This window comes from Halodesulfovibrio sp. MK-HDV (genome assembly GCF_009914765.1).
Taxonomy (GTDB): Bacteria; Desulfobacterota; Desulfovibrionia; order Desulfovibrionales; family Desulfovibrionaceae; genus Halodesulfovibrio.
The window spans coordinates 1-57671 of record NZ_WYDS01000022.1 but is presented as its reverse complement, the minus strand read 5'-3'; the positions used below and the strand labels follow the sequence as shown (position 1 = coordinate 57671).

Sequence of the window (57671 nt, the reverse complement as noted above, 5' to 3'; positions counted from 1 at the left end):
GAAGGACAAGAGATGCCAAAGCCTGCCGCCTGAATTGCATCACCTTCACCATCAAAATATGTCCATTCGCTGTGGGTTAATTTCATGGATACAGCGCGTTCAAACACACCATCCTGAAAGCCCTTCAGCGGTGCTTGCAACGCAGTACCGGAGGTATGCTCAATAGTTACATCGCTGTATTGAGCAACCGGCATTCCTTTAATACAGAAATTTGAAAGTTCGAGCTCACCTTCACCCACTCCGTAGAGCGCATTAATGAACTGCTTATTGCCATCTGTGCTTATATACTGCGACAGCTTGAACGGCAGCACGTTGTTGCAGTCACCTTGCACGATAGCAACGGGAGAACCGTTTTTGCTTGGGTTAGCAGCGCGCCATGCATACGTGGGGGAATCCTCTGTTACATCGCTAGCGCCGGCTTGGGTAGGCTTGTCTGGTGGAAGTACGGCATTGACCAACATTGTGCCCGCCATGCCTACAACTGCGGTTGTAACACCTGCAACTACGGCAGCACTACTCGCCGCAATTGTTCCTGCTTTGAGCAGGCCTGCTGCATACCATTGGCCTGTGTATGCGGCCACAATGGCAACTGCCACCATTGCGATCATCTTTAGCGGATTCTTACCACCGCCGCCTCCACCGCCACGTGGAACCACACGAAAGAGCACTGCATCATTCGGCTTTACGCGGTACAACTCTGCTTCAAAGTCGGTCACTTCATGCCCGTTTACAGAGCAGATCACGTCGAGCCCACAAGGCACATCGATGCGCTCCGGAACAAGATCGTGCAGCTTCATTCCGGCTTGCCACGGCACAGCCTGTTTAACGCAGGAAAGTGGATCAATAAAATTCAGCTGCTCATATACGAGAACATTCATCCCACGTACCTCCAGAAGCTGTGAAAGTATCGCGGCCACGGTGCAGCATCGAGGCGATCAGTGTGTATGCCGCTAGTCTTCTGCACATGCACAAACACACCGTTGCCAAGGAACACGCCAAAGTGATTGCACACATCCGGTCGAATGGTGGCCATTGCCACAAGGCACGGCACCTGCGGAGTATTAATGCGCGCCCATAATGGAGACACACAAGCCGCCTCGTAACGCTTAGTTACAAGATCGAAGTTGTCCGGATGCTCTGTGTAATCTGGAACCTCCACGCCAAAGTGTGCAAAGATCGCCATCACAAAGCCCCAGCAATCAAACTGGTGAACGCCATGTGCATCCAGTTCGCCGCGCCCTTCTGGAACATAGCGACCGTTGCAGAGCGCACGCAGAGCATTATCCATACACGCCTCCTTGTTCGACCGTTGGAAACGCGCCTATGTATTCGCTGCGGTTGTAATTAGCCCTGCACATGGCAAGGGTGTGGTTGCACAGCGCGTAATACTGGCATTGTTCAGCGGTGCGCCAGTGGCAAAAATCACGATTGATTGTACGGGCCGGAATGGGAGCCGTGCCCACATCATCTATGCCAAGCTTAATTTCGCACTTGTCCATAGGCGCTGGCAGGCTGATGCCGTCATCAATAAAATGCCATTCACCCACCGGAACCGGATCATCAAGCAAGCCAGTGTTCACCACCAGCAAGCTTATCTGTACAAACTCATTACCGTGCAGCTTGCGCCATGCATCCAGCTGCTCAAGATACGGCTGCATAACGCCGCCGCCATTGCCGATGGAAAGAGAAAGGCCGCGAGTCTCATACGAGTCCGACTCCTCAATATCCCCCGGCAAAAAGTCCATTGCCTGCCACAGGCCGCCTTGGTCTGCCAGCACGCAAAACGGTTTCCCAGCATCAAGCCTAGAAACATACAAGCGGTACTGCGTATTCGGCAGCGCAGCAAAAGTACTGGAGGAAGGCGCAACAAAGGTTTCTATGGTGTGCCATGTGCCGCCTTGCAGCTGCTGAAAAAGTATTTCGCCGGTGAATTCTCCGGTAACGGATGCTTCCACGTATTCGGCGTTGGTGTTCGTCACCGTCAGCACATCCGCGACTTGTTCAACGTACTGCTGCACACCTTTGGTGGAAGGAAACACAAGGGAATGCGGATTACGCGCAAGGCGTATTTCATCGCCATCCGGCAGGGTAAGCTTGGCAAGCAGCACGTAGCTGTGCTCGGAGTGCGTGCGGTTGCGTTCAATGCACTGAGATAAACTAGGCACTACTTCACCTCGTTTATGGGCTTAATCACGGTAGTCACCTGCGCATAATTGGGCAGCTTTGCAATGGGGTTCCACTTAATCGGCTCTTCACCGGAAAAACGAGCCTCCCATTGTTCTCCGGAGAAAGGATCTGTCCACAAAAACAGGCTTGCCCTGTGCGTCTTCTGAAAGTTTCTCAAGGTGGCAAGCTGAGTTTTATGCATCCAATTCCACGACAAGGTAATGGGCAGGCAACGCGGCGCAGCAAACTGCGGTCTTGCTGCATCGTCTCCACTTTGAAATTCATCTTCGAGCAGTGGATCACGAATGCCGGACGGGCATGCGGTCGGTAGTGGAATGTTTGGCCAGTTATCCATAGCTATCTTTTGCCTCCCAAATTATCACGCATACCGTTGGTGTTGTTTTTGTAGCCACGCATCCACATGTCACACACCCAGCGTTCACCATCAAAGAATGACTCTTCGTTGGTTACTTCGGATTTTATGCCATCCTCATTGGTAATGTTGATGTTAATTTGTGGCGCTGCAGATGGGGTATTACGCATACGCTCGTAGCCCGCGTTTTGTTCGCGGGTAAGAACCCGTTCGCCAACTTCTGCAATAATCGGAACTTCACCCGGGCGCAGGATAGTGCCGCCGGAATGGTAGCGATCGGCTCCGGAGAAAAGAGAAGTCGGAACGCTGCGAGTAAATGTTGCGGACTGGCCAACAAGGCCGCCAGTGTGAAGACCGGAAACAACGCCGTTACCCATGTTGTAACCGCCGCCTGTTCCGGTAGAAGAACCAGCAGTGCCGCCAACATTGTTGCCGCCAATAAATGATTTGGAGAACGAATCAAAGATGCCGCCCAAACCATCAATTAATGGCTGAGTAACATAGATGCGCATTAAGGAGCGAATGATCGCGTTGGCCATGTTCTCAAAGTTTACTTCTGCGCCGCTTGCCATTTCTCCCATTGCATCACCAACGTTACTGGCTACAGTTTCGCTGGCCTTTTGCATGGAGCCCGTGCTTTCCTGCCAGGCTTTTTCAGCATCCTTTGCGGCGCTCTTGTGTGCTTTGGCCATGGCTCTGGCTTGACGTTTTGCCGCCAGCTCAAAAGCTCTGTCCATGGCTTCATCACGATCTGAATAATAGGAGTCCATGTTGTTCAGGTCGTAGGCGTAGGAAGAATTTTTATCTATTTTGAGTTTTGACCAAAGTGTATCTGCGCCGGCAATAGTCACGTTAAGAGGATTAGCCTTTGTACCTTTGGGAGTATCTTTTCCGCCGGCTGCTGTTTTAGTTGTGGACTTAACTGGCGGAGCACTGTTCGCAAATTGACGCGAGGCAAGCTCTAAGCGCTGGGCTTCCAACTTGATCTTCAGGGCATCGATCTTCTTTGTAACCTCAGCAATTTTCTCATCATAAAATTGTTGATCTTTCGTGTAGTAGGAACTTTTACGCTTGTGCACATAACGCGAACGCTCTTCCTTTAATCCTTCAAGTGTTCCGCGCCGCGCTATAATTTCTTTGGCTCTGCTGTTGCCATAGGGACTGGTGAGATGTTCAACCCAGCTCATCTCCCCAGTAGCAATCAAAGAGAGCTCTTCAGAAATGTCCTGAACGTTTTCTACTGCCACACCAAGTAACGCCAAAACAGCAGCACCTTTCGGCCCAAACAACATACCGCCAATCAGTCCCATGCCGGAGGCTTCTTTCATCCAATCTGGAAGAGAGTGAAAGACACCAAACAGGTCTCCCGTCCCACTAGCTACAGAGGTCAGTACCACCCGAACATCTTCACCCCAGCCTTTAATCTCTGTCTTGTTCTGGCCGACCCACGTTGTAAGATCTGTCATCCCACTTTTAACAAGCGGCAGCAGCTCAGTGCCCAAATCAACAAGAGTGTTTCCCAGTTGATTTTTGAGGGCTTCTTCCATTGCCTGAGAAGTGGTGAGCCAGCGCTTCCAAGCTGCGTTACTGCCGCCAACGCCTTGCTCAACAGCGGCAATATTACTAGTCAGCGTCTCAAAGGAATTGGAGAACAAAGCATTCAGTCCAATAAGCGCTTCGGAACTTTCAAACACTTTGCCCAGGGCAACGCCGGACTTTTCAGATTCTTCTTTAACGGCACGCAGGGCACCCACAAAACCTTTATCTGCAACAAGCGCCTTGCCGGATGCATAACCCATTTTAGTGAGCAGCTTTTGCATGTTCTCAGTCGGCTTGTACAAGCCCATAAGCACAGCTTTGTACTGCGTCGCCGCCTGCGACGTGCTGCCAGCTGTCTGTGTTACGTGGGCAAGTGCGCCACCAAGCTCTGCCGTATTCAATCCCAACGCATGAGAAAGCGTGGAAAGATCACCAACAACCGGAACCAGCTCTGCAAAACTGGTTTGACCTACCTTCTCAATGGAGAACAGCAGATCACTGGCCTCGGCTGCGTTTTTAACTTCGCCGCCAAAGCCCGCCATTGTTTTGGTCAGCGCTTTTACAACATCATCCTGCGCGGTATGGGCTGCCTTGGCAGATTTTGCAGAAGTAACCAGCACTTCCATAGCCTTGGCAGGGTCTGTCACACCGGAGGAAATCACCTGATAGTACCCGCGCATAAGTTCGGTTGCATTACCAAGCTCTGGAGGCAAACTCATAATCTCTGTGCGGATTAAGCCAAGTTCGCGAGTGGTAACCTTGCTCATATCCGTAAGCGCTGTTTCAAAGTCCCGTGCCTGCTGGTACATCTCCATACCACCAAGCCCAAGCCCCAACCCTGCAACTGCAGAATTAAGGCTGAATACTTTACGCTTTAAATTTTCCACCTGCATGCCCGTTCTGCGGAACACACCAGTAGCGGTATCTTTAGCGGAGATTACAATGCGAGTACTTACGGTGCTCATGCTGCGTCCTCATCCGTTTTTACGTTTTGCAATACATGCAATTCAAGCCCACGCAGTATGCGGTACGTTGGCGGCGTAAGTTCAATATCCAGCACTTCGGCCACGGCCTTAACTGCTGCCATATCAAGTCCAGTGCGAACGCCAAAACTCACACGCCATTGTGTCTGAATCTCAAGCCATAGCGTCCATGCATCAAAGCACTGGGGCAAAAGCCTTGGAGCATCCTGTATGTAGTTACAGGCAGAACACTCCTTGCCGCCGTGGGTCTTGCGGCATTCTCTGCAATATTCTGTGCGGTCCGGGTTCGTAAAAAAGTCCCAGACCGCTATGCATTTTTTAAAAGTGTCTCTATTACTTCCACCGGCACAGCAGCGGAGAACTGTTCTGTAACAGTGGCAAGCACCATAAGTTCTCTGTTGGGTAGTTCGTCAAAACCGTCTGCAATCTGCGGGTACAGGTCTTTTAAAATCCACTCCATGTGATCCTGCACGGCCTGCGTTGCGGCATCATCGTCCTTGTCTTTCTGTGCTGCTTTACGCAGTGCATTCAGCTCCTGCATCTGCGAACGGGTCATAGACTTCACGTCCACTTCAACATCACCAACGATCACTGCAAGCTGTTTTACTTCGCTCATATCAACTCCTATGTAAGGCTGTACGTTTCAACATCGTTGGTTACGGTCACGCGGATAGCATCAAGCGAAGGAGTGCTTGCGAAACCTTGGAAGGAGTAACTTTCCTTAATACCCTTGGGGCCTTCAATGGCAGGAGAAGCACGGTTAATCTTGGCTTCTGTCAGCTCAATAAGCAGCTTGGTTGCACCTAAAACGTACTCAACTGCAAAGCTTACAGTTGCGTTGTCCGCACCTTTTTGCAGCAAGGTTTTGTCTGTAAACAGCGCAGTAATGTTGCCGGAGATCCCAAGCACGCCTTCTGCAATGCTGCCGCGTTCACCGCCACCGCCAACACAATAGGAGTCAGCATCAAGGCCGCAATCCAAGCTAAGAGAGAATTCTGTGATGCGGTCAGAAAGCGCCACGTTGTCCATTTTGATAGTCGCTTGGAAGTTCTGGTACTGCTGAGAGGCAAGCTGTACAGGACTGGCTACAGCTGCAGCTGAGTTACTGTTTTCACCTGCGCCAATAAGACCGATATCTGCTGTAACTTCACCTTCAGACGTTACAGAAAGTGCAAGGCTGGATGCTTTAATGCCGTAGCCCAGCATGTAGCTAGATAGTTCCGGAAACTGCTTTTCAATCCACAAGGAAGGCTGTGTTTCATTGGGAGTAAAAACGTGTTTGAAATTATCGCCATCAGCTGTTGATGTAGGCAGGCCGAACAATGCGATCAGCCAGATCAAAAAGGTTTGTGCATCCACCGGCACAACAATGTTGCCTGAGTAATCCGTATTGCCGGCACTCGGTGCGGAAGGGCTTCTGCTGCCTGTAACCACGCTTGATGTGTTCAACGTGCGCGATGCACCGCCGGAAAAGCTTACGCGCGGCATAACAGTTCCCTTTGCGCCTGCACCTGCCTTGTATGCGCCCTCAAATCCGGCAACAACCTTGGCGCTACTTCCTTTTGCCTGTGTCATAAAATTCTCCTTATAAGTCGGCTCCGCCGATGCAGGTAGAGCCAGTAACCGTTACGCGCAATTCTCTGTACAGCAACGGAAAGTCGGAAAGCTCGTACAGGTCTGTCACTTCGCCAATGTAAAAACCGTCTTCCCCGTCTTGCAGCGCTTGCAAAACTAGGAAACCAAAATTTGTGGCAAGCTGCTTTAGTCCTGCCAGTTCATCATCCACAAAGCGCTCATCGTTCACCGTCAGGATCACGCGGATGGTTGTTGCATGCTCTGCAATTCGCCCAAACTTTCCACTCTCCGGAACAAGTGCGATCAACGGGCAATCTTCTTCTCGCGGAAGCGCAGCCATGTTGATGCCCTGCAAAACACGCAAAGGCTGCTCATACTCAGCCAGCGCCCATGCATTCAATGCGGCGTGGTTACGCAGTGCAGCTGCAAAACTTTCAATTATCTTCCAACTGGTAGCAGAGGCCATACGCTTCCCTTTGATTTCTGAATGATGCTGTAAATTCGCTTTTCAACGATCTGCGGCAACTTCGGATTCATAAGATCAAACACCGGCTGAATAATAGGACGCTCTGGTTGCTCGAGCACGGTTGTGTTTTTGCTGATGGGAACACCGGCTGCCCAAAAAGCCCGACGCATTTTATCTGTCACCGGCTGCCTGCGGGTAAAGTTCATGCTGCCATCTGCGCCGCGTTTACCGGCCTGAACTGCTTCTGCTGCTTTTGCAGCTGAAGGAGTTAAAAAGCCGATGCGTACAACCTGACTGTCCGGATAATATTTGTAGCGTACGGTGTTTGCTAAGCTGCCCTGAAAAGAATGCTCGCGTCCTAAACGTCCCCATCGTTTCCAACGGGTCATGTCCCTTGTGGGAGTCGCGCCGTTTCTCTCCAGCCACTTTTGCTTTTTACTTTTGCGCTTAAACCCAAGCTTGCTCTGTGCGCTCTGGCTGCCTTGTCCCGCAGATTTCAGCATGTGCATGCGCCGATACTGACGCATGAGAGAAACTTTGGGGTTAGAGTTCGCAGGGCTGCCGCCTGCATAGATTGCACCGCTGATTGCTTGTTTGTACCGCCAGCCCACATGGCGCAGCGCTCTGCCAAACTCATTAGGAAAGTGCTTTGCAAGCCATTCCATTTGGCCTTGTGCCTCATCTTCCACTCGGCACAAGGCCATGCTGCCATGCAACTTTGCCATTACAGCCCGCCAAGGCGTGTGTTTGTTACCAGCGCCAACATGTAGCCAACAAACTTGCCGTTGTGTGGCCTGCCAATGGGCTTAAAATCCTGCATGGTGAACTTGGTTCCAATGCTGTCTGTAACCGCCACTTTTGCACTCAAACCGGTCGGCAAATCGCTTCCAACCACACGCGCCACAAACCAGTTTGTTTCATCTCGCTGGCGGTATTCGCGCACCCAATTGGGAGCATCGGGCACAGAACTGATCATCATATTGATGGGCGTATCTGCCTTGTTCTGTGTTAGCGTCACAGTTTCCCCGTGCTCCTCAATCAGGACGGCAAGGTCGCGTTGTTGAATTTCAAAGAATGAGTCGTTCATGGCGCTGCCTATTTTTTCTCAAACGTAATGCCGTGTTCTGCTAGAATCTCGTATGGATCTTTAGAAGCTTCTTTCATGTTTCGGATTGATTCAGGGGTAACATTTCCAGAGCGGCATAAGTCGATAATCCCCTGAACAATGTCGGGACCAACTTCGAGAGTGAGCTCGATAATATTGAGAATCTTGTCGTTTCTACTCATCGCTTTTTTCCTTCAGTTCGGTGTATGCGCCTTTAGCTTCGTGCCAATAGGTTTTGAGTTCATCAAGTCGGGTTCGTGCTAGGGAAACCGCAGCATTTAAAGAAATGCGTTTTACCTCCTTATTGACAGAATCACCGGATTCTTCTGCAATTTTGTATTCTTCCAAGGCGGTACAGGCAGCTTTCCAGCTGCTGTGATATATGGCGGCAATATGCGCTACACGGGCAACTGTATCTTTGGTGATGAAGCCTTGTTTAAAGGCAACTGCGGAACCGTCCATAATGCCGTTGTAGGCAATGTCACATGCCTTCAAAACCGTTGCGGTATTCTTCGCCAAGTCATCACAGCCCGCCAGCGGCAGGCAAAAAACAATTACCAGGGCAAATGCAACGAGTCGTTTCATGATGTTCTCCTATGGGTAGATCTTCAAAAGACCGTTTGCTGTGTTGTGATTGCGGGTATCAAAATGAAACCAGCTCACATTCATTTCAATGCAGGTAATGTACTGGTACGCTTCGTCGTCAGGATTCTCTAAGATGTGAACGCGGACTTCTTCAGCTGGATATTTCTTAAAGATTATGTCCCCAGCGCGGCCAAACTTATGGGAGGAAAGATCAGCACCCACAGGACAATCAAAGGGACGCCATCCACGAAACTGGTTACGTCCGTTCCAGTACCAGTCATTCATTGTGGCAGTGCCGAAACGCTCCTGCAGGCGATCAAGCGTCCACAACATGCGCGGATCAAAAAGCCCCCAGCCGGTTGCTTTTGAAAGTACGGAATATTGGTATTTGGGCAGCAGCTCATACAACGCAAAATGGTCTGTTCTGTAGCCTGTAAGGTTTCTCATTTAGAACCTCCCTGTGGCAGCTGGCATTCGTGCAAACAGTCGCGGTAATTTTTTAAGCGATCGCGTAACGCCTGCGGAATTGGCACCCCAAAAAAAGATAAATGCTCGATACAGGAAAGAGCTTCTGTGACGCATAGATAAGAGATCATCAAATCTCGTATGGGCAGAAGGTTGCCCAGGGAAAACTCGGTAAGCCCCATTACAAGAATCGTGATCATGTAGAGCACAATTTTAAAAAGTCCTGCTCTGAATTTGTGTCTGGAAAGACTGCCAAGTCGCCATGCGCGTTTAAATCCAAGAACAAAATCCAGCACCCACAATGCTACAAGGGCAGACATGAGCGGGACGGAACCACCAAACACAGCACCAAGCGCAGCACCGAGTAAAGCTGAGGTGCCTTTTAAATCTGCGTTGCTGGTAAATTGTTGTAGATACGTCTGTACTAGTTCCTGCATCTTGTTTCCTTATTGCCCTGTCCGGCGTGTGGAGGAGAGCACAGCCAGACAGGGCGGTCGTGGAGGAGGGGATCTATTCGTGGAACTTTGTTGCTATTAGGCTGGTGCAGGCCCCGGGTTCATGTACATGCCTCGGTGATCCATGAGACCTACGCCCATGCACTGGCGGATTTTGTATTTGATGCCGTCAGAGTTAAAATCTTCGTCTTCAAAGATTTCAGGCTGGCGGTTGCCGTCGAGGTACGCGATTTCGATTGTGTCCACCTGATTCGGGTCAGCCACGGTGTACCAAGCGCCTTCGCTGTGATCGTCAAGGCGTGGATCAGAAACCGGTACAAGGCTGTTCTGGAACACGTTGGTCACACCTGCGTTGTTACCTTCCGGAGCGGACATGGAACGCAGCATGACTTCTGCGTCAGTTTCCAGCGTGGTCGGTACAAGTAAGCTGCGCGGGCGAATATCTAGCGTCGCGCCTTTTAATCCTTTTTGCTTACGCATGGCTTTGCGTGCTGCAGAAAGTGAAGCGGTACTAATTTTTCCAGCCTCTGCTGTTGGGCACAGGTTGCCATGATCAGCGCAAAACAATTTTTTGCCATCGGCCATGCTAGGGTTGCTTGTGATAAGGCCGTAAACGAGGTCACCTTGTTTGCGACGCGCTGCTGCACCGAAAAGAAGCGGAATGCGAGTGAAGGCTCGCAAGTTGTCGTTTACGATCATCTCGTAAGAGAGGCGGAGGATTTCACCGTATTTGCCAATGTGGTAGCTTTCTCCGCTATCGGAGAGAGTTTTCACTGGGTAGTCGGCGTTTTCAGCGATGAGATCCATATCTGGAGCTTCAGAAAGTGCTACCCCGTGCATTTCTTTAAAGTCGGATGCACTTACAATGCTGACCAATCCTTCAAAGGTAATAGGGGATTCTGCGTAGGCTTTTTGCAAAGCTACGTTTGCCACATCGCGGAACACGTGAATAAAATCTGCGGTCGAAGCGTGGAGCCGTGCTGCAGGCTTCAGAATTTCACGTGCAATCTGGTCAGGACTCATTTGCAGAACAGGCATGTTGGAGCGGGAAAGCTGCATGGCTGCCAAGCGTAAAAGAGACATGCCGGTGAACTCGTTTGCACCGTCAGAAAGCTTTTCTTTAGTTGTCAAACCTAGGCGGTAGCAAAGTCCTTCAGCAGCAAGCTTACGGATTTTGTCTGATTCACTTGTGCCTTCAGTTAAGCCGCCCACACCAAAGGAAGGAGTGCGCTGGGAGGCAAGGTCAACTCCAAGAGAAAGGGCATCTTCTTTAGAAGTTCCCTTGTTGATGTGTTCCTGAACAAAGTCTTCACCAAGACTTAGCTTTGCGGCTATCTGGTGAATATCAGCTGCACGGGTGCGTTCTGCCGTAAGTCTTTGATCAAGCTGCTGGGCAACAATGGTTTTTACATTGGCTGCCTCCGGAGCTGGAGCACCGCCGGAAAGGTTAACTGCAGGTGCTGGTGTCGTTGGCTGTGGTGTTTCTTCAGTCCCACCGTCATCAGGTCCTGCAAGGTGTCCGCCTGCAGCAAGCGCTGCCCAAATTGCAGACTCTGCTGCATTCTCTCCAAGGCTAAGATTAAGTTTTGCAAGAGCAGCTTCCACCTCTGCATCGGAGGCGTCGGCGGCAAGACCTAAGGCCAGCTTCAATTCTTTTGAGTATTCCATAAAAAACTCCGTATTATTTGTGGGGCAGCTCATAGCTATTGCCGCCGTTTCACCATCTGCTCCCAACGAGCAAATGCTGTTTTCTTTCATTTCGCTTTCTTCCCAAATGTAAAGCGGGCCAATAACTTCGCGCCCGTTCACTTTGTTTTTTGCGTCTTTTTCTAAGAACCGAACCTTGTGCGCCCAGATGCCCATTGATGCCTGCCAAGGGAAACCGTCGTCTGCCAGTTCCAGAACTTCAGCTGCATCTGCGGTGTTATGGAATTTGCCAAAGCAGAAGAGCTGGTTGTTCTTTTTGGAAACCTTGTCATGCGTACCCACGATGCGATCGCGCGCATGTTCACGTAAACACGGGAAGGTGGCCTTATGTTTGATGCCCTTCACATTGATAATGAATGAGTACCACTCCAGGTGAACAACATCGCCGCTGTATGCGAGGATGGAGAAGCGCCGTTCTTGTGTTTGCTCTTCATCGCTTTCACTAAGGAATTCAACAGGAGCAAACAGACGCATCATGCCGTTGCCGCCGTCTGCAAGGTTGTGCTGGTTCCAAATTGCGGAGGCTTCTGCCACCGCGTCAGCATCGTTTTTCCCTGCATTCTTCAGTTGGGAAACAGCGCGCTTAAAGAACGCCTGCTTGCCTTCGCCTTTACGCGGTTTCAGCATCGGTCTGCTCCTTATCTTCCAGTCCGGCATCTTTGGTCAGCTGCTTTGCACGGGCTTGCTTCTTCACGTTGTCTTCATAGTTGCGACCTCGTGCAGCTGCAGCATCGATGCTGTTCTCAAGTCCAAGTTCCATAAGCACCTTGGTTGCGTTCGCATCCTGCAGCGGGTTGATGTATTCCCAGCCGGGGGTTTGCCAAGCCACTGGCACGGATTCAGTGCTGATAAATTCGAACAAATAGGCAAACTTGCACCACAGCTCAAAAGCAGGATCAAGCGCATCTTCAATAAGAGATTGCTGCTGCTCCATGTAGCCGCGCCGTTCTTTTGAAATGGCTTGGCGCACGCTGGAGAAAGAAGCGGCTGTAAAATCGTTGGTGAATGTTTCGTAAGACTGACCAACACCGGTGGATGTAGATTGCAGATTGTTTCGCGAGTAATCGCTGTAGGTGTTGCTAGGGCGCGGGTTGGAGATAGTCTCCAGGTCAAGTCCTTCCGGAAGGCGGGTAATAGAACCTGGATTAATGAATGCTTCTGTTGCAGGGATTCTTGCCTTGTCAGCACTAGTGGCAGAACTTGCGCTACCATCAAGGCCGCGTCCGGCATGTGGCTGCCCAGAAGTTTCTTTCACAATAACGGAGAAGGCTGCTGCAAGGCGCGCAGCCAGACGTTCGAAGTTCTGGTACTGCTCAAAGTCACGCAGAATAACGACGATACTGGCAAGTCGTGGAATAGGGAGAGACTGTGAAGCGCGATCAGGATCTGCAATGAGGAGGCACTGGTTGGCATCAATGCGTTTGGATTTGTACAAGCTGCCACGCACCATCCCGTGAGTACTTCCCGGGTGGTTTTCAAATAGCCAGAACGCAACTACAAAGCCTTCAGAGTTGTATTCGATTCCGTGTTTAATCACGTTACCGCTCTCAAGCTCTGCATTAAGCATGTGATCGAGATGATCTACTTCAAGCAGTTCTAAATTGAGTGGAACTACGCCACGTTCATGCAAGGTTTTAGACGGTGCGAAATACCAGAATATTCCGCCATCCTGCCACAGGTGCGTCACTGTCTGTTTCAGCTTGCGACGCAGCTTTACCTGCCTGCTCCAGCGTTTCCACTCATGTTCTATGTTGGTGTTTTCAGCTTTTTCTGTGAGCTGCACTTGTGGGATAATCCCTTTAAACACAACATTGTTGCCCATTTCACGCATCGCACCGGCAAGGTTAGGGTTGTTTCTAACCAGCTGCCGGCATTCTGCGCGGGCATTGCTCATGTCTTTTGTGATCAGCTCATCAGCAGATTTATTGTTGGGGCGCATGGCATGCGGTTTCCGCTGGCGAGAACCAGCAGCATACAAATACTGCTGGTTCCGCTCTGCACGATACTGCATAGCCGCGTGGGGATTTTTCACGGCAAGCACGGAGCATACGAGGTCTGTTAACCCGTCATAAAATTTGGAACGCTGAACTTCACTCATACAAATGTCACCGGTGTTTGTGTGAAGGAAGCATTGTCAGCGTTAAGTTCGTACTGGAGCTCTTTAATTTTCATCTGAACAGTACGAAGATCGGCACGTGTATACGTGGTGCCATCAATGGTCTGCGATTGGTGTCCGTTTAAGATTGCCTTCTCACACGCAAGGTACAAAGCAAGGCGCTCTTCAGTGGTAATTTGTGCTGGTTGTAAATCTGACATGCTGCCCCCTGTAAATAAAAAAGGCTAATCAAACCGAGATGGTGTGATTAGCCGTTAGCTTTACATATTGGGGGAGAGAGGAGGGAGTAGGAAACTCCTATTAATAGGACTTTCCTACGTTTTATTTTTATGTTTTAAAAAAAACAAATTATTAAAATAAGATAGGTGTGGTGATGGACGTTGAATTAACGAGTCTGATTGGATTACTAATTGTTATTGGTTTATTATTTCTTTTCTGTGGTTTTATTCTTTACGCGTTGTACTCTGGAACCAAGCATCTTCAGAAGGTGGTGAAGGATTTTAGTAAGTTTCCATGGGTAGGCAGTTTTATAGCGCTGGGGTTTAGTATCCCTATGGCGATATTTTTTTTGGGTATGTTTGACGCGCCAGAAAATAAAAGAATGTTTATAGCAATAAGTACTGCTGTTGGTACAATGGCTCCTTTTTTCTCAGTCGCAATGATCGCAATGGTCAAATATCAACATGAGGAACTTTCTGGGCAACGTACAGTACAAACTGAGCTTGCAGTATTGGATCAATATCATAAACATAAAACAATCTTCTTTGAAACATTGGAAGCAGTAGAGAAGCGATACCAAAATCGTTTTGCCATTTCTGATAAAGAGAATCTTTATAAAAAAATTTTTCCCAATAATACTATCCGAAATGTTAGCCTAACCTCACTAATTAATGACAATGCTTTTTTATTTGAGTTAAAATCCAATGTGGACTCTTGCTACACAAATGCGCTGCATGTCTCCAATCTTTTTGATGGGAAAAATACAAATTCAATTAGGCCGATGATATATGGGGAAAATTTAATCTCTAACTTTTCAGCGATTACATTAAATCAACTGCAACTAATTTATTCAAATTCCGAAACATCAGTAGGCCAAGTCGTACTTAATGCAAGACGAACTGGACTTAATATATTCTCAGCAGAGGAATGCTTACAAGAAGTGCAAGAAGTAGTTAACACCTTATTGAGCTATTCTGGAAATGATCCATTTGAGATTTCTGCTGAACTTTCACAAATTAATATCAGCTCGACATTTATATTTCTTTTTAAAAATGGCAGCCTTGCAACAGGAAAATATTTTTATTTACTCCCCTTTACTGATAATTTTTTTCAAGATCCCGTAAGAGCTTACTGGAAATTGCTTTCACTTACTGATAAGGGAAAATATTTATTTATTCAAAATGTTCGGTTGCTACATCACATTCTTACCAACGAAGGAGCAGCACAGAAATTTTACTTTGATGGACATATTCAACTGCAGTTTATTATGAATGGGCTTCAGTTCGAGAAAGATAAAATATCCTGTGAAGATGCTTCGGTAGTCAAACAGGTCACAAAAATATTATCTACCATCAAATTTACTCCAAAAGCGGCTTAAACTGCCTCATTACACCATGCACTCATAACTTCACCCCGATCTGCTATAACAGGCAATCGGGGTTTATTGTATTCTCTGGGAAAAGCAGCCTTAATCGCCTTTACTTTTTTAAATAATTTAGCGTTATGCAAAGTTTTCAATATAACAACAAACACATATAGATAAAATTATGAGTTATTACTTTGAACGATTTGAAAAGCTTAGCAGAGATAACGCAACGCTGATAGAAGGAAATCTTGATGCAGTTACAAAAGCTGAATTGCAGCGGATATTGCCTACAGGAAGAATGTTGCGGTCTATTCAACATGATTTGCAACGGGGAGAGCTGTTCCTTCTTTCAGCATCACCAGATACACCGCTTTTTAGTGATGTCGATGGAGAACTGACTTTAAATAATTCGCATGCGATGACACTTTCATCAGAGGCTATAACGCATGCTGAAAACAGGCTTGTTACATCCTCACCTGAATTTTCGAGTTCTGCAGTATGTGATTCAAGCGACAGTCTGCCACCTGCAGAAGAACCTGAATACGTATCTCAAGAAGTTGCAGCGGCTACGCGAACTGAGCCAGAAAAAAATTATAGTTATCATCTTGAGATAGTATGTCCCTCTGACAAGAGAACAACATATGCTCCGGGAACTTTTAATTTGGCTGAACTAAGAGATGAAGAGGCTAGCTTGGTGTTAGCACAAGATACTTCTGCTACGGACACCGTTTGGCTTTCTACCAAAGCAGCCTCTGATAAAAAGAGAAAATTATATTACAAGCCTCAAAGCGGAATTGGAGGCGGGAGTAACCTGTTTGCCTGTGACGTGAATTTGTTTGAAAAGAAGCCTTCGAAAGCAAATGAAGTTTTGATTCCCGTGATACCAGCTGTGCAGATCGATGAACTTCTAGGTTTTCCTACAGAAGGGTATTTCTACCATTTTTATCAGAAGAAGCTTATTCAAGAGTTTAAAGTAACAGCGAATAAGGACGAGTGTATTTTTGCAGTAACTCGTTCTCATTTGAAAACTTTAAGTGATGAAATTGTAATTACTAAAACTCATCATCACATTCTTATCTATTGTCGGTTAAATGGTAGCGTTGTTACTGGACAGCACCTTGTATATTTAAAAAAGAAAATTACTGCTGCTGAAATCGCACTAGCTGAAACTGGGAATTGGCTTAATGAATATGGTGTTGAGATAGATGTTGCGGCTCTTCGTGCAACATTAGACGAAAAAGTTATTGAGCGTCCCCCTGCACCAACTTACAAAGTGGTAAGTGGAGATTCTCTTTCAAAAATAGCAAAAAAGAAGAGCACCACAGTCGATGAACTTAGAACATTAAATCCTAAGTTTCGTACTTCGTCGTTACTTTCGATAGGTGAAAAGATTAACTTACCAGATCGTTCTAAAAAAGCAACCAGTAGAGAAACCTAAGACTTATCAACGGCAGGAAAATGCTTGTTATGCATCGAAAGAAAAAATATTAATCCCAACTATATTAGCCTTTCGGGAGAGTTTAGTTGATTCGACTTGCGCTGTTGTAAACATTAGGACTCTTAAGCTTTGCCCGAATTGTGGGAAAGAGAAAGTGTGCAAGGTAGACATCGATTACGACTTCATTAAAGCACGAGAGGGATTTATCCTTACTGCAAACGTTCCTAATCCTAAAAAGAGCCAAAGCGGAGTAACTATTGGTTGTGGCTTTGACTTAGGACATCATAGTTTGGTTGATTTACGAAAAATGAATCTGTCTACGGCATTAATCACTAAGTTTACCCCTTACTTAGGGAAAACAAAAATGACTGCTTATAATTTTTTGGCTAAGAAGCCTTTAACTATTTCATCTACTGAAGGCACAGAGCTTTATTGGAAAGTCAAAAAGGATGAAACAGCTAAAGTAGTGCGAAGATATAATCGGGATAGTAAAGTAAAGTTTGAATGTCTTTCTTCCAAAAAACAAACGGTCATTGCTTCAGTTAGCTATCAGTATGGGACAAGAGCACCGATATTTTGGGGTCATGTGACGAAGCAAGATTGGAAGAAGGCTCATGCAACATTACGAAACTTTGGTGATGATTATTCTTCAAGAAGAAAATATGAAGCTGATTATTGGGAGTCAGAAATATGAACAGAGTCAAAGCGATATTTATCGCAATTATGTTACTGGCTAGTGTTAGCTCTTCATATGGGGCCTCAATTACTCCAGAAAAACTTATTCAATCTTTCAACTTAAGAACTGTGTATAGTTCATATGCACAAACTTTAAAAATGTATTGTGCTGATTACCCAAAAGACTTTTTTGATAAAAAAGATATCAAAGTTACACAGAAATCTGTAGTTTTTGAGAGTAAGACAAGGTACCTAAAGCTAGAGATTTTAGATGAAGATTTAGTTGAAATGACAGATATTATTAAAGGCAGGAGCTATTCCACAAAATCTCAGCACCCTGTTTTCTTTGATGAAAAAAATAAAGATATTAGAACGAATGAGACCTACATAGACTATGAGATAGTACCTTGTGTACCTTTTACTGAGAAGTGCAGAAGAGACATGGAAGAAGATTAAGCCGCTTCATCATTTTGTACTTTCATAAAATTCACCCCGACTGCCTTTACAGGCAATCGGGGTTTTTTCTTACACATAATTTATCTGATAGGGGATGTTACTGCCCATCATGTTAGCCTCCTCGCACAATCTCTTTTACGAGAGATCCTTTCACCGCAAGAGATCCGAATTGATTTTCCATACCGTCGGTTAATTGTTCCATTCTGCGTTCTGCATCATTGCAGAGAGAAATAAGAACATTACCCGCGATAAAAGCAATATCTGCATCGCTTTTCTGGAGTAGTTCTGCGTAGGCTTGGATAGGGTAGAGAATTTCACCTAAGTGATCGATAAGAGCAGTGGATGAAGTGGAATTAGGCATGATGCCTCCTATGTATATCGGTTGTTCTAAGAACCAAAATAAAAAATGTCGGGAGCTTAGAACAACGCTACATAGTGCGCCCTGCAAACTTTTCCCATACGGGTGTTGTATGGCTTGCAGACTCCCGACAAAATAGAGGCAAAATAAATTTGGATGCACTAATTCCACGGAACGTCGGAAAAAGGGCACAAAAAAGCCACTGCTGACGGGAGCGGTTGTCCGCTATGTATTAGGTGTGTTCTAAGCACCGATACCCATTAAGCATGTGATTGTGTGTGGTGTCAAGGGATTGCAGGAGCATTCCCTATTCTGAACTTTTCTAACTATCCGATTTATTTATTTGATTTGCTTTCAGGAAAGCGCTACCTCAAAGCCGGAGGCAGTAATGACCATAGTTCGTAGTGTCGTTCTTGAGTATATCTATATAGCGTTAATCATTTTGGGGGAGATAGGAGTGTTTTCAGATTTTAAGTTCTTTAGAAGGGCTGCGAGCTTCGTAAAAGACAAAGCCGTTCAAGTTGCTTTGTTCTTTGGAGTTGTGCCGCTTCTTTTTCTTATTCATTACTGGGCTGTCGGAGGATACATAGCTTTTGATCCAAATGTAAGATCAGATGTTATAGATTGGGCATCAGTAGGTGCTATGGCTGCTGGATGTTTTACAGGGATGGCTGCTTTTTTTACTCTTGCGACGTTATTGCATGCTAAAAAAATAACAGAAGTAACGGCATTTGCTGATCACAAAAAAGAATTTTTATTATTGCTTGAATATCTTGAAGAAGCTGTTGGTAATGAATTTGTTTTTCGTAATAAACTAAAGTTATACAGAAAAATTTTTCCAAATGCTTTATCAAAAGAAGATCTGATTCCAAATAGAAGAGTACTTTTGTATTTTAATAAGTATCATGATGGATTAGCTCTCAAATATGGCTCAAGCTTTGAGGAGCCGTTAGGAGCTATAGATATGTTTAAAGACCTAGTAAAAACGATTCCAGAAGCATTATTCATCAGTTCAACAAAAAAACAACTAGCCTTTGGAGATGTGACAACGAAAAATGGGAAACCGTTGGGCTTAAATATAGCTGATATCAACAGTTATAGAGAAAAGATGCATACAGTATTTGATGAGCTAGTCTACTTTGCAAATCAGACAAATCTTACTGCACCTCAATATTCATCACCTGATGTTTTGTTTTTGTTCACAAAGACAATGAGGGGGTGTAATAAATTAGCTGTTGCTGGTGAAAGCAAAATCAACTTTTTAATATTTATAGCTGTCGAGATTAGTTGCTTTGAAAAAGAGTTAAAACCGTATTTCCCTTTGCTGCGTATCACACGAGATTTCCAAAAATATCTCACTGATATTTTGCAGTTATCACGATTAGAATCAGACGAAAATTTCATGCAATTTTTCCGTGAATGCTTTGAAGTGTTGCAAGGTGCAAAGGGGAAGCTGAAAAAGATAAACTCTTATGGCTCTACAACTGACTTCGAGATCAACAGAATTTCAAGTTATATACTCGAAAGATTTCCCTGCTTCATGGATGATCATGAGCCTAAGCCGCCTCATCACACTGCACACTCTTAATATCCACCCCGATCTGTTGTAATAGGCAATCGGGGTTTTTACTAAGGAAACTTAATCGACTTCACACTGTGTGAAGAATGCATACAATGGTTTTTCCCCATAATTTTCGAATGTATTCATTGGGAAATCGTATAGATCAAGCAGTAACTGTTCTACATACTTTGCTATTCTATTTGGAAATTCAAGGTATGTTGCGTATAGATTTATATTTTCACCAAAATCTTTTGTTTTCACATGATAAACCATCCGATTTAAAATATCTCCCTTGCCGACATATAACGCGGTCATTTGAAATAACTGGTGATTAGGACAATAATCATCTTTATTCCATATTATGTACAAACCTTTTTGTGTTGTTATCCCTAGATCTTTTATAAAATGGTCTCCGTCATATTCGAGACTCGCAAACCACGTTATATTGGTATGTTGGATTTGCTCCAATGTGAGTGGTGCGTTAAGTTCTTTAGCAATAGCTTGGTCAAAGTCTTGATCATAGTCTGGGCACTGACATCCACATTGGTGTTCCCATGGGCAGAAAGATATACTTTGGTTCATTTACACCTCATTACTTATAAGTCGGTATATCTATATGTTAGTATGAATGATATCAAGCCGCCTCATCACATTGCACACTCTTAATATCCACCCCGATCTGCTGTAATAGGCAATCGGGGTTTTTGCATTTGTGGTAGCGAATGCGGATACCGCCCTCTGATTTCTTGGTGGTATGAACGCGCGCACGTTTTCCGCAGCATGGGCAGATTGCCCCGTGTGTTCCGTAATCAACGCCGGATTTTGCTTGAGCGATAATTGTAACGATTGCTTTTTTATTCATACTCACCTCCAAATAATGTCATGCCATCTGTGAACGGGTTTTCCTGTTTCTTTGGTTTCTCTTTCGCATCAATTGCTGCATCTTCCACCGGAGCTGCTTCCTGCATACTGCCTGCAAGTTCATTTAAGCTTGGCTTCCATTGCCAGTGGGCAAGGGTGAGGTGTGTTGTCAGGCAATCCAGCCAGTGGTTAGCCCGCTTGCGTACCCATACTTCTTTGCCGTTCTTTTGTCGTTCAAGCTCTTCTGAAGCAATTTCTTTGAGGTATTCCTGTGTGGTGTCGCTGTGGAAGGTTATCGGCTCTTCTTCCCAGCCTTCAGCTAATCTCCAGAAGCAGTCACGCTTGAATAGGTCTGTATCGATAAAGTGCAGAGACAAGCCGCCTCGTATGGCGCGTCCGTCTGGGTACTTATCCAGCACTTTGTGATAGACGGCTTCACCGACACGAATGCGGCTCATACCTTTTGTTCCAAACACAACACCCGGACGCAGAGACAGCAGCCATAAATATGCCTGCATGGTTCTGGTGGTTTGTTCGTCCTTGTTTTTGCCGCCGCCGGTATCGACTGCAGCGCGCCAAATTCCAAGCTCATTTCCTTCCAGCGTTTTGTACCGGCTTTCGAAAATGAGCTGTTGCAACTCTTCAAAGGTTCGTACCACGCCATAATCCACAACATGCTCAGCACGGGGCAGGCCATGCGCGCAGACAGAATATTTAAAGTGATCTTTCTGCATGTCAGCTGCAAAGGTCAGGCACTTTGCCCAGTCCGGAATTATGCCAACAGGAAGGTGCTTGGAGATGCAACGCTCCAGTTCTGTTTCGCTCTGCTTGAGCTGCACGAATCTATAGGGCTTTGCACACACATTGTTGTCGAAGCGCTGAAGCTTGCGCGGGTGTCCCTGCGCCTCAAACCACTGGCATAGAATGTCAGAGAGCGACACAAGTGGAGATTCCCATGCGCGCATATGCACAGCCACAACAACAGCCCCTTTGCGCTTACCACGGAGGGAAACAAGCTGGCCGTTCATTAGTGCTTGGTTTCGCGCCTGATCTGTCCACAAATAGCCGCATTTTTCGCACTGGTAACGCCCAAGCTTTTCACGGCGGATACGCTGCGGGTCTGTGCTACCATCACGCGCTACAATATTCTGGTGTTCCATTATCTGTGCAGTACGGCAGACGGGGCATACAGCTTCACGCACTAGCCATGTATCGGCCTCGGCGTTGGCATCAAGCCAGATTGTGGACTCATCCTCATTCCCTTTGGGGCGGCATAATCGCGCGATCTTGGAAAGCCCAAGCCCTGTGTAAGCGTCTGTTCGTTCTTCCATTGCTAGTACTGCAGATTTGTCCTGATAGCTGTCTTCTTCATCGACAATTACGATAGGTGCAGAAAAAGAACGGGCGCGGGAGTCAGAACCAGACCACATGCCGAGAAGGGCAGCTCCACCGGTTAACTGAATTTCTGTGTTCTGTAGGGCATCAATGCCTTTCAGTTTCTTTTTTAGAGGGGTGCAGAGCCGGAAATATTCATGCAGCGTTTTGGTAAACATTCGGCGCACAGAACTTTCATCCGCAAGACCATAGCCCACGTTGTCGAGTCTGCGCATAAGCGCTGCAAGCAGCCACGTAATAATAATCGTTGTTTTGGTAGACTGTGAAGGCGCAATCAAAAACACCTTACGCACCTGCTCATCATCCAGAATATCAAGAATTTCTTCAGCGCTGGGAGATATTGCCGGATTCCACAGCTGTCCTTTGTACGGGCCTGCTACAACGCGCACGTTTTTACGAATCCAATCAAAGCTGCGCATGGCTTCCGGCATGGAAAAGAATTCACATTCACTTTGCGTTAAAGCTATCGGGCTAGGCTGCATCTTTATTCTCCTCAGCTTCAAGCATTTTTTCCCAGGCTTGCTGCATTTCTTCTGTCCACCATGTGCCAGTGGCGTATGAATCCAAGAAGTGAACCATTTGTTTGCGCCACATGCGCGTAAAGTGCTCAATGCGTGAATGGGTAAAATCAATTACCAGCGGGATTCCTTCTTCCGGATCTGCATTGAGACGGGTGCATAATTCTCGGGCAGCTGATTCGGAGCCGCCAAATATCTCAGCAACTTTTACGGCATTATCAGGAGCAAACTTTTCCAGTCCTAGCTTAAATGCTTTAGCGCGTTGCCCCAGCTCAGCTTCCATTACTGTGGTGGGAATAAACTTGCCGCGCTCTTTATCCAGCAGAAATTGCGCCCGTTCTGCTTGCACCTGTTTCAGCTTTGCTTCTGCCTTTGTTTTTGCTTCCGGTGCAAGACCATCACCACCCACTGGGATGCTATCCTGTGGGGAAGCTACAGTAATTTTCTTCTCAAGATTGCTATGGCCGTATTGGTCAACTTCTGCTTGAGAAAAGCCACCGCCTCTGCGTGATCGAATTTTACGGGCAGCTATAGCCTTGCGTACTTTGCCGTCGGAACACTGGTAGCCACACTCGTTGGTGAGATACTGATGCACTTGGTGCGGGTTTTCAAAAATACGTCCTGCCATGCTACGCTGCCTCCATATACTTCTTGAGCAATTCAACCATTGTCGGTTGTCCATCTAATGAGCGTTTGCCCCAGTTGATTAGTTTCCTATCTTCATTTTGCCGCCACTTAATTTCTAACTTTCCTTTTTCAAGAACAAGTTGTGCCCCTCTTGGTTGCGCGTATCCATGCAGCTTTTTATAGACTTCGATCGGTATTTTTTCCGGTGGCGGCAGTGGGCGCACAATACGGGCTGAACTTGGAACAGGTTTCAATACTGGAGTCTCTTTTGTTACAACATCGGCTGATTGCTGCGGCACAGGCTGCTTTGCGACATCCTCTTCTTGGTGCGCTGTCTGTTCCTGTGCATCCCCTTGCGTAGCGGTATCTATCGAAATTTTTTTCTTCATATGGTCTGGAAGGCCGGCAAGAAACCATGCTTCAACAGAAAGCGGTGTATTGGTGAGGTCTCCCAAATCTTTTCCGCATGACTGAGGCACAGGCCAACGCACTGCGTTTGGATACATATTCATCCAGGCAAAACGGGCGTTGTTCCACGGCTCAAAGTGGTGACTGTTTGTTGCGCCTGCTTGGTCTGCATCCAGAGCATTAAGAATCAAGTCGGCCTTGTTCAGCAGGGCGTGTTGTTCTTCAGTAGGGCGAACAGAAGCACCGCCAAGAGCCATTGAAGCTGCGCCATATTTTTTTAATTCTTGAAAAGCCAGCTCCGCATCGCGGATGGTTTCAACCAGTACGAAAATCTTGCTGTCCGGATTACCGATGATCACGGGGCCTTTGCCGCCACCTTTGATCTGGTAGTATTTAGGCTGCCCATCTTCGCGCCGGATCTGCATGCGCGTCACAACGCCATCTTGCAGGCAGGGGAAAACAAAACCTGCCGGAAGCATGATGCAGCGTTCACGACCGTTCTCGTTTTTCTCAGTTTCCAAGCCCCATGAAGAATACGGGCGAAATGCACGTTCTGGGTTCCAGCCTATGAGCTGTTCTTTTACAGTTTCAATCTGGATGCCCCAGTTCCAAAGCTGCTCGAGCAGTTCAGGAGACTTGAGCAAAATCTCGTTGCATTGCTTGGCAAACTTTAGCGCATGATCAGACCATTGCTGTGGTGCTTTTTCTTCAGGCTTTAAGTTTACTTTTCGTTCAAATTCTCCGTCACGGGCGCGGTTCTTTGCGGAGCGCATGCCCGTTTGCCCTTGCGCGTATTCGTTAATGAACTCGCGCATCCCGTCAGGATCTCCGGTTTCCCTACCGTGTGCCAAATTGTACAGCCCGATAAGGTCGGTAATACCGCCACAGGAATAACACTTGGCCATGTCCCATTCAGGATAATAGATAAAGGCACCACCCGGTGTTCCTTCTGTGTGCATAGGGCAGTGGGCAGAAACCTTGTCCTGTGTGCTGTGTTGTTCATCAATGCCTTGTAAAAGAGAACGTGCAATTACTTCGCGTTCATGGTGTCCAAGGAATTCTAATGCGTAACCCATAGTTATCTCCGCCTAAGTATTGAGCGAATGTTTTTATCGACTATTGCAGAAATGGCTCTCGACCTTCAAATTGATCGTCGATTAAGTATAAAGTCCTTTGTATATAGCTAGTTAAGCGAGTGCTCGACCTCTATCGACCTTTTGCCGGAAACTATTCTCTCAATAGTGTCTTCAAAGAGGGCGTTTTTAAGCCTTTTTTCCTATTCTCTTCTTTTTTTTACTCTTAACTTTTCTTTTAAAGATCGAAGAAGGTCGAAAAGAATAAGATAAAGTCTTAAAAAACGGGCTGTTGTGTTAATCGACCATCGCCTTTTTGAGTCGATAGTTTGTCTCAAAAATAGTCGAAAGGTCGATTTCCTATTTATTACTTTCAGGCCGATCTTCTGCTCGATATCCGGGCTTAATGGTGATGCCAACATAGTGGTACACGTTGGTTTTTCCACGGGTAAATTTCTGCTTCATTTGATCGCCAAACTTGCGATTGCTAATGATATATTTCTCATCGATGTTGAGTTCTTCTTTGCAGTAGCAGGCAAAAGATTCATACAAATGTTTGGCTTGAGTGTGGATATTTGAGTCGTGTGGATGTTCTTCGCACCAGTTGCTAATCCATGCCCCAACAGGGTCCATATCTTCCTTATAATTTTCGATCTCATGCATCACACTTAGTGGTGGGTTAAGCGCAAGATCAGAAAGAAATTTTCGAGCGCAACGCACAATCCAAGAAAGAATACCCGGTGCTTCTTCTTTCAACTTTTCGTCCACCAAACTGCGTGGCATGGCGAGGTAGATATGCTTGGATTCATCCACCTCATGTAGATTTTTGGTAAAACTCGCATTGAATGGAATCAAACGGAGGCGATTAAAAAAGGCTCTGTCTGCCCCGTTAACTTGCGGCATGAAGTTCGCGTGGATAAAAAGTTTGCAGCGTGGTTTGAACACCACTTGTGACGTGTACAAGCCGCGAGCGCTGATTTCATCAGAGCCGGTAATTTGCTTGATAATTTCTTTGTTGAACTTTTCCCCTTGGTCTGGCTCTGAAGCAATGGCCATACGCAAACCATCAATGACGATTAGGGCAGGGTCAGGGCCATCTACTTTTTTTCCACTTTGCAAGAGTACTCCCTTGCTTATTGTTGACGCATAACCGCCAACCACATTTTTGATCGTGTCGAAGAGGCTTGATTTTCCATTGTTGGCGCTGGGGCCAAAAGCAACATAAATTTCTTTATGACTGTCTAGGCCAGTGACGGCATAGCCGATTACTCTCTCAAAATATTCAAGCAGCTCTTGATCGCCGCAAAACACCTTGTGAAGAAAATCAGTCCAGAATGGTGCTTCTTCATGTAGTCCACGATATTCACATTCCGAGGCATAACGCATTTTGTATTTCGGATCTGGCGGCAGGAGGTGGCCAGTTTTAAGGTCAATAACTCCATTAACGCAGGGCAACAGAGTGTGGTCTTTGTCCCACTCGGTACCATCCATTCCAAGAGTATCTTCACCGCTAGTTGCCATATTTAGGATGCCAACAGTGCGGCGATCGTTACGGAGCTTGTCAGCACGGTTATTGAATTTTTTGTTGTTGTAGTGTGCTTTAGATAATTCTTTTTCTTTTTCTGCCAGCGCAATAAGATCGGCTTGAGCAGGCTCGTCTGCATCGCTTATTTTTTTGACAAGTATTTCAATCTGCTCTTGGAGTTCAGAAGCTTTTTTGCTTTGCATTTTGGCGCCCCGGTCAAAATGTTCAGCCAGCTGTACAACCTCTTTTCTATGCTGTTTTTTTGCGTCATCTTCCCAGTGGGAGTTTGTGAATCGCATAAACTGCTGCCGCTTGTGGTCGTAGCAAAATTGATCACCAATTAAATCGATCAAGAGCTCTGCATCACCAAGCTGTTGGCGGCGGACAGATTCCACCAGACGTTCAACACGCGGCCCACGCTTTTCTGGAACGTGTAACACCTGCCAAACCATTGCCGGCGGCGGTGGGGTTTCTAGGTCATCACGCAGACGCTTGGGCGCGTTGTCTTTGTTCGGGTAGTTTTTCTTGGTTTGTTCCCATATTGATTGTCGCTCTTCAGCTACTTGTGCTTGTATCAATGCGCGTAAGTCTGCTTGGCTGAGTTGTGCAACTTCGATGGCAGTAAGTTTCGGCGCAGCTGGTTGTGCGTTTTCCTCTGCCGGACTGGGAGAATTACTGGGAGAACTATTCGGTGAGGCAGTCTTCTGTTGTTTATCAACAGAAGTTGCAGGGGTAGATTTCTTTGCACGGCTCATGCTGCCACCTCCAATGTATAATCAAAGCGAGTTGGGACACATTGCCAGTTTAAAGAAACGGCGTAGAGTTCATGCGAACGATAGTGCAAAGATATTTTGATTGAGGCGATAAAGTTCCGTGAAACAAATATCCATCCAACTTGCAGGAGCGAATGAGGTGCTGATGAACTGTGAGCTTGCACGATTTTCAAGTTTTCACTTTTTTCTAAACATCGCATCCATAAACGCAACGCGCCCCAAACGACCCCTGTGGGTTGAAAGGCTGGAAAGAACCTACGATGCTGCGTGCAATCGTTGGGCAATAGCTGCCCTTTAGACTTTCTTGTGGTCTTTGAGATAGAGAGGAGGGGGAGATGTAGGGGGAACGCTTGCGTTGCCCTTGCCGGAGCTTCGCTGCCGGCGTTGGATAAGGAGGCCGCTGTTGCGGCATCTTTTGTTGTATTCTTGATAGGATATGAAGGCAGTATTCCTGCGGTAGATTCGCAGAACCGCACCAAGACCGTACCAAAACGGGCTTTAAGCACGAAAAAAGGGATTACGATCCGTCGTGAAGACAGTACGTAACCCCTTGAAAATGCACATGGTACCGAGAGGGAGACTTGAACTCCCACAGCTGTAAAGCCGGCGGATTTTGAATCCGCTGCGTCTACCAATTCCGCCATCCCGGCATGTGTGAAAATGTGTCTATGAGAAGTAGCGCCCGCTGTCAACAGGTTTACGTAATCTTTTTCGTTTTTTTGAAAAAATATAGCTGACTGAGACAAAGCTGTGAAGATGTGGGCATGATTTTCTGCCAATCTTGCTTTTCCACAATTCAGGGGTTGCGTAAACTGGATAACTGATTACATACTGCTAGTGTCTACTTCTTAATGATAACTAGTTACTAATAGTGCAGTGCACATATGAGATAACAATGACCAAAGATAATGTGATTCATATTGAAGGTGCCCGACAGCATAACTTGAAGAATCTTACTCTCGATATCCCGAGAGATGAGCTAGTTGTTGTGTGTGGCCCGTCGGGTTCTGGTAAGTCTACGCTTGCTTTTGACCTTGTATATGCAGAAGGTCAGCGACGCTATGTGGAATCTCTTTCTGCGTATGCTCGACAGTTCTTGCCGCAGATGGATAAGCCGGACGTGGATAAAATTGAAGGACTTTCTCCTGCAATATCTTTGGAGCAGACGGCCTCTACCCGTAACCCGCGTTCTACAGTGGGTACAGTGACAGAAATCTATGACTTCCTGCGTGTGTTTTATGCTCGCCTTGGAACCATGTATTGTCCTAAGTGTGACAAGCCGATTTCTGCCCGCGCTGCAGATGAAATCATTAATGAAATTTTAGAGCTGGAAACCGGCACAAAATTTATGCTGTTGGCTCCGCTTGTTGAACACCAGAAGGGCACCCATGCTGACAAGTTCAAAAAGCTGAAGGCGCAGGGTTTTGTACGTGTGCGCATTAATGGGGAAATGCATACCATTGATGACGCTCCAGAGCTTGAAAAAAACAAGAAGCATACACTTGATCTTGTTATCGATCGTCTTGTTATTAAGGAAGGCTTACGCGGACGTTTAGCGGACTCTGTTGAACTTGCGCTTAAATATGGTGAAGGAAGACTCATCATTTCCATTGTCGGTGGTGAAGATAGAGCCCTTTCTACTGAGTCGGTTTGTCCTACCTGTAAGATCAGTCTGCCGCGCCTTTCTCCACAGCTATTTTCCTTCAACAGTCCACAGGGTGCATGTTCCCGATGCTCCGGTATCGGTTCTGTAGACTATTTCGAACCAAATTTACTTGCGCCGAATAAGGGCTTATCCCTTAAAACCGGCGGCCTGTTGCCTTGGAAGAATCCTAAAGTCATGGAACGTTATTCTGATGACCTGACGGCTCTGGGCAAAAAGAACGGCTTTACGCTGGAAACTCCTTTCGCTGATTTTTCTGCTAAAGCATGGAAGGCGTTATTTCAAGGTCAAGGCGATTGGCCTGGCGTTGTTTCTTTACTCGAACGTGGTATGCAGTTTGGTCATGCATGGCGTGATGAGCTTTCCCGCTACAGACAAAGCCATCCTTGTCCGGCTTGTGATGGCGCGCGATTGAAAAAAGAATCTCTTTCTGTGCGCATTGGTGAGCATTCAATTCACGCGTTCTGTTCTCTGTCTATCTGGCGTGCTCTTGAGTGGCTACAGCAGCAGACATTCTCAGAATCACATATGGTAGTGGCAGAGCCGTTGTTGAAAGAGTTAACTCATCGTCTTGGATTTATGGTGAACGTAGGGCTGGATTACATTTCTCTTAGCCGTAATATGTCCACATTGTCCGGTGGTGAAGCACAACGTATTCGTCTTGCCTCTCAGCTCGGTTCCGGCCTTGTAGGGGTAACTTACGTGTTGGATGAACCTTCTATTGGCTTGCATCCTAAAGATAATGTCCGCCTTATCAATACGCTTCGTAGTTTGCAGAAGCGTGGTAACACCGTGCTTGTTGTTGAACATGATGAAGCAACAATGCGTGAAGCAGATACGCTTATTGAGCTTGGACCTGGTTCCGGTATGCTCGGTGGTGAAATAATGTTTAATGGTACTGTCGATAAAATGCTTAGCGAAGCAGACACTCTTACCGCTAAATACATGCGCGGTGAGATGGTGATCGATATCCCTGAAGTGCGCCGCGTTGCTGAAAATGATCTTGTACTGCAGGGCGTTTCTACGAACAACTTGCAAAACCTGAATGTTAAATTCCCGCTTGGTACACTTACCTGTGTAACTGGGCCTTCTGGTTCCGGTAAAAGTTCGCTTGTTGTGGATTCTTTGTACAAGCACATCGCACTGGCAAATTCCATTAAGGTGGATAACCCGGGACAGATTAAAGGGATTAAAGGGCTGGAGGATATTGAACGTATTGTTGCAATCGATCAGACTCCTATTGGACGAACACCGCGTTCTAACCCTGCGACCTATACTAAAATTTTTGATGAAATCCGTAATATCTTTGCCATGACACCGGATGCAAAAAAACGCGGCTACAAGCCGGGGCGTTTTAGCTTCAACGTTCGTGGCGGACGTTGTGAAGCCTGTAGCGGTGATGGTCAGATTCGCGTTGAAATGCATTTCCTTCCAGATGTGTATGTCACTTGTGATGTCTGCGGTGGTAAACGCTACAGCCATGAGACCCTTGAGGTTCGTTATAAAGATAAAAACATTGCAGATGTTCTGAGCATGACGGTTCGTCAGGCGAAAGCGTTCTTTGAAAATCACCCTACATTGAAACGCCGTCTATCTGTTTTGGAAGACGTAGGACTTGAATATATCCGTCTTGGACAGCCAGCGACGACTCTTTCCGGTGGTGAGGCTCAGCGTATTAAGATTTCTAGAGAGCTTGGTAAACGTAACCTTCCTGGAACATTGTATATTCTTGATGAACCGACAACCGGATTGCATATGCACGAGGTTGGCAAGTTGATACGCGTACTGCAAAAATTAGTAGATAAAGGCGCAACTGTTATTGTTATTGAACATAATACCGATGTTATAATGGCAGCTGACTATGTGATCGACCTTGGTCCCGGTGGTGGTGAGAATGGTGGGCGCGTTGTTTCAGCGGGAACTCCGGAGGAGATTATCAACGACACTAACTCTGTCACTGGTACATATTTAGTTGCAGAGCAAGCAGTTAGGAATAGTTCATAGTTGCTATTTCTATGCTGGGCAGGTATCACTGTAGGTACTAGAGTTATGCTTTTATAATCTGATTTGTTATTTCTATCCGTAATGAGGAAAATATGGATCGAAGAGGTTTTCGAAATCAGTATGGATTTGAGGAGGTGTATAGCGCTTTATTCGTCGATTTCGACAATATATACACGCGCTTGGAAGAGATAGAACCATCAGCAGCACATGTGTTTGCAACTAACCCTCAGCGATGGCTAAAGTGGTTGGAAACTCATGCAGTAAGAATGCTTTACGGTGATGGAGTTCGCCGTCGTATTTTAATGCGTTGCTGTTATCTCAATCCGCACTGTTACCATCAATACAGGCCCTTTTTTATCCGCGCAGCATTTAACGTGATTGATTGTCCGCCTCTTACTAATCAAGGTAAGACAAGTGCAGATATTCATCTTGTGATGGATGCGATGGATACTTTGAGCCATAAAACACATTTTGATGAATTTATTGTACTTTCCGGAGATGCGGATTTTACGCCGCTTCTGATTAGGTTGCAGGAACATGCGCGTCGCACATTAGTGCTTTCTGTGGGGTATGCATCCCCAGCGTATACAGCAGCAAGTTCTTGGCGTATCCGCGAAGACTGGTTTGTACAGCAGGCCCTTGAAGAAAAAGGGTTTGAAGAGTATCCGGCACAGCCTCGGGCAGAGGAAGAAGAGAAAAAAGATACCAATGCAGACATCATTCTTCGTGGAGCTGATGTTGTAAAAAGTATGGTTCAAGATTCTTCTTCTCCGGTACCTCTTGCGCAGCTATCGCATAATCTCCAAAAAGAACTGGACGCAGGGCATGACTGGTTCGGGTATGGTAGATTCCGCGAATTTTTAGAAGCGCTTGAACTTGGCGAGTTGGAAATTTCTAATGTTGTACCTGGATATGTGTATGATCCAAGTCGACATGATGAGCCAGAAGAAACTAGCGTACGAGCAGAATTTAAAGCACAGTATCCGGAACTGTTCGACTTTGCACTCAGAGTACATCGTCTTACAGATGTTCCATTGTTAATGCCTGCACACTACAATCAGCTTCTTGAGTTTATTGTAGATGAGGTAAACGAGAATGGCTTCTTCCTCACGAATACATCGCGCAATGTTCGCGATAAGTGTGTAGAAGCAGGCGTGCCAGTAGGCAGAGCGCACGTAAACTTTGTTCTTGTTGGTATCTCACGCGGCGGTTACCCACTTTCTGAACAGGATGTGGTATTGGTCGACGAAGTGAAAAAGGCATTTATGCGTAACGTAAAGGATTTATGCAGTCGAACCCAGTTCGACCTGCGTAGTGAAGAAATCAGTCTCTTGTTTGAGTGGATGTCATTCAAACAGGAAAAAGAATAGCTCTAAAAGAAAGCTGGAAGCATATGCTCCCAGCTTTTTTCTTGTCTCGTTTAAGTCTTACATAGCGTAAAAAAGCCTTCCATCTAAGTGTGGAAGGCTTTTTTTGCTTTATCTAGTGCTTGTACTCGATGCCCCAAATGTCCATGAGTCGTTCATCTCTTCCGCAACGATAGCGGTAGAATTTGTAACGAATTGGATTTTTGGTGTAGTAGTCCTGATGGTAATCTTCAGCTGGCCAAAACTCTTTGGCCTTGAGAATGAGAGTTGCAACAGGGCGTTCGAAGCGTTTTTCCACCTTTTTTTTGCTGGCTTCAGCTGCGATTTTTTCAGTCGAATTCATATAAAAAATTGCACTTCTGTAAGTAGATCCTTTGTCACAGAATTGGCCTTTTTCATCGAATGGATCGATGTTGCGCCAGAAAAGCTTGAGCAAGCCTTCGTAGGTAACTTTTTGTGGATCGTAGATCACTTTGATTGCTTCAAAGTGCCCGGTAGTACCAGTACCCACTTGTTCGTAGGTTGGATTTGATGTGGTACCGCCTGTGTAACCCACAACGGTATCCAATACTCCGTGAAGCTTGTCGTAAGCAGGCTGCATGCACCAGAAACAACCACCTGCAAAAATAGCAGAGGCTTGAGGTGCAGCATTTGCCTGTGCGGTGAAACTTGTCATAACACCCACCAAGAGTAATGCTAAAAGAGTTGGTTTGTATGTAAACATAAATGCTCTCCTTTGAGGTACGCCCGTTAGTTTAGCACAGCAAAAACGTGACGGGGATATGATTAGGAGGATAAAAGAGCTATTACATAGCGTATCGTTGTTTCCAAAATTTTTCTATTTCTGAACGGCTTCTAGTCAATAGACGCATATAATCCAGTTCAAGTTCCTGCATTTCGGTGTCGTCTTTACGTAGCCATTCTGAAAGCCATGCAAAACGTAATGCTATAACCGCAGGGATCAGGTGATGAATGTTTGCGGCAAACAGAGGGTTTTGTGTGTACAGTGTCGCGACCAGTTCAGGCACAAGCCCATTGATCAGCCAGTTGGGGTGTTCAATGCCGACACATCCAATGCAGTTCGCTGCATCATAAAGTACGATTTTTTCTCCGGCAAATTCCCAATCAATAACGCCTGCAATGTCTGTTTGATGCCATATGATATTGAGCGGGTGGCAATCCCCGTGTGCTAATGCAAGCGGGATAACATTTTGCTCAGTGAAAAATGTGTCCAAGTGCGGGAGAATAGTTTCTAGTTGTCGAGCAATGTCTGGTCTACGTTGTGTAATTATGGTGACAATATCTGCTACATACTCCGTCAAAGGCGGTGTGGAGCAGAGCGGGGTTGGAATTTGCTGACCTGCTGATTGCAGCGTGTTAATAAAGGTGCCTATAGCTCGACCACGTACTTTGTCTGCACAGTATGCAGGGCGTGGAAGATCTGTCCCGATAATAAAGGGCGTCATCTGATATGGTACACCTTCATGAATAATCACAGCCCGTCCGTCGCTTGTCAGAGCTGGTGCATGGACAAAAGGAACATTCTTGTGATGCAAATCAGTAAGAAGTGTCCCTAAGGTATTGCGCCATCCTGCCTGAGCTTCCTTGAGTTTTTCTACAAGCCACAGTTTCCCGTTAGTATCTTCAGCAACAAAGCGAGCAATGCAACGCTCCGGACTGCCGGGGATTTCTATGTCAGGACGTTGTCGTCCAAAGGTGAGAGAAAATTTTTCAAAAAGTGTTTTCATAATATGTTTTCTTAATAGTAACTAATATTGATTTGGTAAGATACCTTTTGAGTACAACGGTGTCCAGCTAAATTGAAAAGCAATGAAAGCGTTTTCGTAAGTAAATTGCTACGATGTATACGGTAAAGCATTGCACTTAGCGGGTCAGATGGGTATTGTTAAGAAGTTGTGCAGGGGTTTTGCTTTTATCGTTTTCCAAGGATTGTATCGTGAGTTTTGCTCATTTTTCTATGCATCCCATGTTGTTGGATGCCATTTCAGCTCAGGGTTTTACAGAACCGACTCCAATTCAGGAAAAAGCAGTACCACCAGCCTTAGCTGGACATGATCTGCTAGGATTAGCCAGAACTGGAACCGGTAAGACCTTGGCTTTTGTGCTGCCTATTTTGCACAAGTTGCTCACTAGTTCCGGCAATGGTGTCCGTGCGCTTGTCGTTGCGCCTACCCGTGAACTCGCAGTACAGATTTCTTCTGATATTCAGCAAATGATTCGTAAAACAGATCTGAGTTGCGTTACTATATTTGGTGGTGTTGGTCTGCATGCTCAGCGGCAGCAGCTTAAGGGAAATGTAGATGTCGTAGTGGCGTGTCCGGGCAGATTGCTTGATCATGTTCGCCGTAAATCTATTGATCTTTCTAAAGTGAAAATGCTGGTGCTGGATGAAGCGGATATGATGCTCGATATGGGGTTTATCGAAGATATTCAGCAAATTTTACAACTGACTAACCAACGTGATCAGACGTTACTTTTTTCTGCAACCATGCCGAAAGAGTTGGAAGTCATGGCAAACCATGCCATGAGTAACCCTCTACATATTCAGGTAGATTCAATTGCACCTGTCGAAAGTGTCTCTCATGACATTTATCCGGTTGAACAGCATTTAAAGACTCCATTACTGAAAAATATATTGCGGTCGATGGATTTTCAGTCATTGATTGTTTTTGTTCGTACCCGATACGGAGCAAAACGATTGTGGCGACAGTTGGGGAACGCAGGGTTCGATGTTACCTGTTTGCAAGGTCAACTAAGCCAGCGTAGACGGCAGGAAGCCATGTGCGGGTTTCGGCGTGGTAAGTACGCAATCTTGGTAGCAACAGATATTGCTGCCCGAGGGTTGGATATTTCTTGCGTTTCTCATGTTATCAATTACGATTTTCCGCCGACTGTTGATACATATATTCATCGAATCGGCAGAACCGGTAGGGCAAGTGCCATAGGCAGTGCTTTTACCTTTGTCGCTCCGGAGGATGCACCAATGATGAAAACATTGGAGCGTGCCCTTGGAGATGATATTACTTGTTGCTACGTGGACGATTTTGATTACAGTGCGCAGCAACGAAGTACGGCAGCGAAACCTGCACAGTTGAGAAAACAGCCTCGACCTCAGCGAATTCGTAAAAAAGGTTCTATAATCGGTGCAGAACAATCTACACCGAGAAATCGTCCTGCACGTCAGAACATGCCAGGGCGTCCGCAGGCACAAGCGCGGATTATTTCGAAGCCGACAGAGAAAAAGATCAAGCTGGAAGTGGTCAATTTGCGTCCAGCATCACGCACAGCACTCAAGCAACCGCATTCGCCGCGTAAGCTTAAGAAGCTGAGAATAGAAGAAAAGAAATTTCAAGAAACTGATGAAAGTCAGTCATAGCAGGAGACTATACAATGCCATCTTTTGACGTAGTAAACAAAGTTGATTTGCAGGAAGTTGATAACGCTGTGAATAACGTGAGAAAAGAAGTTGAGACCCGTTATGATTTCCGTGGTACAACCACTGAACTCAGTCTTGATAAAGGCAATAAGCGCCTTAGCATTCTTGCAGGTGATGAACTGAAAATGAAAGCTGTGGAAGAAATGCTCAAAACTCATTTCTTGCGTCGTAATGTTGATCCACAGATTCTTGAATTTAAAGATCCAGAGCCAACCTCTAAGGGTGCGCTTAAGCGTGATGTTGTCTTTAAAGAAGGTATTGAGAAAGACCTCGCTAAGAAGATGGTGAAAGAAATCAAAGCCTCTAAGCTTAAAGTTCAAGCACAGATTCAGGATGACCAGTTGCGTGTAACCGGCAAAAAACTTGATGACCTTCAGGCTGTCATGGCAATGCTGCGTGAAGGCGATTACGGTATTCCTCTTCAGTTTGTGAATATGAAAAACTAATTTTTTTGAGTAAGTTCTGTTTTTGAAGGAGTTGTTAACAAAATTTGCCTCCGGCGGCTTAAGAACCTCTTGCAAGAGGTTCTTAAGAATCTCCAGAAACTTTTGTTATGCGACAAACGCCCGTTCATGATTTTCTCACACGGCTTAATTTCGCTGACTTAAACACCAAAAAGGGTTGTCCTAGACATCTAGGACAACCCTTTTTTATTTCGCGAAAGGTAATGAAGCATAAGCCGTGAGGTGACGCGAAAAACGTACTGGTCTCGCTAATGAAAAGTTTTGAAGGGGGTCTGGGGGAAACTTTTTTAAAAGTTTCAGCCCAGCCGCCGGAGGCAATCGTTGTCTTATTGCTGCTCTTTTAATTGCTGAATGAACAGCTCAAGGTCATTTGGCTGCCCTTGTTGATAATCTTGAGGATAGAGGAGCGCGGCCATATAAAATGGAGATCCGATGCGAAGCGAGGTGGTCGCACTTTGTGAGAATTTGCTGAGCATGTTTTGTAAAGACGAAGCTTTTTCTGGAACCATTTTTTTTGTTATGGGTTGCGTAAGGTGTGCGAGTCCAGAGAGCAGGCGCGCTTTTTCTTCTAGGATAGAGCGGTAACGTTGTATTTGTTGCGGATCTTGAACCAGCTCTGCGGCAAGGGATTCTAGGTGTCCTACTTGCTCAGCTTGTTCTGAAAGTACGGATATGAGTTCGTCTATCGGTTGCACTCGCATGTGTTGTTCCTCCATTTGTAGAGAATGGTAGCACCGAAATTTGGTTATTCCAAGGAGCAAGAATCTGGCAGGACGTTTGCCGGTGCAAAATGGTATCTGTACATTGCTTTCTTGCGAATTATCGTTCTCGCATATACAACACAGTCCTGAATTTATGTATGTTCGGTTTGGAGATAATATATGGCACTTTTAAGTATACAGAATGTTTCACTTACTCTGAGCGGCCCGGAACTGTTGTCCGGTGTAAGCTTGCAGATTGAAGAAGGGCAGCGAGTTTGCCTGCTTGGTCGTAACGGCGCGGGTAAATCAACCTTTATGAAGCTCATGTTTGGCGACATTAAGCCTGATGGAGGCGTGGTTGCACGTCAGCAGGGCTTGAAGGTTGCAATGCTCTCTCAGGAAGTGCCTGACGCTATTACGGGTAACGTCTATAGTGTAGTTGCTTCCGGTCTTGGTGAGCTGGGCGAAGCGCTTGCTGCGTACCATGAAGCATCTATATTGCTGGATACCGGTAAGGATACGGATGCTGCGCTTGCCGCAATGTCTGATGCGCAGCATGTTCTTGATGAGCGGGGCGGCTGGGAGTTGCATCAGAAAATTCAAACAGTGACAAATCACCTGAAATTGAATCCTGATGCCGAGTTTTCTTCACTGTCTGGTGGTGTGAAACGTCGTACTATGCTCGCGCGTGCACTTGCTTCTGAGCCGGACTTGCTGCTGCTTGATGAGCCTACTAACCACCTTGATGTGGAATCTATTACATGGCTCGAAGAATTTTTACAGCGCTATGTAAAGTCGCTTGTTCTCATTACTCACGATAGAATGTTTATGCGCAAAGTTGCGAACCGAATTGTAGAGCTGGATCGCGGGCACCTTGCGGATTGGTCTTGCGACTACGATACCTTTTTGGTTCGTAAAGAAGAAGTGCTGCATGCGGAAGACGAAGAATGGCGCCGTATGGATCAGAAGCTCAAAGAAGAAGAGATTTGGGTCCGTAAAGGCATCAAAGCGCGTCGTACTCGTAACATGGGACGTGTACGAGCATTGCAGGACTTGCGTAAAGAACGCGCAAAACGTCGCGACCGCTCTGGTAATGTGGGCATGGCGGTGCAGGTGGCTGATCGTTCCGGTAAAGTTGTGGTTAAGGCAGATCACGTAACATATACGTATCCTGATGCCATGGTTCCGGTAATCAAAGATCTTTCTACCATTGTCTCCCGCGGTGACAAGATAGCACTTATTGGTCCTAACGGTGTGGGTAAGACAACCTTGCTGCGTTTGCTGCTTGGTGAGCTTGTGCCGCAGGTAGGGACAATTAAAGACGGTACCAAGATTGAAGTGGCATATTTTGATCAGCTGCGTAACGTGCTGAATGAAGAAATGTCTGTGCGAGATAACGTAGCGAACGGAAACGATACCGTTGAAATTGGCGGCGTACAGAAGCATGTTGTCGGATACTTAAAAGAGTTTTTGTTCGACCCTGAACGTATGAATATGACGGTTAATACACTTTCTGGTGGTGAGCGTAACCGCTTGTTGTTGGCAAAGTTGTTTACCCAACCGTGTAACGTTCTGGTGCTTGATGAACCGACAAACGACCTTGATGTGGAAACATTGGAGTTGTTGGAAGCACAGATTGTTGAATTCGCAGGTACTGTTCTTATTGTTAGCCATGACCGTGCTTTTGTGAACAATGTAGTGACATCTACATTGGCATTTGAGGGCGACGGTGTGATTAATGAATATGTTGGCGGATACGATGACTGGCAGCGTCAGCGTCAGGATATTGATGCAGAAAAAGCGGCTAGTAAAAAAGCTGCTCAAGAAAAGTCTGAATTAAAAAAAGAAGCTGATAAGCCGAAAAAGTTAACATATAATGAACAGCGCGAAGTGACCAAGTTGCGCAAAGAGCTGGAAGAGATTCCAGCGAAGCTTGAAAGTATGGAAGAAGAACAGGGAGCGTTGGAAGCTAAGCTCGCTGATCCTAAATTTTATACTAACAGCCCTAAAGAATTTGATGAAGCAACAGACCGCCTGGAGTCTCTTGCAGGAGAGCAGGAAGCTGTAATGTTGCGCTGGGAAGAAGTGGAAGCACGAATTGCCGAGCTTTCACAGGTCGAAAAGTAGTTTTCATCTTGCGTTAGTAAATACTGGCAGAAATCAATGTTGTACGATTAATGCTTGAGAGTTTGTTGTGCTTGAGATATAGCCGTGCACCTGCTTAAGGGATTTATTGTTTCATGCTGCTAACTGCTCGCAACGATATAGCATTGCCTTGTTATTCAACCACAGGTTGTGCTGGCGAAAATAACGCAAATATGTAGAAAAAATAAAAAGCTTAACATTTTGTTTTTTCTACATAAATTGAAAAAGAGTGAAAAAAAAGCACTTCACCCCCTTTTCAATTATGAAAACAGCTTTATACTCCCTGACAGTTTTGAATAAGTATGCAACCCGATGGAGTTATCTTTATCGGGTCTGATTTAAATAGTAATTGGTGGCTTTGCCTGATTTTATGTAATGTGCTTGTTTTTAAGTATATTACAAGGCAAGGCGCAAGACTGACACATCCGGATGTGGCAGTTGAGAATTTAGATAGTAACATTATGTTGGAGGTTTATACTTATGAATCTGAAGCCACTGAGCGATCGAGTTCTGGTAAAACGCCTTGAAGCTGAAGAGAAGACTGCTGGCGGTCTCTACATTCCTGACACTGCCAAAGAAAAGCCTTCTCGTGGTGAGATCGTAGCTGCAGGTCCTGGTCGTGTTGAAAATGGTAACACCATCGCTATGACTGTTACTGTTGGCGATCTTGTTCTGTTCAACAAATACGCAGGTAACGAAATCAATATCGACGGCGAAGAATTCCTCGTTATGCGCGAAGAAGACGTTCTCGCAATTATCGCTTAATATTTTTTTCCTCTCTTTAGATTCTTAGGAGATATACCAAAATGGCTAAAGAAATTCTTTTTGACGTAAAAGCTCGCGAAAGCCTTTCTCGCGGTGTTGATAAACTTGCTAACGCTGTTAAAGTGACCCTCGGCCCTAAAGGTCGTAACGTTGTTATCGAAAAATCTTTCGGTGCTCCTGTTATCACTAAAGACGGTGTTTCTGTTGCTAAAGAAATCGAACTCGAAGACAAGTTCGAAAACATGGGCGCACAGATGGTTAAAGAAGTTGCTTCTAAAACTTCTGACATCGCTGGTGACGGTACAACTACTGCTACCATCCTCGCTCAGGCAATCTACCGTGAAGGTGTTAAACTCGTTGCTGCTGGCCGTAGCCCAATGGCTATCAAACGCGGTGTGGACAAAGCTGTTGAAGCTCTCGTTCGCGAACTTAACGCTCTTGCAAAACCAACCCGCGACCAGAAAGAAATCGCACAGGTTGGCACCATCTCTGCTAACTCCGATGCTACCATCGGTAACATCATTGCTGAAGCAATGAGCAAAGTTGGTAAAGAAGGCGTTATCACAGTTGAAGAAGCAAAAGGCCTCGAAACTACTCTTGACGTAGTTGAAGGTATGCAGTTCGACCGTGGTTACCTTTCCCCTTACTTTGTGACCAACGCAGACAAAATGGTTGCAGAAATGGACGAGCCCCTCATCCTTATCTGCGAAAAGAAAATTTCCAACATGAAAGACATGCTCCCTGTTCTCGAACAGGTTGCTAAAATGTCTAAGCCACTCGTTATCATCGCTGAAGATGTTGACGGCGAAGCTCTTGCAGCTCTCGTAGTTAACAAACTTCGTGGTACTCTTAACGTTGTTGCTGTTAAAGCTCCTGGTTTTGGCGAACGTCGTAAAGCAATGCTCGAAGACATCGCTATCCTTACCGGTGGCCAGGTTGTTTCTGAAGAAATTGGTGTTAAACTCGAAGCTATCACTGTTGCAGAACTCGGTTCCGCTAAACGTGTAGTAATCGACAAAGATAACACAACAATCGTTCACGGTGCTGGTAAAGCTGAAGACATCAAAGCACGCGGCAAAATGATCCGTGCTCAGATCGAAGAGTCTTCTTCTGATTACGATCGTGAAAAACTTCAGGAACGTCTCGCTAAAATCGTTGGCGGCGTAGCTGTTATCAACGTTGGCGCAGCAACTGAAACCGAAATGAAAGAGAAAAAAGACCGTGTAGAAGATGCTCTCAACGCAACTCGTGCTGCTGTTGAAGAAGGCATCGTGCCTGGCGGTGGTACTGCTCTCGTTCGCGTTTCTACTATCCTCGACGAAGTAAAACCTGCTGATGACGACGAAGCTGCTGGCGTACGTATTATCCGTCGCGCTATCGAAGAGCCTCTCCGTCAGATCGCTGCCAACGCTGGCTTCGAAGGTTCCGTAATCGTAGAGAAAGTTAAAATTGGTAAAGACGGCATGGGCTTCAACGCTGCTATCGGCGAATACGAAGACCTCATCAAGTCCGGCGTTATCGATCCTAAAAAAGTAACCCGTATCGCTCTGCAGAACGCAGCTTCTGTTGCTTCTCTCCTGCTCACCACTGAGTGTGCAATTGCAGATAAGCCTGAACCTGCTGGTGCTGCTGCAGCTCCTGCAATGCCAGGTGGCATGGGCGGCATGGGTGGCATGGGTGGCATGTACTAATTAGTACAGCCCAACCTAGCTATCACGCTATTAAAAGGCTGGAGTTTTTGCTCCGGCCTTTTTTGTGTATGAACACTTTTTTAAAGATACTGCGCTGTCTTCCGAAAAGTAGATAGAAAACGTCTTCGGGGACGATTTGTACTATTAACGTGAAGAGGCGCACATGCATAATGTAAGAAGAATATGGACAATCGCTCTTGTGGTTGTTTTGGTATTAGCAACAGCAGGTTGCTTAAAAGTAAGGCGAAAGGCTACATTTGCGCGTACAGCGTCGCCCGTAGTTTACGAAGAGTTTGTAGCTGTGGATGACTGGAGTGAGTGGGCGGCTGAAATAGCTAATCACGTAGCCAAGTCTATTAAAGACCGGCCAGACCTTGACGGCAAGCCGATTTATATGCGCCCGATGAATGACAGAGCGTTTGCAACTGGTTTCTACAGCTTGCTGCATACAGAGCTTGTAAGCCGCGGGCTGCAGGTTGCTGTGCAGCGAGAAGAAGAAATGCTTATTTTAAGCTATGCAACACTTCCTGTTTCAACTGATCGTCGCGGACTTATGCAAGCAAGTAGTGATGCGCGTCTTATTGGTTCATCCGGAGATGATACTCTTGATGATAGCAATAATGTTACCTCAACATTCTACGATAAAACTGGTAGTGATGAAGATAGAGCCGTTATCCTCTCCGTAGGTATGAGCTTTAATAATCGGTATGTCATGCATGCATCATCAATCTTGCGTGTTGCAGCAGATCAGCAGGCGAATTTTGTTTCTCCGTATGAACGCGGATATCAGGTGGAAGAATTTCCTACTCGAACAATCAAGGTTACAGGAGAATAGTAATGCGAAACGTTCTGATTCTTTTAGTAGCGATTACATGTTTGTTGCCAGCGGCTGCTTTTGCAGAAAACGGAAGCGTTTTACCTCCAGCGCCGGAGCAGATTGTAACCTTGCCGGAATTGAGTTTTGAGCCTTCATCACTTTCTGCTGAAAACTTTATGGCTGCCGATGTGATTGCAGAGCAGATGAGTGGTAAGGTTAGTCGTAACAGTCCTGTGCTTATTGCGAGCATGGTTCAGTTGAATGACCTTCGTCATTCTTCCATGCTTGGAAGACTCGTGATGCAGCAAATTTCATCACGCATCAGCCAGTTCGGGTATAAGGTTTTGGAAACACGTCTAAAGAAAAAATATTCTATCATTCCTAAAGAGGGTGAGTTTATTTTAAGTCGAGATGTATCCGAACTGATGAAAAAAGAGTACAATGCCCAAGTGGTGCTGGTCGGCAGTTATGTGCCGACACCGTACAGAGTGTATGTTTCCATTAGATTGCTGCGTATTGCGGACGGTGTAGTTATGGCAGCACACGAGTATACGTTGAAAAGTAGACGCGAGTTTGCTGTTTTACTTCGTGAAGATAAAGATGAGCAACGTGACTTGTGGGCGATGTTTAACAAGCGTCCAAATGCATATGCAACACAAGGAAAAAGCGCAAAAGCTAGAAAAGGTGTACAGTTGTCTTCACCTGATTTGATCAGGCCACAAGCTGATGGCGATATAGAAATGACCAACTTTCCAGTCCTGAATGCTCCGGCAAATGCCTCGGAATTAAAAAGGTAGTGAAAAATCGCTATAAGTGAGTGTTTATGCTTGATGGGACAGGCAAAACCCTCTATGTATACACAGCTGTTCGGTACTATATTTTATTATTTTTAGTCAGCTGCCAGTAAAATGGGGGCTGACGTTTTGTATGTTTATGATAAACTTGACGTGGACGCGTATACTCTGTAGAAGAGGCCGTTCATTTTTTTAAAGGAGTCATCTCATGAAGAGAACTTACCAGCCTAGCAAAATTAAGCGTAAAAGAACCCACGGTTTTCGTGCTCGCCTCAAAACCGTTAGTGGTCGTGCGATTCTTCGTCGTAGACGCGCTAAAGGGCGTTCGAAATTATCTGCCTAACGTTCCCAAGAACACATCGGCTGACCCGGCGGCCAGACTTCGTTAAATGTTACGATGATGGTCGCCGATACTTTTCTAAAAATTTCGTTCTGTTTGTTTTAGAAAAGGAAGAACCCCTCGTCTTATGGCGAGTGGGTTTGGCTGTAACGAAGAAAACAGGATCGGCAGTACAGCGTAACCGTGTAAAGCGTGTGTTGCGTGAGTTTTTTCGACTGAATCAGCGGGAAATACCGAACGGCATTGATTTAGTTGTTGTGCCTAAACGCCGATTAGATCCTGAGCGTGTTGACCTAAAATTTGTCACACAGGAAATTTTACCGATCATTCACAAATTGCGTGAAAGGTCCGCTCGGGGTGGGGAAAGTGAAGCGTAATGAAGAAGATCTTCCGCACGCTGCTGGTAGCGCCTATACGATTTTACCAGCTCTGTATTTCGCCTCTTTTTCCGCCTGCCTGTCGCTTTGTTCCATCGTGTTCAGAGTATGCGGCGCAGGCCGTGATGCGCCACGGCTTTTTGAAGGGATCAGCTCTCGCCGGATGGCGCATTTTGCGTTGTAACCCCTGGTCTGCAGGGGGGCACGATCCCGTCCCGCCTTCCAAAGATAATAATCCCGATGCATAGGAGCTATTGAGGGCCCATGGATAAAAACCGAGTCATAATTACCGTTGTACTCTGCCTTGTTATCACCGTAGGGTGGAACTATCTTGCCGAGTACATGGGATGGCTACCGCAGCCTGTTCAGCAGACCGCGGTAGAAGGAACTACAAATGTAGATTCCAACTCCCTTGCTAAGGTTCAGCCAGCACAAAACACACCAGCATCAGATTTGCCAGCTTTCAAGGCTGAAAGCGGACGCACTGTTTCTGTTGATACTCCACTTTACACCGCAACATTCCATTCTAATGGCGGTGTGCTGCAAAGCTTTGTACTTAAAAACTACAAGGCCGAAAACACCCCTGATTCTCCGAATGTTGATCTCATTGGCAAACCAGCTTCTGCTTTTGCCCCTCTTGGTCTCCTCATTGATGGTGATCGCACTTGGGAAAAAGCAGCTTGGAGCTTAAAAGGCTCTGATCTTACCATCGAAAATGGTAAGGGCGGTATGCTTGTGTTTGTTGGTGAAGTAGATGGTTTGCGTATTGAGAGAGAATTCTCATTTACAGCAGACACCTACACTATTACAGAAAAGACTAATATCATTAACGTGGGTACGAATCCGCGTAATGTTCGATTAGATTACACTCTTGATACCGACAGTATGGCCGATATTGACAACCCGTACAATAAAACGCGTGTTGCATGGTTTACTGACACCGAAGGTCTTGATACTGAAGAAGATATCGATGATCTCGGTCAAGGCATCAGCAGTACCCTGCCTATGATGTGGGCAGGCGTGGAAAGCAACTACTTTATTGCTGCCATTGCACCTAAAAGTGCTGACCTTGCTCTGAAAGCTAAATACCAGAGCGGCGTGTACAGACTTGCTCTTGAAAAAGATGGTATTGGTATTGCTCCGGGCAGCATGGCTTCCGAGACTGCTACCTACTACTTTGGTCCTAAGATTACCAAGTACCTCGCTGTTGCTCCTAATGTTTTGAGTGCAGCTGAAGACTACGGTTTCTTTACTGTTCTTGCAGTGCCAATGCTCAAAATGATTAACTTCTTTGAGCAGTACGTAGGTAACTACGGTATAGCAATTATCCTGCTTACTATTCTTATCAAGATTGCATTCTGGCCATTATCTCGTAAGAGCTATAAATCTATGGAGTCTATGAAAAAGCTCCAGCCAATGATGCAGAAGATTCGCGAAAAATATGCAGATGATCGCGAAAAACAGAATGCGGAAGTTATGGCATTGTACAAAACTTACAAGGTAAACCCTGTAGGTGGCTGTCTGCCAATGGTTATCCAGATTCCAGTATTCTTCGGCCTGTATCAGGCGTTGCTTAACGCAATTCAGTTGCGTCATGCTTCATTCATTGATTTCTTGCCGTTTACAAACATGCCTTGGCTTTCTGACTTGTCTGCACCAGACCCATATTACATCACGCCTATCGTGATGGGTGCAACAATGCTGCTTCAGCAGCTGCTCAGCCCGAGCACCGGTGACCCGACTCAGCGTAAGATGATGCTCATCATGCCTGTAGTCTTTACGTTTATGTTCTTAAACTTCCCTTCCGGGCTCGTAGTGTATTGGCTTGTAAACAACGTGCTTTCCATATTGCAGCAGTGGCTCATGCTACGTAAGGCGTAACGCCTCTGTTTTTCAAACGCGATTACCTTCTGAGGTGTATGCATGGATGGATACAAAGAGTTCAAGGGTAAGACCCTTGACAGCGCTATCGAGGAAGCGTGTAGCTACTTCAATAGTCCTCGGGAAAAGCTGGAAATTGACCTCATTAATGACGCGAAGACCGGTATTTTTGGTCTAGTAGGGGCGAAGAAAGCTAGAATCAGAGCCCGCAGAATGCAGGTTCAATTTGATTCGCAGGCACTGTCTGCCCCATCAGAGACTTCCCGACGCTCTAAGAAAAGTACCGCATCGGTTACGGCGGAGCCTGAAACCGAGCGGAAGACTGAGAGGCCGAAACAACGGCAGGAACGTCCTAATAGACGTTCTGAAAAACCTCAGCCTGTTAGACAACAGAAACCTAAAGAAAAGCCTGTAGCTTCTCCTGAAGAAGCTCAGACTGCAAAACCAAAACAGGAACGTGGACGCCCCCAGCGCTCTAAGCCTGAAGGCACCCGAGGTCAAAAACCGACCCCGAAGCCTTCCGAAAAGCCTCAAGGTGTAAAACCTGCTCGTAAGAAACAAGAGGCAAGCGAAGAGAACAGAGAAGGGCAGCAGCGCGGTCGTAATGGCCAGCGTCGTCCTCAGAGAGAGCATTCTCCTAGACAGGATAATGCACCGGCTCCAAGACAGCAGCGTCCGGTTAGACCGGCACCTGTTATTGAACCGGTTAGAGCTGATCCGATTCCTGAAGCAAACCTCGACGAGCTTGATCAGACTGAGCTGTTGAAGGCAGTAACAGAAGTAGTGAACCGCCTTATTACTCCTGTAATCGGTGAGACTCCGGTTGAAGCCCGTATTGAAGACGGACGCGTTAAAGCTTCCATCTCAAGTGGCGACAACTCAGGACTCCTGATTGGTCGTGAAGGCCAGACTCTTGCTTCGTTCCAGTACCTTGCAAACCGTATTGTCGCTAAGATGTTCGGTGTTGCAGTGCGAGTACAACTGGATACTGGTGATTACCGAGAACGTCAGGATGAAAAATTGCGCGACATTGCTCTGCATTTAGCTGAAAAAGCTAAAACTATGGGCAAACCGCAGTCTACTCGTCCACTTAGTTCTTATCATCGCCGCGTGGTTCACCTTGTTTTACAAGAGGATGACGAAATCCAGACCCGCAGTAAAGGTGATGGCCCGCTCAAGCGTGTTATCATCGGTCGTAAACGCAAATAGCGTTTTTGACGATACAGTATTGAAAAAGAGGAGCCCTCGGCTCCTCTTTTTTGTGTTACTCTCTTTGAAAATATTTTAGGACACAGTCATGACCCAGAACGATACAATTGCAGCGATTGCCACAGCAATGGGGCAGGGTGGTATTGGCATTATCCGCATCAGCGGTGTTGAAGCCGGTACTATTCTTCGCAAACTGTTCCGCTCTTCCAATACTAGCTTTACAGACTTTCGCCCTTGGGTGCTCCATCACGGGCACATTTTAGATGCAAAAGGCGAAGATCTGGATGACGTACTGGTCGTACATATGCCGGGAACAAAAACGTTTACCGGTGAAGAGTGTGCAGAAATCCACTGTCATGGTGGACCGGCAATTTTAAGTAGCGTGCTCGAGGCAATTTTTGCACTTGGTGCACGTCCGGCAGACTGTGGAGAATTTTCCAAGTGTGCATTTTTGAACGGACGTATGGATTTAACTCAGGTTGAAGCCATTGCGGAAATGATTGCCGCTCCGGCTCGTGAAGGTGTTCGTCTTGCACAGGCAAAACTTGATGGTTTGCTTGGGCAGCGTATTGTGGAATTACGTGCTCGCCTTGAACTTGTTCGTATGAAGCTTTGTGTTGCTGTGGATTTTCCAGAAGAAGATTTGGAATGTCTTGATCCACAGGAATTCAAAAACGATATTTCTTTTGTACTGGAAGCTATCCGCACCTTGCTTGGTAACTTTACTCGTGCGCGTTGCTGGCGTGACGGTGCTCTTGTAGTACTCGCAGGTCAGGTTAATGCCGGTAAATCCAGTTTGATGAACGGCTTGCTTGGTCGTAAACGTGCCATTGTTACAGAAATCCCGGGCACAACTCGCGATTTTCTGGAAGAGCATCTTACATTCGACGGTCTGCCTATTCGACTTGTTGATACAGCAGGGCTTCGCGAAACTGGTGACATAGTAGAGCAGGAGGGCGTTCGCCTTAGTCGTGACCTTTCTTCACAGGCTGATCTTGTTTTGCTCGTTGTCGATGCAACCCGCGGCCTTGGTTCGCACGAAAGAGAACTCATCGCATCTGTCGGTGCTGAGAAAATTCTTCTCGTATGGAACAAAGTAGACTTGGTTGATGAATCTCAGGACATTGAAACCGAAGACTGCTCCATAGTACAAATTTCCGCCAAACATGGTGATGGACTCGATATGCTTGTTAAAGCAATTCGTAGTAATATTCTGAGCCGTAATGGTGATGCTAAAGAGCCGGAAGCAGGCGATTTGGTTCCTAACCTTCGTCAGAGTCACGCTCTTGAACAGTCCGTTACAGAGCTTGAAGGTCTGCTGGAAGATCATGCCATGCAGATTCCATATGACTTACTTGGTGTACGTCTGGAAACAGCGTGTTCTATTTTGTCTGAAATAACAGGTGAAACAACACCGAATGAAATTCTGAATAAAATTTTTGAAAGTTTCTGCATCGGTAAGTAGAAGTAAAATGCTTGAGTACTATTCATTATCAGGATAGTTTCTCGATAAGCGCTTGATTATACCCGAACAACGGCACAAGTGTGTGATGTACGTCACAGCAATCTTGTGCCGTTTTTTTATTATTATTCAACTGCTTCAACCTGATGCTTTGGTTTATTACAATAGCCCTAGAGCGATCGTAATAAATCTATCCGATCAACGTGTGCTGTTGTGTGATGGTAGGTATTAAGTTGGGGCAGTCCTTTTATATATGGAGTCGTTATGTCTAAACCAGCTGTAGAATCAGTAGAAATTATCGCCTGTCGTGGCATCTCAGGCGGCAACTGTCGATTTGCTATGAATGCCAATGAAGCATTTCCTGCCGCTATACGTAAGGTTGTAGAGCAAACAGGATGGGATGGTTTCTTGCGTACGCAGATTCGCGGTCCATTGCTGCATCATCATACACTTAAAATTTCTGTGGCTGCATGTCCCAACGGATGTTCACGCCCACATATTGCTGATATAGGCATTATCCGTGCTAAGCGACCGGAACTTATTCCTGACATGTGTTCCCATTGTGGACTGTGTGGACGTATTTGTCCGGATAAGGCTATCTCGTACGATAAAGGCGAGCCTGTCTTTGACCATGAGCAGTGTATGAAGTGCGGTATGTGTATGGAAAAATGTCCGGAACGCGCTATCCGTGCTTCTGAAGATGGATACCGAATTGTTCTTGGTGGAAAGCTTGGCAGACACCCGCGCCTTGCATCTGAACTGGACGGTCTTTTTTGTGAAGAACAGGTGCTTGCTATCATCGCAGAAAGTGTATTTTATTACATGGAGCAGTACCGTCCAAAGCTACGTTTCGGCACTCTTGTTGAAGAAAATTACGACGCATTACTGCTGCGGTTGGAGTTTGCCAAAACCGTTCGCTGCAAAGGATAACGAATGACGACACCGCAAAAAATGTCTGATCCGACAGAGGATGCTTCCTGTGAAGTGCCTCCTGTGTCTCCGCTCCGTGCTGCCTGGCTTGCCGTACCTGTATTCGGGTTAATAATTCTGGCTGCTCACTTTTTGCGGTTCGGTAACATGGGGCTTGCTTTAGTCCTCGTTGCTATGGCTGGATTGTGTTTTACCAGACTTGGCTGGGCGCGCATTGTGTGCTCCATAATCTTGTTTGCGGGGTCCTTTTTGTGGGTGCAGTCTGGGATAGAGTTTGTTCAGATCCGTATGGCGGTGGGGCAACCTTGGGTAAGACTCGTAGCTATTATGGGGAGTGTCTGTGCTTTCAGTTTGTTCGGAGCATGGATGCTGAGCACAGAAAAAGCAGCGGTTCGATTTTTCAAAGACAGATCAACAGCTTTAAGTCAGGCAGCTGTTTTTCTTCTTGCGAGCGGCGGGCTTTGGCTTTGTCGTGCAATGCCTAAGAATATGACGCTACTCATTGCTGATCGGTTTGTTCCGGGAAGCGGAGTTATCGAGATCTTTATTATAGCCGTTTATGCAGCATGGCTGTGCGGCTTGCTCTTAGACAAGCGGACACAGCGTAAGGCACGCTCGTATGCATGGGCATTTTTCTCTTTTATTTTCTTTGGCCAACTTGCGCTCGGATTGCTCGGTTTTACTACGTTTTTGATGACTGGTTCACTACATCTTCCAATACCTGCTCTTATTGTTGCAGGGCCGTTGTTTAGAGGCAGTGGTTTTTTTATGCTCATCCTTTTTTCTGTTTCTGTACTCCTTGTGGGAGCGGCATGGTGTAGCCATTTGTGCTATATAGGCGCATGGGATGACAGAATGAGCCGTGTGTACAAAGGAAAAACAGGGCGCTTGCCAGCGTGGGCTCCTAAAGTTCGTATTGTTCTTGCTGTGGTGGTTTTTGCTGCTGCATTGGGAATGGGCTTAGCGGGGGTTCCGGTTCTTGTCGCGGTATGGGCTGCAGCCATTTTTGGACTGGTCGGAGTTGCGATAATGCTTTTTGTGAGCCGCCGGATGAAGATGATGGTACATTGCAGTGCGTTTTGTCCTCTAGGTGTGATGTCGAATCTGCTTGGAAAAGTAAGTCCATGGCGTCTACGTTTTTCAGATGCATGTACAAAGTGTAATGCGTGTGTTGCTGTTTGTCGCTATAATGCCATTACTCCTGAGCGGTTAGAGGCAGGTTCTCCTGCATTTTCCTGTTCGTTATGTCGTGATTGTACCGCAGTGTGTAAGCATGGAGCGGCTGAAGTTCGACTCTTCGGTTTTGCTTCACCCAAAGTCACTCATATATTTGTAGTGTTAGTTACATCTTTGCATGCAATCTTCTTAGGTGTGGCCAGAATGTAGATAGTCGAACGTATTCAGCCAAAGGGCTTTACGAGACCACTGTGGTTATGTATTCTTACAGTCCACTAAATATGACTATGAAGTATGATCCAGAACAATATAAGCGCAAAATTACCAAAGAAGAGATCAATGCGTTGCCTTTGCGAAGATATGATGGCGACATCTGTCTTATCCGCACAGAAGGTGAACTGCAGTACGCTGTAGATCGCATGCGAGAGGAGGACTTGCTCGGTTTTGATACCGAAACGAGACCTACCTTTAGAAAAGGCAAAATAAATCTGCCTTCTCTGGTTCAATTAGCGTGCTCGGATGTTGTCTTCCTCATCCAGCTGAACTGGGTGCCTTTTAGTGAACCTCTTATTTCGTTACTTGCCGACAACTCTATTCTGAAAACCGGAGTAGCCGTCAGAGACGACATTAAAGATTTACAGAAGCTGTCCCCGTTCAGAGACAGAGGTGTGGTTGACTTGGGAGAGATCGCCCGTCACATTGGTCTTGAAACTCACGGATTGCGCAACCTTGCTGCAAACTTGTTGGAGTTCAGGATTTCAAAAGGAGCGCAATGCTCCAATTGGGCGAACAAAGAGCTAACTCATCAGCAGATAGTATATGCTGCTACTGATGCTTGGATTAGCCGCCTTATTCACATTAGAATGGAAGAGACTGGCCTTATGGCTGGCATTTCCCTTTGATTACTGCAATGCGTTTTAGCAATGCAAAAAAGGTCGGAATCGTATGATTCCGACCTTTTTTTGTTTTTTTGAAACAAAAAAGGTATGATTCCGAACCATTGTTAATAAATACTTCATTTTGTCATATTGATGTAACCGTGTCTCCCTTAGGTTGTAACGAATTACTGATGTAACCGTCATGCGAGTCGGAGGAAACAGATGGCTAATACTATTTTGCTTGTAGAAGATGATGAAGACATTAGACAACTGCTCACGTTTACGTTTGAAGCAGCAGGTTTTGATGTCATTACGCGCTCAGATGGTCAGGAAGGGCTGGATGCAGCCGTGGCAGAAACTCCGGATGTTGTGATTCTGGATATTATGCTGCCTTCCATGAGCGGACTGGATATCTGTAAAGTGCTCAAGCGTAATGCAGAGACTGAATCTATTCCGGTAATAATGCTCACCGCACGTGGTGAAGAAGTGGATCGTGTAGTCGGGTTGGAACTCGGTGCAGATGATTATGTAGTAAAGCCATTTAGCCCACGGGAACTTGTTTTGCGTGTGCGTGCCGTGCTTAAACGTAATGCGCCGCCAGAACCGGCTTCCAAAGCAACAAGCCTTAAAATGGATGGCCTTGTTGTAGATATGGATGCGTATAAAGTTCTTATCGATAATGAAGAAGTGCTGCTGACAGCAACAGAATTTAAACTACTCGCAGAATTGCTTAAGAATAAAGGCCGTGTTCGTACACGCGACCAGCTGTTGAATACCGTATGGGGATACGAATTTGAAGGCTATGCACGTACAGTAGACACACATGTGCGCAGGCTGCGCCAAAAAATCGGGGACTACGCAAAGTATATCGAAACCATGCGTGGTGTCGGATACAGATTCAAAGAATAGCATCTTGCTGGGCATACAGCACAGCAGAATGATCGTAGCAATGGTGGAGTAAATCAATATGAAGATGTATGCCAAGGAGCTGAATTTCTACTACGGTGATTTTCAGGCATTGGAAGATATTAACCTTGAGTTTGCACAGAATCAGGTGACATCGCTAATCGGCCCGTCCGGTTGTGGTAAGTCTACTTTTTTACGCTGTTTAAACCGAATGAATGACCTTATTCCTGTGGCGCGGGTGGAAGGTGAGATTGTTCTCGATGGTACTAATATTAATACCCCGAAGCTTGATGTTGTAGAGCTGCGCCGCCGTGTGGGGATGGTTTTTCAAAAGCCTAACCCGTTTCCGAAAACTATTTTTGAAAATGTTGCATACGGCTTGCGGGTAAACGGCATTAAGGATGCTTCATTTCTTGCTGCAAAAGTTGAGGAAAGCCTTAAAAACGCTGCCCTGTGGGATGAAGTGAAAGATCGCCTTGAGACATCTGCTTTAGGACTCTCGGGGGGACAGCAGCAGCGTCTTTGCATCGCCCGTGCGTTGGCCGTTGAGCCGGAAGTGCTTCTCATGGACGAGCCTGCATCAGCACTCGATCCAATTGCTACGCAGAAGATTGAAGAGCTTATTTTTGAGCTTAAGAAACAGTACACCATCATTATTGTAACGCATAGTATGCAGCAGGCAGCCCGTGTTTCTGATAACACAGCATTTTTCTACATGGGCAAGCTTATTGAGCATGGTGAAACTGAGATACTGTTTACAAGACCTTCGCAGAAGCAGACAGAAGATTACATTACCGGCAGATTTGGTTAGCGTTTTCGCAATCACCATTTAGTCGCCGAAATGCCCACGACAACTTTTTTGGAGAAAATACATGGAGACTCAGTTTCATGTAAAGCTGGATGCTTTACGAGCTAAATTACTGGAAATGGCTGCACGAGCGCAAAACGCTGTAGAATTTGCCACTGTGGCACTTTTACAGCGGGATGTAGAGCTGGCAGAGCGTGTCATCAAAGAAGATAGACTTATTGATGAAATAGAATGCGAAGTGGACGATATGTCCTTGCGTCTTCTTGCATTGGATACCCCAGTTGCAATTGATCTGCGTTCCATTGTGGGAATGATGCGTGTGGCAGTGAACCTTGAGCGAATCGGGGATCAGGCTGTGAACATTGCACGGCAGGCCAAATATCTTTCATCCAGACCTGCATTACCTTTTGAGGCAAACCTGGAAGAACTTTGCTCCGTAACATTGGATATGCTGAAGACATCCATTATTGCTCTGCGGGAGGGAGATTCAATGCTTGCCCGTGAGGTGTGTCGCATGGATGAAGAGTGCGACAAACTTGATGTGGAAGTGATCAAAGAGCTCGTGAACTACATGGGCTATGAATCTCCTGCTGTTAAGCGAGCAGTAGCTGCAATTCTCACCTCCCGCAGTTTGGAACGTGTCGGTGACCTTTCCACGAATATTGGTGAAGCTGTTGTTTTCATTATTGAAGGTGAGAGCATTAAGCACAAGATTTGTAGCCAGAAAAGCATGTTGTAGAAACATATAGAGATGACAGCCCAGTTTTCGAGTGAACGAAATATATTGTGAAATAAAATTTTTATTCCAAATTTTTAAAGCTAGCTTGAATCATGGGTGAGAGAAAAATGTCTCTTGTGTTTTTTACATAAATGGTAAAAATTTACTGTTCTTAGATGAAGCCTCTGTGCAAAGATTTTGTACAGAGGTTTTTCTTGTACTGTGCAGAAAAGACAGAAAATATTACTATACATACGGGCTGTATTGTATGACAAAAATGTCAAAAAATATTTTTTACTATGACTTTCAAACTAATATTTAAGAGGGAATGTGTTCGTTACTTATTTGTAATAGTGGATTTTTTTCTGATTTGACGAAAAAGCAAAGGTGCGCTATTCACCCTAAGCTTTTAGCGTTAGCACTATAATTTTTTGTCTACATCAAGTCACGTAACGGCAGTCATAGGTCTGCCTTTTTTGTTGCTTGAATGACAGTAAGTAAAGATATTTTTAATAAATATCCTATAGATATTTGCTCGGAAAACACCCGAATAAATGCGTAACGCATATGCGTAGGTGTCTAAACACCGGTTGTGACGAGCAAGCTGCATTTTCAGAGAGGAGGGTGCAGGTTGTGCTGCCATTAGTCGCTGAAAACCCGGTGGTTGCTGTTTTGTATAAATTTTGTTTGATGCTGCTGCATCCGGCAAGCAAAGGAGATCTTTAATGAAGTTGTGGACTCAAATCCTCATCGGTATGGTCGTAGGTGTGGTTATTGGTGCGTTTGTACCGGCTGTTGTTCCTTACATTACTCCTGTTGGAACCCTGTTTATTAATGCGATTAAAATGCTTATCGTGCCTTTGGTTTTTGCATCCCTCGTAACTGGTATGACCAGCATGGACGATGTGAAAAAACTTGGCCGTATCAGCCTTAAAACTATCGGCATCTACCTTACCACTACTTTGGTTGCGATTTCTATCGGTCTCATTATCGGTGAACTATTCCAGCCGGGCGCAGGTATGAACCTTGCTGCTGCCGGTGAACAGGTAACCAAAGAAGCTCCTTCCCTTGTCAACACATTAACCGGCCTTATTCCTAAGAACCCGATTGATGCAATGGTAAAAGGCAATATTTTGCAGATCATTGTATTTGCAATATTCATTGGTCTTTCTATCAACTTTGCGGGCGAAAAGGGTGCTCCTGTAAAGAATTTCTTCGGATCTCTTGCCGAAGTAATGTACTCCATGACGTCTATTGTTATGGCATGTGCACCATACGGTGTTGCTGCTCTTATCGCTAAAGTAGTTGGTCAGTACGGTCTTGAGGCGTTGCTGCCTCTGGCAAAAATTATCTGTGCAATGTACGTGGGCGCAATTGTCCATGTTCTCTTCACATACGGTAGCTACGTAACGGTAATTGGCCGCCTGAACCCAGTGAAGTTCTTCCGTGGTATTCTTGATGCACTTATGGTGGCATTCTCTACAGCTTCCAGTGCGGGTACTCTTCCTGCTACTATCCGTTGTGCAGAAAAGAACCTCGGCGTTTCACCTTCTATTTCCAGCTTTGTTCTTCCGCTTGGCGCTACCATTAACATGGACGGCACAGCGATTTATCAGGGCGTATGCGCACTCTTTATTGCGCAGGCATACAATATTGATCTTACCATGGGTAATATTGTGACCATCATGCTTACAGGTACTCTTGCTTCCATCGGTACAGCTGGTGTGCCAGGTGCTGGTCTTATTATGCTTTCCCTTATTCTTTCTTCTGTTGGTCTTCCAATGGAAGGCATCGCTCTCATTGCCGGTATTGACCGTGTCCTCGATATGGCGCGTACAACCGTTAACATCTCCGGTGACGCAATGACCGCGGTTCTCGTATCACGCACCGAGAATGAACTTGATGAAGAAATATACAACGCTTCATAGATCTCTTTACATACCGTAAGTTAAAGGCTCGCAACATTCGTTGCGAGCCTTTTTTATTAAGTGGTGTGATAAGCCATATGAAATAATTGCTCGCTGTTACTTATAGGGGGAGTGTGTACTATCGAATAGAAATCTAAAGATAGTTGCGCGTAATAATTGAGTATGGAGAGTGTATGAAAAAACTAATCGGCTTCCTGATTATGTGTATGTTTCTACCTGTAGGTGCTTTTGCTGAACAAGAGACGATTCCTTTGGAAAAGATTACAGATCCGGATATGGCACATGAGATGTTTGTAAAGGCGATAAATGAAAAGAATATAGATCAACTATGCGCAATGTATACAGATGATGCAGTTATGGTACTGCGTGATGGCAAATTAGAAGTCAGTGGACAAAGCAGTATTCGCAGAGTGTTCTCCATAATGGTAGACATGGTGGAAACACTCCAGATTGAAACCGTGTATCAGGTTGAATCTGAAGACACGGTGCTTTTTAGATCAAAATACAGTTCAGTGTACAAAACTCCTGATGGAAAGACTGAAGAGGTTGTGAGTAGCGGTATAGAAGTATTGGAACGTCAAGAAGACGGGACATGGCTATTTTCGATTGATCACCAGAATGGTGGTGCAAACGTTTTGTAGATTAGTAAACTGGCACAGCACATATGGAAAAAGGGCTTGAGATTATCTCAAGCCCTTTTTGCGTTATTACGACATACTTGCGTTTACATGATGTCCCAATAAAAAAGCCCATACACTTTCGTGCATGGGCTTTGAATTTACGGGATAAGCTGACTAGCCTTTTACAAGAGCTTTAAGCTTTTCGAATGCAGCGTTGATACCATCTGCATTGTTACCGCCAGCCTGTGCCATATCAGGGCGTCCGCCGCCTTTACCGCCAACTTCACCGGCAATCTGACCGATAAGCTGACCAGCTTTGAACTTGTCATTGAGGTCTTTAGTAACAGCTACAAGAAGGGTAACTTTACCTTCACTGTCTGCAGTTGCAAGACAAGCGATACCGGACCCAAGTTTAGAACGAAGGTCGTCCATAATGTCGCGCAGTGCTTTCACGTTAGGTACGTCAACGCGTGCTGCGAGAACTTTTACGCCGTCAATGTCAGTTACGTTTGACATGAGATCGCCGCCCTGACTGGAAGCTGCTTTAGCCGCAAGCTGTTCCATGTCTTTTCGCAGGGAACGATTTTCCTGCTGCAAACCTTTAACGCGGTTAGCAACATCGCCAGCTTTGCCTTTAACGAGGCCGGCAATGGAATGCAGCTCTTCGCGGTTGGCAAGGGAGAGGTTGAGTGCGTTAAAGCCGGTTGCTGCTTCAATACGACGGATACCGGCAGCAACGCCGCCATCGGATAGAATGAAGAAAGAGCCGGCCTGACCTGTAGCAGAAAGGTGAGTACCACCGCAAAGTTCAACTGAGTTGTCGGCGATAGCAACAACACGAACCTTGTCAGTGTATTTTTCGCCGAAGAGAGCCATTGCGCCTTTCTCAACTGCTTTTTCGTATTCCATTTCAGCAACATCAAGTGGAATGTTCGCCATGATTGCTGCGTTTACATCCAGCTCAATCTCTTTGATTTCTTTTGGAGTAAGTGCGGAAATGTGGGTGAAGTCGAAACGCAGGCGGTCTGGAGTTACCAGTGAGCCGGACTGCTTAACGTGATCACCAAGTACGCGGCGAAGAGCTGCGTGGAGCAGGTGAGTACAAGTGTGGTTACGTGCAGAAGCGAGACGAACCTCTTCGCTAACCTGCATGTTCACAGCCTGTTCGTTGCGGATGCTGCCTTCAGAAACTTCAATGTGATGAACGGTAAGTTCAGCATTTGGCTTCATAGTATCAAGGACTGTAGCGTTACCGGAATCAGCAGTGATGACGCCATGGTCACCGGACTGGCCGCCGGATTCGCCGTAAAATGGAGTCTTGCTGGTTACAAGGTAGCCTTTCTGGCCGACAGCGAGGGACTCTACATTTTCTGCTTTTTCATCCATGAGCACTACGATACGGCTTTCGGTGCCGAGGCTGTTGTAGCCTACAAATTCGCTGCGTGTGCCTTCTTCGAGAAGAGACTGGAAGCGTGCAGCAAGTGTGTCGCCAGCAGCGCCTTTCCAAGCTGCTTTAGCACGCTGTTTCTGCTGCGCCATGAATGCTGTGAAGCCTTCTTCGTCAACAGATATGCCGCGTTTTTCAGCGATGTCATTGATGATGTCGATAGGGAAACCAAAGGTGTCGTACAGTTTAAATACTGTTTCACCTTTGAGTTCTTTTTTAGGCGTATTTTCAACCGCAAGGAGTTCGTCTTCCAGAAGAGCAAGACCTTTATCCAAAGTTTTGTTGAAGCCTTCTTCTTCCATAATTACGACGCGATCCATAAAATCTGCGTTGTC

The 57671-nt window shown here is 46.0% G+C and carries 57 protein-coding genes and 1 tRNA gene (1 of these 58 running past the window's edge); 28 read left to right on the top strand and 30 right to left on the bottom strand.

Annotated features, from left to right (window positions below):
• The 18 genes from MKHDV_RS15930 to MKHDV_RS15845 form a co-directional block, all read right to left on the bottom strand.
• A protein-coding gene (locus MKHDV_RS15930; protein WP_160717039.1) for a hypothetical protein crosses the window boundary here: on the bottom strand, window positions 1-878 show its 5' end (the start). Its footprint begins 1840 nt before the window's first position; 878 of the gene's 2718 nt are visible here — the first part of the coding sequence; its start codon is at window positions 876-878; the stop codon falls past the left edge of the window.
• Window positions 875-1288, bottom strand: a complete 414-nt coding sequence (locus MKHDV_RS15925; RefSeq protein ID WP_160717037.1) for an NlpC/P60 family protein — start codon at window positions 1286-1288, stop codon at window positions 875-877. The genes MKHDV_RS15930 and MKHDV_RS15925 overlap by 4 nt, the downstream gene beginning before the upstream one ends.
• Window positions 1281-2165: a hypothetical protein gene (locus MKHDV_RS15920; protein ID WP_160717035.1), complete on the bottom strand. Its 885-nt coding sequence runs from the start codon at window positions 2163-2165 to the stop codon at window positions 1281-1283. Before MKHDV_RS15920 ends, MKHDV_RS15925 begins: the two co-directional genes overlap by 8 nt.
• A complete protein-coding gene (locus tag MKHDV_RS15915; protein ID WP_160717033.1) occupies window positions 2165-2521 on the bottom strand; it encodes a hypothetical protein in 357 nt (118 codons plus the stop codon). The genes MKHDV_RS15920 and MKHDV_RS15915 overlap by 1 nt, the downstream gene beginning before the upstream one ends.
• Before the next feature lie 2 nt (window positions 2522-2523).
• Complete coding sequence (locus MKHDV_RS15910) at window positions 2524-5043, bottom strand: phage tail tape measure protein (RefSeq protein WP_160717031.1); 2520 nt, start codon at window positions 5041-5043, stop codon at window positions 2524-2526.
• A complete protein-coding gene (locus MKHDV_RS15905; protein WP_160717029.1) occupies window positions 5040-5252 on the bottom strand; it encodes a DUF1799 domain-containing protein in 213 nt (70 codons plus the stop codon). The genes MKHDV_RS15910 and MKHDV_RS15905 overlap by 4 nt, the downstream gene beginning before the upstream one ends.
• Window positions 5253-5368: 116 nt before the next feature.
• A complete protein-coding gene (locus MKHDV_RS15900) occupies window positions 5369-5677 on the bottom strand; it encodes a hypothetical protein (RefSeq protein ID WP_160717027.1) in 309 nt (102 codons plus the stop codon).
• Between the two features lie 8 nt (window positions 5678-5685).
• On the bottom strand, window positions 5686-6636 hold the full coding sequence (locus MKHDV_RS15895; RefSeq protein ID WP_160717025.1) for a phage tail tube protein: 951 nt from the start codon (window positions 6634-6636) through the stop codon (window positions 5686-5688).
• Between the two features lie 10 nt (window positions 6637-6646).
• On the bottom strand, window positions 6647-7102 hold the full coding sequence (locus MKHDV_RS15890) for a hypothetical protein (RefSeq protein WP_160717023.1): 456 nt from the start codon (window positions 7100-7102) through the stop codon (window positions 6647-6649).
• Window positions 7075-7827: a hypothetical protein gene (locus tag MKHDV_RS15885; protein WP_160717021.1), complete on the bottom strand. Its 753-nt coding sequence runs from the start codon at window positions 7825-7827 to the stop codon at window positions 7075-7077. The genes MKHDV_RS15890 and MKHDV_RS15885 overlap by 28 nt, the downstream gene beginning before the upstream one ends.
• Window positions 7827-8189 carry a hypothetical protein gene (locus tag MKHDV_RS15880; protein ID WP_160717019.1) on the bottom strand — a complete coding sequence of 121 codons (363 nt, stop codon included), beginning with the start codon at window positions 8187-8189 and terminating at the stop codon, window positions 7827-7829. Before MKHDV_RS15880 ends, MKHDV_RS15885 begins: the two co-directional genes overlap by 1 nt.
• 8 nt (window positions 8190-8197) lie before the next feature.
• Entirely contained in the window at window positions 8198-8389 is a 192-nt protein-coding gene (locus MKHDV_RS15875; protein WP_160717017.1) for a hypothetical protein, read from the bottom strand.
• Window positions 8382-8792: a hypothetical protein gene (locus MKHDV_RS15870; protein ID WP_160717015.1), complete on the bottom strand. Its 411-nt coding sequence runs from the start codon at window positions 8790-8792 to the stop codon at window positions 8382-8384. Before MKHDV_RS15870 ends, MKHDV_RS15875 begins: the two co-directional genes overlap by 8 nt.
• A 9-nt stretch (window positions 8793-8801) precedes the next feature.
• The gene (locus MKHDV_RS15865) at window positions 8802-9239 is read right to left on the bottom strand and encodes a peptidase M15 (RefSeq protein WP_160717013.1); all 438 of its coding nucleotides are present in this window, start codon (window positions 9237-9239) and stop codon (window positions 8802-8804) included.
• Entirely contained in the window at window positions 9236-9694 is a 459-nt protein-coding gene (locus MKHDV_RS15860; protein WP_160717011.1) for a holin family protein, read from the bottom strand. Before MKHDV_RS15860 ends, MKHDV_RS15865 begins: the two co-directional genes overlap by 4 nt.
• Before the next feature lie 96 nt (window positions 9695-9790).
• Complete coding sequence (locus MKHDV_RS15855) at window positions 9791-12046, bottom strand: Mu-like prophage major head subunit gpT family protein (RefSeq protein WP_160717009.1); 2256 nt, start codon at window positions 12044-12046, stop codon at window positions 9791-9793.
• Window positions 12030-13517, bottom strand: a complete 1488-nt coding sequence (locus tag MKHDV_RS15850; protein ID WP_160717007.1) for a phage portal protein — start codon at window positions 13515-13517, stop codon at window positions 12030-12032. Before MKHDV_RS15850 ends, MKHDV_RS15855 begins: the two co-directional genes overlap by 17 nt.
• On the bottom strand, window positions 13514-13735 hold the full coding sequence (locus MKHDV_RS15845) for a hypothetical protein (protein WP_160717005.1): 222 nt from the start codon (window positions 13733-13735) through the stop codon (window positions 13514-13516). Before MKHDV_RS15845 ends, MKHDV_RS15850 begins: the two co-directional genes overlap by 4 nt.
• Window positions 13736-13908: 173 nt before the next feature.
• Here MKHDV_RS15845 and MKHDV_RS15840 point away from each other — a divergent pair, with 173 nt between their 5' ends.
• The 4 genes from MKHDV_RS15840 to MKHDV_RS15825 all read left to right on the top strand — a co-directional run bounded on the left by MKHDV_RS15840 (window position 13909) and on the right by MKHDV_RS15825 (window position 17689).
• Window positions 13909-15132, top strand: coding sequence for a hypothetical protein (locus MKHDV_RS15840; protein WP_160717003.1), 1224 nt, complete (start codon window positions 13909-13911; stop codon window positions 15130-15132).
• A gap of 169 nt (window positions 15133-15301) precedes the next feature.
• Window positions 15302-16558: a LysM peptidoglycan-binding domain-containing protein gene (locus MKHDV_RS15835; protein ID WP_160717001.1), complete on the top strand. Its 1257-nt coding sequence runs from the start codon at window positions 15302-15304 to the stop codon at window positions 16556-16558.
• Window positions 16503-17252: a pesticin C-terminus-like muramidase gene (locus MKHDV_RS15830; RefSeq protein WP_160716999.1), complete on the top strand. Its 750-nt coding sequence runs from the start codon at window positions 16503-16505 to the stop codon at window positions 17250-17252. Before MKHDV_RS15835 ends, MKHDV_RS15830 begins: the two co-directional genes overlap by 56 nt.
• The gene (locus MKHDV_RS15825; protein WP_160716997.1) at window positions 17249-17689 is read left to right on the top strand and encodes a hypothetical protein; all 441 of its coding nucleotides are present in this window, start codon (window positions 17249-17251) and stop codon (window positions 17687-17689) included. Before MKHDV_RS15830 ends, MKHDV_RS15825 begins: the two co-directional genes overlap by 4 nt.
• Before the next feature lie 112 nt (window positions 17690-17801).
• On the opposite strand, the gene MKHDV_RS15820 is transcribed toward MKHDV_RS15825, so the two are convergent.
• Window positions 17802-18050 carry a hypothetical protein gene (locus MKHDV_RS15820; protein ID WP_160716995.1) on the bottom strand — a complete coding sequence of 83 codons (249 nt, stop codon included), beginning with the start codon at window positions 18048-18050 and terminating at the stop codon, window positions 17802-17804.
• A 385-nt stretch (window positions 18051-18435) separates the two neighbouring features.
• Here MKHDV_RS15820 and MKHDV_RS15815 point away from each other — a divergent pair, with 385 nt between their 5' ends.
• Window positions 18436-19635 (top strand): hypothetical protein, encoded by a 1200-nt coding sequence (locus MKHDV_RS15815; RefSeq protein ID WP_160716993.1) that lies wholly within the window; start codon window positions 18436-18438, stop codon window positions 19633-19635.
• Window positions 19636-19686: 51 nt separating this feature from the next.
• Here the strand turns inward: MKHDV_RS15815 and MKHDV_RS15810 are convergent, their stop codons facing one another.
• The 7 genes from MKHDV_RS15810 to MKHDV_RS15780 all read right to left on the bottom strand — a co-directional run bounded on the left by MKHDV_RS15810 (window position 19687) and on the right by MKHDV_RS15780 (window position 27438).
• Entirely contained in the window at window positions 19687-20190 is a 504-nt protein-coding gene (locus MKHDV_RS15810; protein ID WP_160716991.1) for a hypothetical protein, read from the bottom strand.
• Window positions 20191-20242: 52 nt separating this feature from the next.
• On the bottom strand, window positions 20243-20470 hold the full coding sequence (locus tag MKHDV_RS15805; protein ID WP_160716989.1) for an ogr/Delta-like zinc finger family protein: 228 nt from the start codon (window positions 20468-20470) through the stop codon (window positions 20243-20245).
• Window positions 20463-22346, bottom strand: coding sequence for a terminase gpA endonuclease subunit (locus MKHDV_RS15800; RefSeq protein WP_160716988.1), 1884 nt, complete (start codon window positions 22344-22346; stop codon window positions 20463-20465). The genes MKHDV_RS15805 and MKHDV_RS15800 overlap by 8 nt, the downstream gene beginning before the upstream one ends.
• Window positions 22336-23010, bottom strand: coding sequence for a hypothetical protein (locus tag MKHDV_RS15795; protein ID WP_160716986.1), 675 nt, complete (start codon window positions 23008-23010; stop codon window positions 22336-22338). The genes MKHDV_RS15800 and MKHDV_RS15795 overlap by 11 nt, the downstream gene beginning before the upstream one ends.
• 1 nt (window position 23011) lies before the next feature.
• Window positions 23012-24493 carry a hypothetical protein gene (locus MKHDV_RS15790; protein ID WP_160716984.1) on the bottom strand — a complete coding sequence of 494 codons (1482 nt, stop codon included), beginning with the start codon at window positions 24491-24493 and terminating at the stop codon, window positions 23012-23014.
• 357 nt (window positions 24494-24850) lie between these two features.
• Window positions 24851-26770 carry a DNA primase family protein gene (locus MKHDV_RS15785; protein ID WP_160716982.1) on the bottom strand — a complete coding sequence of 640 codons (1920 nt, stop codon included), beginning with the start codon at window positions 26768-26770 and terminating at the stop codon, window positions 24851-24853.
• Between the two features lie 581 nt (window positions 26771-27351).
• Window positions 27352-27438, bottom strand: a tRNA-Leu gene (locus tag MKHDV_RS15780).
• A gap of 245 nt (window positions 27439-27683) precedes the next feature.
• On the opposite strand from MKHDV_RS15780, the gene uvrA reads away from it, so the two are divergent.
• Window positions 27684-30455 carry an excinuclease ABC subunit UvrA gene (gene uvrA, locus MKHDV_RS15775; protein WP_160716980.1) on the top strand — a complete coding sequence of 924 codons (2772 nt, stop codon included), beginning with the start codon at window positions 27684-27686 and terminating at the stop codon, window positions 30453-30455.
• A gap of 92 nt (window positions 30456-30547) precedes the next feature.
• The gene (locus MKHDV_RS15770; protein WP_160716978.1) at window positions 30548-31825 is read left to right on the top strand and encodes an NYN domain-containing protein; all 1278 of its coding nucleotides are present in this window, start codon (window positions 30548-30550) and stop codon (window positions 31823-31825) included.
• Window positions 31826-31937: 112 nt separating this feature from the next.
• On the opposite strand, the gene msrA is transcribed toward MKHDV_RS15770, so the two are convergent.
• Together msrA and MKHDV_RS15760 are read right to left on the bottom strand one after the other, a co-directional pair.
• Entirely contained in the window at window positions 31938-32546 is a 609-nt protein-coding gene (gene msrA / locus MKHDV_RS15765) for a peptide-methionine (S)-S-oxide reductase MsrA (RefSeq protein ID WP_160716976.1), read from the bottom strand.
• 82 nt (window positions 32547-32628) lie between these two features.
• Window positions 32629-33570 carry a phosphotransferase enzyme family protein gene (locus tag MKHDV_RS15760; RefSeq protein ID WP_160716975.1) on the bottom strand — a complete coding sequence of 314 codons (942 nt, stop codon included), beginning with the start codon at window positions 33568-33570 and terminating at the stop codon, window positions 32629-32631.
• Window positions 33571-33779: 209 nt separating this feature from the next.
• Between MKHDV_RS15760 and MKHDV_RS15755 the strand changes: the two genes are divergently transcribed.
• Together MKHDV_RS15755 and MKHDV_RS15750 are read left to right on the top strand one after the other, a co-directional pair.
• Entirely contained in the window at window positions 33780-35219 is a 1440-nt protein-coding gene (locus tag MKHDV_RS15755) for a DEAD/DEAH box helicase (protein WP_216846943.1), read from the top strand.
• Between the two features lie 14 nt (window positions 35220-35233).
• Window positions 35234-35725: a YajQ family cyclic di-GMP-binding protein gene (locus MKHDV_RS15750; RefSeq protein ID WP_160716974.1), complete on the top strand. Its 492-nt coding sequence runs from the start codon at window positions 35234-35236 to the stop codon at window positions 35723-35725.
• Window positions 35726-36069: 344 nt separating this feature from the next.
• Here the strand turns inward: MKHDV_RS15750 and MKHDV_RS15745 are convergent, their stop codons facing one another.
• Complete coding sequence (locus tag MKHDV_RS15745) at window positions 36070-36444, bottom strand: hypothetical protein (protein WP_216846942.1); 375 nt, start codon at window positions 36442-36444, stop codon at window positions 36070-36072.
• A gap of 180 nt (window positions 36445-36624) precedes the next feature.
• Between MKHDV_RS15745 and MKHDV_RS15740 the strand changes: the two genes are divergently transcribed.
• From MKHDV_RS15740 to MKHDV_RS15650, 19 genes are all read left to right on the top strand, one after another.
• On the top strand, window positions 36625-38571 hold the full coding sequence (locus tag MKHDV_RS15740; protein WP_160716972.1) for an ATP-binding cassette domain-containing protein: 1947 nt from the start codon (window positions 36625-36627) through the stop codon (window positions 38569-38571).
• A 498-nt stretch (window positions 38572-39069) separates the two neighbouring features.
• The gene (gene groES, locus MKHDV_RS15735) at window positions 39070-39354 is read left to right on the top strand and encodes a co-chaperone GroES (protein WP_160716971.1); all 285 of its coding nucleotides are present in this window, start codon (window positions 39070-39072) and stop codon (window positions 39352-39354) included.
• A gap of 41 nt (window positions 39355-39395) precedes the next feature.
• Window positions 39396-41045, top strand: coding sequence for a chaperonin GroEL (gene groL / locus MKHDV_RS15730; RefSeq protein ID WP_160716970.1), 1650 nt, complete (start codon window positions 39396-39398; stop codon window positions 41043-41045).
• A 163-nt stretch (window positions 41046-41208) separates the two neighbouring features.
• Window positions 41209-41880: a hypothetical protein gene (locus MKHDV_RS15725; RefSeq protein ID WP_160716969.1), complete on the top strand. Its 672-nt coding sequence runs from the start codon at window positions 41209-41211 to the stop codon at window positions 41878-41880.
• 2 nt (window positions 41881-41882) lie between these two features.
• Entirely contained in the window at window positions 41883-42659 is a 777-nt protein-coding gene (locus MKHDV_RS15720; protein WP_160716968.1) for a FlgO family outer membrane protein, read from the top strand.
• A gap of 205 nt (window positions 42660-42864) precedes the next feature.
• Window positions 42865-42999, top strand: coding sequence for a 50S ribosomal protein L34 (gene rpmH / locus MKHDV_RS15715; RefSeq protein ID WP_160716967.1), 135 nt, complete (start codon window positions 42865-42867; stop codon window positions 42997-42999).
• On the top strand, window positions 42987-43373 hold the full coding sequence (rnpA, locus tag MKHDV_RS15710) for a ribonuclease P protein component (RefSeq protein ID WP_160717094.1): 387 nt from the start codon (window positions 42987-42989) through the stop codon (window positions 43371-43373). The genes rpmH and rnpA overlap by 13 nt, the downstream gene beginning before the upstream one ends.
• Window positions 43373-43621, top strand: coding sequence for a membrane protein insertion efficiency factor YidD (yidD, locus tag MKHDV_RS15705; RefSeq protein WP_160716966.1), 249 nt, complete (start codon window positions 43373-43375; stop codon window positions 43619-43621). The genes rnpA and yidD overlap by 1 nt, the downstream gene beginning before the upstream one ends.
• Window positions 43622-43637: 16 nt before the next feature.
• Window positions 43638-45254 carry a membrane protein insertase YidC gene (gene yidC / locus MKHDV_RS15700; RefSeq protein ID WP_160716964.1) on the top strand — a complete coding sequence of 539 codons (1617 nt, stop codon included), beginning with the start codon at window positions 43638-43640 and terminating at the stop codon, window positions 45252-45254.
• A gap of 42 nt (window positions 45255-45296) precedes the next feature.
• A complete protein-coding gene (locus MKHDV_RS15695) occupies window positions 45297-46463 on the top strand; it encodes a protein jag (RefSeq protein ID WP_160716962.1) in 1167 nt (388 codons plus the stop codon).
• Between the two features lie 88 nt (window positions 46464-46551).
• Complete coding sequence (gene mnmE, locus MKHDV_RS15690) at window positions 46552-47928, top strand: tRNA uridine-5-carboxymethylaminomethyl(34) synthesis GTPase MnmE (RefSeq protein ID WP_160716960.1); 1377 nt, start codon at window positions 46552-46554, stop codon at window positions 47926-47928.
• A gap of 261 nt (window positions 47929-48189) precedes the next feature.
• Window positions 48190-48855, top strand: a complete 666-nt coding sequence (locus MKHDV_RS15685; protein WP_160716958.1) for a 4Fe-4S binding protein — start codon at window positions 48190-48192, stop codon at window positions 48853-48855.
• A gap of 3 nt (window positions 48856-48858) precedes the next feature.
• A complete protein-coding gene (locus MKHDV_RS15680) occupies window positions 48859-50241 on the top strand; it encodes a 4Fe-4S binding protein (protein WP_160716956.1) in 1383 nt (460 codons plus the stop codon).
• 77 nt (window positions 50242-50318) lie between these two features.
• Window positions 50319-50933, top strand: coding sequence for a 3'-5' exonuclease (locus tag MKHDV_RS15675; RefSeq protein ID WP_160717092.1), 615 nt, complete (start codon window positions 50319-50321; stop codon window positions 50931-50933).
• Between the two features lie 198 nt (window positions 50934-51131).
• Window positions 51132-51818, top strand: coding sequence for a response regulator (locus tag MKHDV_RS15670; RefSeq protein ID WP_160716954.1), 687 nt, complete (start codon window positions 51132-51134; stop codon window positions 51816-51818).
• A 58-nt stretch (window positions 51819-51876) separates the two neighbouring features.
• Window positions 51877-52626 (top strand): phosphate ABC transporter ATP-binding protein PstB, encoded by a 750-nt coding sequence (gene pstB / locus MKHDV_RS15665; RefSeq protein ID WP_160716952.1) that lies wholly within the window; start codon window positions 51877-51879, stop codon window positions 52624-52626.
• Between the two features lie 61 nt (window positions 52627-52687).
• Complete coding sequence (phoU, locus tag MKHDV_RS15660) at window positions 52688-53362, top strand: phosphate signaling complex protein PhoU (RefSeq protein ID WP_160716950.1); 675 nt, start codon at window positions 52688-52690, stop codon at window positions 53360-53362.
• Window positions 53363-54066: 704 nt separating this feature from the next.
• Window positions 54067-55269 (top strand): dicarboxylate/amino acid:cation symporter, encoded by a 1203-nt coding sequence (locus MKHDV_RS15655; protein ID WP_160716948.1) that lies wholly within the window; start codon window positions 54067-54069, stop codon window positions 55267-55269.
• A 173-nt stretch (window positions 55270-55442) separates the two neighbouring features.
• Window positions 55443-55910 carry a nuclear transport factor 2 family protein gene (locus MKHDV_RS15650; protein WP_160716946.1) on the top strand — a complete coding sequence of 156 codons (468 nt, stop codon included), beginning with the start codon at window positions 55443-55445 and terminating at the stop codon, window positions 55908-55910.
• A 153-nt stretch (window positions 55911-56063) separates the two neighbouring features.
• Here the strand turns inward: MKHDV_RS15650 and alaS are convergent.
• Window positions 56064-57671 (bottom strand): alanine--tRNA ligase (gene alaS / locus MKHDV_RS15645; protein ID WP_160716944.1); only part of this gene is annotated, 1608 nt, incomplete at its 5' end.

Bases quoted from the DNA above. Each gene is read 5' to 3' on its own strand.
- MKHDV_RS15925 (WP_160717037.1), bottom strand. From the start codon at position 1,288: ATGGATAATGCTCTGCGTGCGCTCTGCAACGGTCGCTATGTTCCAGAA.
- MKHDV_RS15915 (WP_160717033.1), bottom strand. From the start codon at position 2,521: ATGGATAACTGGCCAAACATTCCACTACCGACCGCATGCCCGTCCGGC.
- MKHDV_RS15910 (WP_160717031.1), bottom strand. From the start codon at position 5,043: ATGAGCACCGTAAGTACTCGCATTGTAATCTCCGCTAAAGATACCGCT.
- MKHDV_RS15900 (WP_160717027.1), bottom strand. From the start codon at position 5,677: ATGAGCGAAGTAAAACAGCTTGCAGTGATCGTTGGTGATGTTGAAGTG.
- MKHDV_RS15895 (WP_160717025.1), bottom strand. From the start codon at position 6,636: ATGACACAGGCAAAAGGAAGTAGCGCCAAGGTTGTTGCCGGATTTGAG.
- MKHDV_RS15890 (WP_160717023.1), bottom strand. From the start codon at position 7,102: ATGGCCTCTGCTACCAGTTGGAAGATAATTGAAAGTTTTGCAGCTGCA.
- MKHDV_RS15885 (WP_160717021.1), bottom strand. From the start codon at position 7,827: ATGGCAAAGTTGCATGGCAGCATGGCCTTGTGCCGAGTGGAAGATGAG.
- MKHDV_RS15880 (WP_160717019.1), bottom strand. From the start codon at position 8,189: ATGAACGACTCATTCTTTGAAATTCAACAACGCGACCTTGCCGTCCTG.
- MKHDV_RS15875 (WP_160717017.1), bottom strand. From the start codon at position 8,389: ATGAGTAGAAACGACAAGATTCTCAATATTATCGAGCTCACTCTCGAA.
- MKHDV_RS15870 (WP_160717015.1), bottom strand. From the start codon at position 8,792: ATGAAACGACTCGTTGCATTTGCCCTGGTAATTGTTTTTTGCCTGCCG.
- MKHDV_RS15865 (WP_160717013.1), bottom strand. From the start codon at position 9,239: ATGAGAAACCTTACAGGCTACAGAACAGACCATTTTGCGTTGTATGAG.
- MKHDV_RS15860 (WP_160717011.1), bottom strand. From the start codon at position 9,694: ATGCAGGAACTAGTACAGACGTATCTACAACAATTTACCAGCAACGCA.
- MKHDV_RS15855 (WP_160717009.1), bottom strand. From the start codon at position 12,046: ATGCTGAAACCGCGTAAAGGCGAAGGCAAGCAGGCGTTCTTTAAGCGC.
- MKHDV_RS15850 (WP_160717007.1), bottom strand. From the start codon at position 13,517: ATGAGTGAAGTTCAGCGTTCCAAATTTTATGACGGGTTAACAGACCTC.
- MKHDV_RS15845 (WP_160717005.1), bottom strand. From the start codon at position 13,735: ATGTCAGATTTACAACCAGCACAAATTACCACTGAAGAGCGCCTTGCT.
- MKHDV_RS15840 (WP_160717003.1), top strand. From the start codon at position 13,909: ATGGACGTTGAATTAACGAGTCTGATTGGATTACTAATTGTTATTGGT.
- MKHDV_RS15835 (WP_160717001.1), top strand. From the start codon at position 15,302: ATGAGTTATTACTTTGAACGATTTGAAAAGCTTAGCAGAGATAACGCA.
- MKHDV_RS15825 (WP_160716997.1), top strand. From the start codon at position 17,249: ATGAACAGAGTCAAAGCGATATTTATCGCAATTATGTTACTGGCTAGT.
- MKHDV_RS15820 (WP_160716995.1), bottom strand. From the start codon at position 18,050: ATGCCTAATTCCACTTCATCCACTGCTCTTATCGATCACTTAGGTGAA.
- MKHDV_RS15815 (WP_160716993.1), top strand. From the start codon at position 18,436: ATGACCATAGTTCGTAGTGTCGTTCTTGAGTATATCTATATAGCGTTA.
- MKHDV_RS15810 (WP_160716991.1), bottom strand. From the start codon at position 20,190: ATGAACCAAAGTATATCTTTCTGCCCATGGGAACACCAATGTGGATGT.
- MKHDV_RS15805 (WP_160716989.1), bottom strand. From the start codon at position 20,470: ATGAATAAAAAAGCAATCGTTACAATTATCGCTCAAGCAAAATCCGGC.
- MKHDV_RS15800 (WP_160716988.1), bottom strand. From the start codon at position 22,346: ATGCAGCCTAGCCCGATAGCTTTAACGCAAAGTGAATGTGAATTCTTT.
- MKHDV_RS15795 (WP_160716986.1), bottom strand. From the start codon at position 23,010: ATGGCAGGACGTATTTTTGAAAACCCGCACCAAGTGCATCAGTATCTC.
- MKHDV_RS15790 (WP_160716984.1), bottom strand. From the start codon at position 24,493: ATGGGTTACGCATTAGAATTCCTTGGACACCATGAACGCGAAGTAATT.
- MKHDV_RS15785 (WP_160716982.1), bottom strand. From the start codon at position 26,770: ATGAGCCGTGCAAAGAAATCTACCCCTGCAACTTCTGTTGATAAACAA.
- uvrA (WP_160716980.1), top strand. From the start codon at position 27,684: ATGACCAAAGATAATGTGATTCATATTGAAGGTGCCCGACAGCATAAC.
- MKHDV_RS15770 (WP_160716978.1), top strand. From the start codon at position 30,548: ATGGATCGAAGAGGTTTTCGAAATCAGTATGGATTTGAGGAGGTGTAT.
- msrA (WP_160716976.1), bottom strand. From the start codon at position 32,546: ATGTTTACATACAAACCAACTCTTTTAGCATTACTCTTGGTGGGTGTT.
- MKHDV_RS15760 (WP_160716975.1), bottom strand. From the start codon at position 33,570: ATGAAAACACTTTTTGAAAAATTTTCTCTCACCTTTGGACGACAACGT.
- MKHDV_RS15750 (WP_160716974.1), top strand. From the start codon at position 35,234: ATGCCATCTTTTGACGTAGTAAACAAAGTTGATTTGCAGGAAGTTGAT.
- MKHDV_RS15745 (WP_216846942.1), bottom strand. From the start codon at position 36,444: ATGCGAGTGCAACCGATAGACGAACTCATATCCGTACTTTCAGAACAA.
- MKHDV_RS15740 (WP_160716972.1), top strand. From the start codon at position 36,625: ATGGCACTTTTAAGTATACAGAATGTTTCACTTACTCTGAGCGGCCCG.
- groES (WP_160716971.1), top strand. From the start codon at position 39,070: ATGAATCTGAAGCCACTGAGCGATCGAGTTCTGGTAAAACGCCTTGAA.
- groL (WP_160716970.1), top strand. From the start codon at position 39,396: ATGGCTAAAGAAATTCTTTTTGACGTAAAAGCTCGCGAAAGCCTTTCT.
- MKHDV_RS15725 (WP_160716969.1), top strand. From the start codon at position 41,209: ATGCATAATGTAAGAAGAATATGGACAATCGCTCTTGTGGTTGTTTTG.
- MKHDV_RS15720 (WP_160716968.1), top strand. From the start codon at position 41,883: ATGCGAAACGTTCTGATTCTTTTAGTAGCGATTACATGTTTGTTGCCA.
- rpmH (WP_160716967.1), top strand. From the start codon at position 42,865: ATGAAGAGAACTTACCAGCCTAGCAAAATTAAGCGTAAAAGAACCCAC.
- yidD (WP_160716966.1), top strand. From the start codon at position 43,373: ATGAAGAAGATCTTCCGCACGCTGCTGGTAGCGCCTATACGATTTTAC.
- yidC (WP_160716964.1), top strand. From the start codon at position 43,638: ATGGATAAAAACCGAGTCATAATTACCGTTGTACTCTGCCTTGTTATC.
- MKHDV_RS15695 (WP_160716962.1), top strand. From the start codon at position 45,297: ATGGATGGATACAAAGAGTTCAAGGGTAAGACCCTTGACAGCGCTATC.
- mnmE (WP_160716960.1), top strand. From the start codon at position 46,552: ATGACCCAGAACGATACAATTGCAGCGATTGCCACAGCAATGGGGCAG.
- MKHDV_RS15685 (WP_160716958.1), top strand. From the start codon at position 48,190: ATGTCTAAACCAGCTGTAGAATCAGTAGAAATTATCGCCTGTCGTGGC.
- MKHDV_RS15680 (WP_160716956.1), top strand. From the start codon at position 48,859: ATGACGACACCGCAAAAAATGTCTGATCCGACAGAGGATGCTTCCTGT.
- MKHDV_RS15675 (WP_160717092.1), top strand. From the start codon at position 50,319: ATGAAGTATGATCCAGAACAATATAAGCGCAAAATTACCAAAGAAGAG.
- MKHDV_RS15670 (WP_160716954.1), top strand. From the start codon at position 51,132: ATGGCTAATACTATTTTGCTTGTAGAAGATGATGAAGACATTAGACAA.
- pstB (WP_160716952.1), top strand. From the start codon at position 51,877: ATGAAGATGTATGCCAAGGAGCTGAATTTCTACTACGGTGATTTTCAG.
- phoU (WP_160716950.1), top strand. From the start codon at position 52,688: ATGGAGACTCAGTTTCATGTAAAGCTGGATGCTTTACGAGCTAAATTA.
- MKHDV_RS15655 (WP_160716948.1), top strand. From the start codon at position 54,067: ATGAAGTTGTGGACTCAAATCCTCATCGGTATGGTCGTAGGTGTGGTT.
- MKHDV_RS15650 (WP_160716946.1), top strand. From the start codon at position 55,443: ATGAAAAAACTAATCGGCTTCCTGATTATGTGTATGTTTCTACCTGTA.